33 protein-coding genes and 1 tRNA gene are annotated in these 40,520 nt (G+C 61.1%); 17 read left to right on the top strand and 17 right to left on the bottom strand.

Annotation, left to right across the window (positions count from 1 at the left end; genetic code table 11):
- Positions 1 to 166: 166 nt before the first annotated feature.
- The 4 genes from RX395_RS07535 to RX395_RS07520 all read left to right on the top strand — a co-directional run bounded on the left by RX395_RS07535 (position 167) and on the right by RX395_RS07520 (position 2,575).
- Positions 167 to 631, top strand: coding sequence for a class I SAM-dependent methyltransferase (locus RX395_RS07535; RefSeq protein ID WP_316366630.1), 465 nt, complete (start codon positions 167 to 169; stop codon positions 629 to 631).
- A 149-nt stretch (positions 632 to 780) separates the two neighbouring features.
- On the top strand, positions 781 to 1,146 hold the full coding sequence (locus tag RX395_RS07530) for a class I SAM-dependent methyltransferase (protein ID WP_316366628.1): 366 nt from the start codon (positions 781 to 783) through the stop codon (positions 1,144 to 1,146).
- 67 nt (positions 1,147 to 1,213) lie between these two features.
- Entirely contained in the window at positions 1,214 to 2,044 is an 831-nt protein-coding gene (locus RX395_RS07525) for a class I SAM-dependent methyltransferase (RefSeq protein ID WP_316366626.1), read from the top strand.
- A 252-nt stretch (positions 2,045 to 2,296) separates the two neighbouring features.
- Positions 2,297 to 2,575 (top strand): hypothetical protein, encoded by a 279-nt coding sequence (locus RX395_RS07520; protein WP_316366624.1) that lies wholly within the window; start codon positions 2,297 to 2,299, stop codon positions 2,573 to 2,575.
- Between the two features lie 115 nt (positions 2,576 to 2,690).
- Here RX395_RS07520 and RX395_RS07515 read toward each other — a convergent pair whose 3' ends face one another.
- The 7 genes from RX395_RS07515 to RX395_RS07485 form a co-directional block, all read right to left on the bottom strand.
- Positions 2,691 to 3,575 carry an ROK family protein gene (locus tag RX395_RS07515; protein ID WP_316366623.1) on the bottom strand — a complete coding sequence of 295 codons (885 nt, stop codon included), beginning with the start codon at positions 3,573 to 3,575 and terminating at the stop codon, positions 2,691 to 2,693.
- A 79-nt stretch (positions 3,576 to 3,654) separates the two neighbouring features.
- The gene (locus tag RX395_RS07510; protein WP_172676343.1) at positions 3,655 to 4,779 is read right to left on the bottom strand and encodes a glycoside hydrolase family 172 protein; all 1,125 of its coding nucleotides are present in this window, start codon (positions 4,777 to 4,779) and stop codon (positions 3,655 to 3,657) included.
- 12 nt (positions 4,780 to 4,791) lie between these two features.
- On the bottom strand, positions 4,792 to 5,190 hold the full coding sequence (locus RX395_RS07505) for a PTS sugar transporter subunit IIA (RefSeq protein WP_316366619.1): 399 nt from the start codon (positions 5,188 to 5,190) through the stop codon (positions 4,792 to 4,794).
- 26 nt (positions 5,191 to 5,216) lie between these two features.
- Positions 5,217 to 6,050, bottom strand: coding sequence for a PTS system mannose/fructose/sorbose family transporter subunit IID (locus RX395_RS07500; protein ID WP_316366617.1), 834 nt, complete (start codon positions 6,048 to 6,050; stop codon positions 5,217 to 5,219).
- A 2-nt stretch (positions 6,051 to 6,052) separates the two neighbouring features.
- Positions 6,053 to 6,838, bottom strand: coding sequence for a PTS mannose/fructose/sorbose/N-acetylgalactosamine transporter subunit IIC (locus RX395_RS07495; protein ID WP_138341594.1), 786 nt, complete (start codon positions 6,836 to 6,838; stop codon positions 6,053 to 6,055).
- Between the two features lie 9 nt (positions 6,839 to 6,847).
- Complete coding sequence (locus RX395_RS07490) at positions 6,848 to 7,321, bottom strand: PTS system mannose/fructose/N-acetylgalactosamine-transporter subunit IIB (protein WP_138341592.1); 474 nt, start codon at positions 7,319 to 7,321, stop codon at positions 6,848 to 6,850.
- A 120-nt stretch (positions 7,322 to 7,441) separates the two neighbouring features.
- Complete coding sequence (locus tag RX395_RS07485) at positions 7,442 to 10,183, bottom strand: PRD domain-containing protein (protein ID WP_316366614.1); 2,742 nt, start codon at positions 10,181 to 10,183, stop codon at positions 7,442 to 7,444.
- A gap of 59 nt (positions 10,184 to 10,242) precedes the next feature.
- On the opposite strand from RX395_RS07485, the gene RX395_RS07480 reads away from it, so the two are divergent.
- A complete protein-coding gene (locus tag RX395_RS07480; protein WP_316366612.1) occupies positions 10,243 to 10,668 on the top strand; it encodes a hypothetical protein in 426 nt (141 codons plus the stop codon).
- A gap of 257 nt (positions 10,669 to 10,925) precedes the next feature.
- Here the strand turns inward: RX395_RS07480 and guaA are convergent, their stop codons facing one another.
- Positions 10,926 to 12,524, bottom strand: coding sequence for a glutamine-hydrolyzing GMP synthase (gene guaA, locus RX395_RS07475; RefSeq protein WP_316366610.1), 1,599 nt, complete (start codon positions 12,522 to 12,524; stop codon positions 10,926 to 10,928).
- A 267-nt stretch (positions 12,525 to 12,791) separates the two neighbouring features.
- On the opposite strand from guaA, the gene RX395_RS07470 reads away from it, so the two are divergent.
- Positions 12,792 to 13,805 (top strand): asparaginase, encoded by a 1,014-nt coding sequence (locus RX395_RS07470; RefSeq protein ID WP_316366608.1) that lies wholly within the window; start codon positions 12,792 to 12,794, stop codon positions 13,803 to 13,805.
- Positions 13,806 to 14,126: 321 nt separating this feature from the next.
- Here RX395_RS07470 and RX395_RS10275 read toward each other — a convergent pair whose 3' ends face one another.
- Complete coding sequence (locus RX395_RS10275) at positions 14,127 to 14,345, bottom strand: helix-turn-helix domain-containing protein (RefSeq protein WP_035136926.1); 219 nt, start codon at positions 14,343 to 14,345, stop codon at positions 14,127 to 14,129.
- Positions 14,346 to 14,421: 76 nt separating this feature from the next.
- Here RX395_RS10275 and RX395_RS07465 point away from each other — a divergent pair, with 76 nt between their 5' ends.
- Positions 14,422 to 14,811, top strand: coding sequence for a hypothetical protein (locus tag RX395_RS07465; protein ID WP_316366606.1), 390 nt, complete (start codon positions 14,422 to 14,424; stop codon positions 14,809 to 14,811).
- Between the two features lie 9 nt (positions 14,812 to 14,820).
- Here the strand turns inward: RX395_RS07465 and RX395_RS07460 are convergent, their stop codons facing one another.
- The 6 genes from RX395_RS07460 to RX395_RS07435 all read right to left on the bottom strand — a co-directional run bounded on the left by RX395_RS07460 (position 14,821) and on the right by RX395_RS07435 (position 21,399).
- Complete coding sequence (locus RX395_RS07460; RefSeq protein WP_089572786.1) at positions 14,821 to 15,204, bottom strand: DUF1648 domain-containing protein; 384 nt, start codon at positions 15,202 to 15,204, stop codon at positions 14,821 to 14,823.
- Positions 15,205 to 15,215: 11 nt separating this feature from the next.
- Positions 15,216 to 16,292 carry a redox-regulated ATPase YchF gene (gene ychF, locus RX395_RS07455; RefSeq protein WP_316366602.1) on the bottom strand — a complete coding sequence of 359 codons (1,077 nt, stop codon included), beginning with the start codon at positions 16,290 to 16,292 and terminating at the stop codon, positions 15,216 to 15,218.
- Positions 16,293 to 16,406: 114 nt separating this feature from the next.
- The gene (locus RX395_RS07450) at positions 16,407 to 17,660 is read right to left on the bottom strand and encodes a 4Fe-4S binding protein (protein ID WP_316366601.1); all 1,254 of its coding nucleotides are present in this window, start codon (positions 17,658 to 17,660) and stop codon (positions 16,407 to 16,409) included.
- 150 nt (positions 17,661 to 17,810) lie between these two features.
- Positions 17,811 to 18,878 carry a glycerol dehydrogenase gene (locus RX395_RS07445; protein ID WP_316366599.1) on the bottom strand — a complete coding sequence of 356 codons (1,068 nt, stop codon included), beginning with the start codon at positions 18,876 to 18,878 and terminating at the stop codon, positions 17,811 to 17,813.
- Between the two features lie 113 nt (positions 18,879 to 18,991).
- Positions 18,992 to 20,092 (bottom strand): glycerol dehydrogenase, encoded by a 1,101-nt coding sequence (locus tag RX395_RS07440; RefSeq protein WP_316366597.1) that lies wholly within the window; start codon positions 20,090 to 20,092, stop codon positions 18,992 to 18,994.
- 83 nt (positions 20,093 to 20,175) lie between these two features.
- Complete coding sequence (locus RX395_RS07435) at positions 20,176 to 21,399, bottom strand: iron-containing alcohol dehydrogenase (RefSeq protein ID WP_035136916.1); 1,224 nt, start codon at positions 21,397 to 21,399, stop codon at positions 20,176 to 20,178.
- 500 nt (positions 21,400 to 21,899) lie between these two features.
- Here RX395_RS07435 and RX395_RS07430 point away from each other — a divergent pair, with 500 nt between their 5' ends.
- From RX395_RS07430 to RX395_RS07415, 4 genes are all read left to right on the top strand, one after another.
- Positions 21,900 to 22,973 carry a hypothetical protein gene (locus RX395_RS07430; RefSeq protein WP_316366595.1) on the top strand — a complete coding sequence of 358 codons (1,074 nt, stop codon included), beginning with the start codon at positions 21,900 to 21,902 and terminating at the stop codon, positions 22,971 to 22,973.
- Positions 22,973 to 24,016 (top strand): hypothetical protein, encoded by a 1,044-nt coding sequence (locus RX395_RS07425; RefSeq protein WP_316366593.1) that lies wholly within the window; start codon positions 22,973 to 22,975, stop codon positions 24,014 to 24,016. The genes RX395_RS07430 and RX395_RS07425 overlap by 1 nt, the downstream gene beginning before the upstream one ends.
- Positions 24,017 to 24,061: 45 nt before the next feature.
- Entirely contained in the window at positions 24,062 to 26,239 is a 2,178-nt protein-coding gene (locus RX395_RS07420) for a MurT ligase domain-containing protein (protein WP_316366591.1), read from the top strand.
- A 100-nt stretch (positions 26,240 to 26,339) separates the two neighbouring features.
- A tRNA-Glu gene (locus RX395_RS07415) sits at positions 26,340 to 26,416 on the top strand.
- A gap of 636 nt (positions 26,417 to 27,052) precedes the next feature.
- On the opposite strand, the gene RX395_RS07410 is transcribed toward RX395_RS07415, so the two are convergent.
- The gene (locus RX395_RS07410) at positions 27,053 to 29,140 is read right to left on the bottom strand and encodes a glutamine synthetase III family protein (RefSeq protein WP_316366589.1); all 2,088 of its coding nucleotides are present in this window, start codon (positions 29,138 to 29,140) and stop codon (positions 27,053 to 27,055) included.
- A gap of 426 nt (positions 29,141 to 29,566) precedes the next feature.
- Between RX395_RS07410 and RX395_RS07405 the strand changes: the two genes are divergently transcribed.
- From RX395_RS07405 to RX395_RS07380, 6 genes are all read left to right on the top strand, one after another.
- Positions 29,567 to 30,439: a methylenetetrahydrofolate reductase gene (locus RX395_RS07405; protein WP_006234684.1), complete on the top strand. Its 873-nt coding sequence runs from the start codon at positions 29,567 to 29,569 to the stop codon at positions 30,437 to 30,439.
- A complete protein-coding gene (locus tag RX395_RS07400; RefSeq protein ID WP_316366587.1) occupies positions 30,439 to 31,227 on the top strand; it encodes a hypothetical protein in 789 nt (262 codons plus the stop codon). Before RX395_RS07405 ends, RX395_RS07400 begins: the two co-directional genes overlap by 1 nt.
- 9 nt (positions 31,228 to 31,236) lie before the next feature.
- Entirely contained in the window at positions 31,237 to 33,795 is a 2,559-nt protein-coding gene (locus RX395_RS07395; protein ID WP_316366585.1) for a homocysteine S-methyltransferase family protein, read from the top strand.
- A gap of 108 nt (positions 33,796 to 33,903) precedes the next feature.
- A complete protein-coding gene (locus RX395_RS07390) occupies positions 33,904 to 35,268 on the top strand; it encodes a PFL family protein (RefSeq protein ID WP_316366583.1) in 1,365 nt (454 codons plus the stop codon).
- A gap of 376 nt (positions 35,269 to 35,644) precedes the next feature.
- On the top strand, positions 35,645 to 36,475 hold the full coding sequence (locus RX395_RS07385; RefSeq protein ID WP_316366632.1) for a methyltransferase domain-containing protein: 831 nt from the start codon (positions 35,645 to 35,647) through the stop codon (positions 36,473 to 36,475).
- Between the two features lie 158 nt (positions 36,476 to 36,633).
- Complete coding sequence (locus tag RX395_RS07380) at positions 36,634 to 36,933, top strand: YhbY family RNA-binding protein (protein ID WP_006234690.1); 300 nt, start codon at positions 36,634 to 36,636, stop codon at positions 36,931 to 36,933.
- A 69-nt stretch (positions 36,934 to 37,002) separates the two neighbouring features.
- Here RX395_RS07380 and RX395_RS07375 read toward each other — a convergent pair whose 3' ends face one another.
- On the bottom strand, positions 37,003 to 40,002 hold the full coding sequence (locus RX395_RS07375) for an AfsR/SARP family transcriptional regulator (protein WP_316366582.1): 3,000 nt from the start codon (positions 40,000 to 40,002) through the stop codon (positions 37,003 to 37,005).
- Positions 40,003 to 40,520 lie beyond the last annotated feature (518 nt).

Genomic DNA, 40,520 nt, shown 5'->3' with positions numbered 1-40,520 from the left:
CAGGGTCAACCAGGCGCGCGACAGGTGGGACCCGACTGCAAGGGTGGTGCGCCATATCCTGATGGCCGACGCGACTTACCGCAGCTTGGGATAGGTGCGGCATCACCCGTTATCTAAACTGTTAGAATTATAGTTAGATGACTCTAACTGTTTGGGGGCGACAGCCATGCACGAACGCGAGGGTTTCTGGGACAAGAACGCCGGTCGGTATGACCGTTTCATGCGAAACGACCGGGCGGCGTATGAGAAGATGTATGGGCTGATCCGGCCGGTAGTGAAAGCAAAAACCGTACTGGAGGTTGCCACCGGCACGGGGCTTATCGCAAAGAGCATCGTGAATGCGGCGGCGCACATCGAGGCTACGGACGCCTCTGCAAAGATGATCCTTGAAGCAAAGCGGGACAATCAATCCGCAAAGCTGCACTTTTCCGTACAAGATATGTTCCGCCTGCCCTATGCACAGAAGTCCTTCGAAGTGGTGATCGCGTCCAACGCGCTTCACATAGTGCCGCATCCGGAAAAGGCCCTGCAAGAAATCAGGCGGGTGCTGAAGGACGACGGCGTGCTCATCGCGCCAACCTTCACCCACGCGGGAAACTCGGTTTCCGGCAAGGCAAAAGCTTTTTCATGAGTATGGCGGGGTTCCCCTCCACAGCAGGTGGACAAGCGAGGAATACCTGCGTTCCCTGCGTCAAAACGGCTGGGCGGTGCAGAAAAGCGCGGTGCTGAAGGCCTCGTTCCCGCTGACCTATGCGGAATGCACGAAATCGGAGGGGCCAGATGTCGTTCTTTGAAAACACCCGCAAGCCCGTGGGCCTCGGCGGGAAACTTATGGTTGCCATGATGAATCTGGGCCACAGCCCTGTGGCGCGGTGGGGACTTCGATTTCTACGACTTGCGCCAAATGCCAAGGTGCTGGATTGCGGCTGTGGCGGCGGGGCGAACATAAAACGGCTGCTGGAAAAATGCCCGCATGGCGTCGTCAAAGGCATCGACTATTCGCCCGTCAGCGTGGAGAAGGCTAGAAAGCTCAACCGAACTGCAATTCAGGAGGGGCATTGCGCCGTTCTGCAAGGCAGTGTGGCGGATATGGTATTTGAGGACGTCATGCGGGCATTTTTGCATCCATCCTGCACATGGCAATAGGCATGACGGTCATAGCGGCTGTGCTGGCGGCGATTGTGACAGTTGTTATTCACTGAGGAAGAAACCTATGAAATGTAAAATTGAGAAAAACACCGTTCAGGAGACGCTGACCCTCCCGCTGTATTCCCGGAAGCTGTGTACGGAGCTGTACCCGAACCTTTATAGGGATGAAACAGCGGTTCGTCTGCTCGACCAAATCGACTACGACTTTTCAGAGGCAGAGAAAAACTCCCGTAGCCTGATGCAGCGCTTTGGTGCGCTGGAGGTGGCCACACGGCAGAGTGATCTTGCTTTCGAGGTGCGGGATTACCTGAAAGGCCACCCCAATGCGGCGGTGGTCAATCTGGGCTGCGGGCTGGACAACACCGGCAGAACCTGCGACAACGGTAGATGCAAGATCTACAATCTGGACTTCCCGGATGTGATCGCCTTGCGGCAGCAGCTACTGCCCGCCGGGGATCGGGAACAAAATATCCCCTGCGACCTGAAAGACACCGCATGGTTTGGCAAAATCGATGCCTCCGGCGGGGCGGTGCTCTTTGCCTCCGGGGTGTTCTATTACTTTCTAACCCAGCAGGTCCGGGAACTGGTGCGGGAGATGGCGGACGCTTTCCCCGGCGGTGTGCTGGTCTTTGATGCTGCCAATCGAACGGCAGTAAAGATGATCGCAAAAACATGGCTTAAGACTGCAAAAATCAAGGATGTGGGGGCATATTTTGCGGTTTCGGATGCCGCCAAGGAAATCGGCACGTGGAACAGCCGCCTGCAGGTCACAAGTCGCGGCTATATGCTGGGTTACAACGATTTGAGGGACCCTTCTGTCAGCGGCTTTTTCCGGTTTCTCGCAAGGGTCGGTGACAACGGGATGAAAATGCAAATCGTGAAAATAAGATTTTGAGTGGCAAAAATGAAGCGCGCTCACTTTGACGTTGAAGAAGACGGCTTTTACGGCACATATTGGGCGTGCAAGGACACGCGAGGGAGGCCGGACGTGGCCTTCCTCGTTTTTATTCATGGACTTTAGTCCGTGCCGCGCGGCATAGAAAGCCACCCGATCAGCGGGTGGAGGCCAATTTCCGCTACGCGACAAAAACCTTCCCCCTAGCATGAGGATTGTTCAGGTCATCATGCTAGGGGGAAGGTGATTGCTGTGGCCCAGAAAGCCAACAGCCTCGCGCACACGAAATGGCTGTGCAAGTACCGCCATCGCACCGAGGTCAAGCTCGTCGCCGCCATCGCCGAGAAGCACCCCAAGGTGCGCTTTGCCGTGAGCTGCACCTCGGCCTACGCCGACCTCTACGACCACATGGAGCAGGCCCTGCGCAAGCGCGTGGCCAACGCGGTGGAGGTCGTCCGCTCCGACATCAGCCCCGCGCTTCTTGTCCACACCGGTCCAAACCTCGTTGGTGTGGCGATCCAGGGACTCTAGCGGAGGCGGGGCGTCCTGCCCAAAAACAAATGCAAAAGACGAGCGCTTCTTGCCGCCCAATTGGCAAGAAGCGCTCGTCTTTTCTTAACGCGTTGTATGGCGGAGAGAGCGCAAGCTACGCGAGCGCCCTTCTTGCCAGCTCGGCCGCGCCGAGGATTCCTTGGTCGCCGCCGCAGCCCGGGGCGCAGATGTAGTTCTCTATGTCCTTAAGCTCGGCGGTCTGGATGTAGCCACCCAGATATTCAAGGGTCTTCTTGCGGACGATGCCGTAGAGCTGCTCCTGGTGCATCACGCCGCCGCCGAGGACGATGCGGCGAGGCGAGTACATGAGCACGAGGTTCGCGCACATCTGCCCCAGATAATCCCCCTCGAGCGCCCACACCTCAGCGTTGTCCGCGAGCTCGGCCGCGGGCTTTCCCCAGCGCGCGGCGATGGCGGGGCCGGAGGCGAGGCCCTCGAGACAGCTCGCGTGGCTCGGGCAGACGCAGCGTCCCTCCTCGGTGGGACGGGTCTTTACCAGCATGTGGCCGGCCTCGGGGTGCAGCATGCCGTGAAGGAGCCTGCCCGCGCACATGACGCCCGCGCCCACGCCGGCGCCGATGGTCACGTAGACGGCGTCCTCGAGCCCCTTGCAGCAGCCGAAGACCACTTCGCCGAGGCAGGCAACGTTCACGTCCGTGTCGTAGGTCACCGGAATCCCGAGGGCGTCGGCGAACGCGGCGCGAAGACCATAGCCTCGCCACGCGAGCTTGGGCGTCTGGAGGATGGAACCGTAGCGCTCATCGTTGGGGTCGACGCAGGTCGGGCCGAAGGCACCGATGCCCAACGCGTCCACATCGCGGGCGGTGAACCACTCGACCATTTGCGGGACGGTCTCGGCGGGCGTAAGCGTCGGGGTCTCCATACGGTCGAGGACCTCGCCGTCGCCGGACACCACGGCACAGACCATCTTGGTCCCGCCGGCCTCGAGGGCGCCGAGCCTCATTTGCTTTTCGCTCATGCGATCCTCCTTACAAAGGGGCGCCCGCAGTCATGGTCAACCGCGGGCGCCCATAACGTTGGCTTGTTTCGAGGCGACCCTACCTGGGCACGCGGTCCTGCCTTGCGGCAAACGGGGCGAGCACGGCGTGCGGCTCGCTTTGGTACCAGTAGGCGACGGTGGAGATGTCGTCCTCGCGCTCGTAGAGCTTGATGTCGTCGTTGCCGAGGTCCTGGAACGTCACGCGCAGGTCCTCCTTGAACGAGATCGGGTCGGGAAGGTGCCACCTGTAGAGGCCGTGCCTGGGCAGCGCGTCGTCGTTGGTCGCGAGCATCGGGTTCGGGTTCGGCTTGCCCGCGCTGAAGCGGTCGCGCGTGGCGTCGCGCGTCGAGCGGTACGGGTAGCCGGCGAACAGCGTGTTGAAGCACTGCGCCTCGGGCAGCGCGTGGGGTGGCCTGTCGAGGAAGGCCCAGGCACCGCCGAAGTAGTCCTCGGCTCCCGTCGAGGTGACCGTAGGGAACTCCTCGTCACCGTCGAGGAAGAACTTCATCTCGCCCTCGCCCCACCAATAGCGCTCCAGGGCGCACAGGGCCATGTAGGTGCCGACGTAGTAGCCCTTACCGCGCACGCCGTCGAGCACGGTGTAGTCGACGCCCCTGCGGGTGCTGCGCTCGCGGTTAAAACGGGCGTGGAAGTACATGGCGTCGTCCGGCACGTCGGTGAGCGCGTAGTTGAACGTGTAGAAGATGTACTTAATGAACCCGGGGTGCTCGCTCGTAAGCGTGACCTTGGCGTGCTTCCTGAAAGGCATCTCGAAGTAGCAGTTCATGCCGCCCGTCGGGTTCACGCAGATGGGCATCGAGTTGACGATGGCGCGCTCACCGAAGCCGTTGCAGAAGAAGTCGCCGACAGGGCACTCGACCGAGGGGGTCTCCTCGTCGTCCCAGTAGAAGCGCAGTACGAGGTCGCGCATGACGAAGCTGCCTGCGGCGGTCTTGTCGGGGACGGTCATCCAGATGTGGCGGATGATGCCGGGGCCCTCGATGTCCGCGAGCGTGATGGTCTCGCCGGACTCAAGGGGCACGCAGCACGAGCCCTTGCGGCCGACGCCGAGGTGGCTGGCCGACATGGCGGCGCGGCCCTTCTCGCCCGTGATGTTCTCGGGGGTGATGGCGCGGCTTTCCTCACCGCCGTGCATCCACACGTCCTTAAGGAACTCTCTCATCGTCGACCTCCTCTATTCGTCGTCTTCGCACTCGGCGGAACTGGCACCGTTCACGTAGACGATCTGCTGGCGCGCCTCGTCGACGAGGGCGTCGAAGTCGAGTTTCTCGTCGGGGCGCGCGAGCGCGACCGTCATGGCGAGCGGGAGGTTGACACCCGCGATCACGTGGATCCGGTCGGAGGCGAAGCGGGAGAAGCGCTGGTTCACGCTGCCGCCGAGCGCGTCGGTGAGGACGACGACCTCGTCAGTGCCCGAAAGCGCCGCCTCGACCGCCGCGTCGAGCCCCTCGCCGTTGTCGTTCACGTAGGCGCACACGGCGTTGATGGCGTCGCTCTTACCCGTAAGGAACTCGAGGGTGTCCTTGAAGCCCTGGGCGAGAAGGGAATGGCTCGCCACAACTATCTTTCTCATTGATTCACCAATCTCTTGGGTCGAAGCTAGGCGAGGATGCCGGCGGCGGAGGCGACCATCGCGAGGACGATCACCACGAGGATGAGGGCCGTCATGCTCGCGTTCTTCTTGGTAAGAAGGTAATACGCGCTTCCCGTGATGGCGGCGGGGATCATGGCAGGCAGGATCTTGTCGAGCAGCGGCTGAATCTCCATCGAGACGTCGCCGAAGCTGAAGCTAATCGGGCAGGTGACGCCGATGACCGAGGCGATGAGGCAGCCGACCACGGTGAGGCCGAGCACGGAGGCGGCGGCAGTGAGGTTGGGAAGCTTCTCGCTGAAGTCGGTGACGAGCTTCACACCCTGCTTGTAGCCGAACTCGAGGGCGTGCATGCGGACCCAGAAGATGGCCAGGATGAGCGCGAACCAGATGCCGGCTCCCACGGGGTTGCCCTCGATGGCCATGTAGGCGGCGATGGAGCCCATGATGGTCGGGATCATGGTCATGAGCAGGGAGTCGCCGACGCCGGCGAGCGGTCCCATGGTGCCGATCTTCAGGTCTTGGACGGCGTCCGCCGCCGCGAGGCCGTCACGCTCCTCCATGGCCACGCAGGCGCCGAGGATGATGGCGGCGAGCCAAGGCTGGGTGTTGTAGTAGCGGAAGTGGTTGTTGAGCGCTTGCTTATAGTCCTCGTCGTTCGTGTAGATCTTCCTCAGGATCGGCGAGAGGGCGTAGGCGACCGAGGCGCCCTGCTGGGTCTGGTAGTTGAAGGTGCACACGCTCATGAGCCAGCGCCAGTTCGCGTTGCGCAGGTCCTTCTTGGTGACCTTATAGCCGGAGGGCTTGCCCTCGGCGGCGGCGGTGATGTTCTCGTTTTCCATGGTTACTCATCCTCTCCGATGAAGGCGTCTGCGGAAGCGTGGGCGGCGAGCTCGGTGTCCCTCTCGGCGCGCTGGTAGAACGCGATCGCGAGGGCAACGCCGACGATGGCGGCACCGATGATGGGCACGTTCAGGAAGGCCGAGAGGAAGAAGCCGGCGAGCAGGTACTGGAAGTACTTAGCGGTGGGCATGTAGCGAAGCAGCATGGCGATACCGACGGCCGGGAGCATCTTGCCGGCGAGGGTGAGGCCGGAGAGGAACCACTGGGGCATGACCTCGAGGAGCCAGTTGACGGCGGGCTGGCCGAGCGTCACGGAAACAAAGACGGGCAGGGCGGCGCACAGACCGAAGAGCGCGGGGCAGACCCACAGGATGGCGTTCATCTGCTTGAACTTGCCCTCGTTGCAGAGCTTCTGGGACTTCTCGACGACGAAGCCGTTGAGGATCTTGACGATGACGTCGAGCTGGATGCCGAGCATGCCGACCGGCAGGCCAATGGCGAGGCCCGTGTCCGCGCCCAGGGTCACGCCGTAGGCGGTGGCGATGATGGCCATCGTGCCGTAGTCGGGAATCGACGAGCCGCCGAAGCCCGCGACGCCGAGCTGCATGAGCTGGATGGTGCCGCCGATGACGAGGCCGGTCTGCCAGTCGCCCATGACGACGCCGGTGATAAGGCCCCAGAAAACGGCATAGTTGACGAAGATCATCGGGATGCCGTAGTAGTCCACGTGCTTGATGAAGGCCAGCAGGGTCAAAAGGACGACCTGCAGGATAGTGAAGTTGACCATGATCCCTCCTTAGATGAGGTCGGCGACGGAGACGGGCTTGTCGGCGGGCACGAACTGTGCCGTCACCTTGACGCCGCGGGCGATGAGCGCCTTGTAGCTCTGGACGTTCTCGGCGGAGGCATAGGCGCGCTGGGTGAGCTGGACGCCGTCCTCCTTGACAAGAGAGCCGCCGACGATCAGCGACGGGAACTCGACGCCCGACTCGGCCAGGTGAAGGATCGTCTCGGGCTCCTTAGCGATGACAAAGACCTTCTCGCGGTCGTACTTGCCCGCCGCGAAGTTCTTGAGCGCGGTCTCCTCAGAGATGATCGAGACGGCCATGCCCGCGGGGCGCGCCATCCTCATGGTGGACTTCAGGACCTCATCGCCGGCGACCTTGTCATCGACGACCATGACGCGGGTTGCGCCCGACACCGGGGCCCACTGCGTCACGATGATGCCGTGAAGCAGGCGATTGTCGATTCGTGCCATAACAACACTCATGTTTGCTCCTATCAAATCAAGTCTTACGTTCGGTACTGCCTTGGCGCTATCCGGATTCGCGCCGGGCAAGGGGTTATCGGATTATTGAAGACGCGCGGTCAGCTCGTGACGGCGCGGGGGTCACTCGTCGAACAGGAGGCTCGAGGAGCCGAGACGCTCCTCTCGCGCCGGGGCGGCGCTCACGCTGATGTAGTCGAAGACGTAGGCGATCTCGCTTACAGGAACCTCCACGCGATAGCGCGTCGAGATGCTCGAGAAACTCTGCCTGAAGGACTCGATGAAGTCGGTGTGCTCTTCCTCGAAGCGATCCTGGCCGACGTAGGTCTCGATGGGGTTGCGGGTGACGAGGCGCTCAACGAGGCAACAGAGGTGAACGTACAGCCCGATGATGGCGTTGCTGCCGATCTTCTCGCCCGTTCTGCGCTGAAGCTCGTGCACGGCGCTCTCGATCTCGTGGAATAGCCGCTCCGGGTCGAGGATGGTGATGGAGCGGATAACGTTCTGCAGCGTCATGTTCGAAAGCAGCTTCTCGTGGAAAGAAGAGAGCTCGGAAGCGTCAAGCCACCTGCCGAACACGGCATCGACCTTCGAGGCGGACGCCGTCGACATAATGTCTTCGAGGGCGACGAAGGGAACGGAGGCAATCCCGGGGTCTCCCGTGCCGATGACGGCGCAGACGCGGTGCTCGGAGAAAACGGCGTCGTTCGACCCGTTCGTGACGAGCTGCTTGAAGGGCCTCGTGAGCAGGCGTGCGCCTATGGTGCGCGGGAGGCTCTGCGAGACGAGCTGGCGTATCCTCTCCGCGGCGTCGACCCCGGACTCGGAGCAGAAGACGATGGCGTCCTCACGGTTGACGCGCTCGATCACCTTGCAGTGCGTCACGCACACGGCGGTCGCATCGCCAAGAACCTCGGCGATGGACTTGCCGCCGAGCAGCCCGGACCCGATCTCGAGCGCGAGCCCGGTGGAGACGTTGTTCACCACCCCGATGGTGGAGTCGGTAACGTTCTCGAGGGCCTTATAGGCCTCCTCCAAAGAGCCCATGTCAACAAGAAACACGACCCCAGTGCAGTACGAGTGACGGTCGACGAGGCGCTGGAGCGGACCGACAATGTCCTTCAGCTGCTGGTCGTAGGGCATGTCGACCGCCTCGTACACATGCATGCCGAGCATACGGTTCGCCGCGTCGGCGATGCTCGTCGCCGTTGAGTAGCCGTGGGACAAGATGACGCAGAGCGTTCGAAGGGCCTTCGCGTCGCGAGACTCCGATGCGACGCACAGCGTCAGAAGCGTCTTCGTGAAGTGATCGAGCGAGATTCCCAGCGCCCCTTCCACGTCTGCGGCGACCTGATCGGAGACGCTCGAGGCAAACGGTAATTCGGAGGTCACGGCACCGAGGAGATGGGAGATTTGCTCCGCACAGGCAGACTTTCGCTTAGCCAGGCCGATGCCCGGCCACAACTGCAGGCAAATCTCCTGGGCCAGTAGAAAAGCGACCTTCCTCGAAAGCTCGATGCCATAAGAAGAGCCTGCGTCGGCAAGGACCACGCCCACGATGCGCTCGAAGGCGCGCGACCTCGAGGAGGTAACGCCGCGGCCGAAGATCAAGTGATCCTCAACGCCGCGCACAGCGGAGACAGCTTGCGAGACGAGCTCGGAGACAGAGAGCTCCCCGGCGCAGAATCGCTCATCGAGAGAGCACAGGGCATCGAGCGCCTGCTCGACCGGCCCTGTGCTCTCGGCGGCATCCAGGGACGCGTCGATCAGAACGCCATCGTCGGGCTGTTGATCGATCTGCGCGGAGGAGAGGAGCCCGCTGGGAAGAAGATACGGGCGAACGACGACGTAGTCGCCCTCGCGATTGAGGAACGCTTTGGCGCAGCAGTTCGTCACGCAGGCGCGCAAGCCGGCGATGTTATCGGAAAAGTCCGCGTTCACGAGGCAACGGTATGCGCCGCGGCTAATCTTCACATCAGAACCGATTCGGCACCCCTCGCTGCGCAGGAAGCTCAAGATGAGATCCTCGCGCTCCTCGGGGGTCCGCTCCTTGAGTGAGGGGACGCGGGCACAGATGGGCATTTTGCTGTAGGCCGAGGAAACCTTCAGGTCATCGGCAGAAAGCGTCGTCGAAAGAACGAGGCGAGCGCGCGGCGCATCCTGGGAGGCATCGAGCCCGAGGGCCGTCGCAAGGCAGTGCTCCATCGCAGAGGGAGAGAGTGCCTCGATGCCGTTGACAAAAACCACACCCCCGCGCGATTTCGCGATCGACTCGTCAAGAAGCCCGTTGAACGAGGCGGCGTCCGGGACCCCGGCGCAGTCGATGCGCACATAGGAGGAGTCGCGGGACAGCAAGCCCTGGTTCTTGCCGTACTCGTACACAAGGCGAGAAAGGAAAGACTTACCGACACCCACGCCGCCGCTCAAGAGGATGGGTAGGCCAAACGGAGGGTACTGAACCGCAGCCTTGCACTGCTCGACAACGGAGCTGAGGCTCAGGTCGAAGCCCACGGCACGCGCGAAGTCGCGGTGATCGGCGATTCCCGTCGCCTGGATGAGGTCGGCGAGCGAGGCGTACTCGCTTGCAGAGAGCTTTACCTGAAAACGCTTCTGGAACGCGCGGCGATGAAAATAACGGACAGGCCTGCCCGCCACCTTAACCACAAGGCCGGCGCGAACAAGGTCGTTGAGGTACTGGCTCGCCAGGCTCCTGGAGATGATGAGCGTCTCGGCGATGTCGGAGGTGGACAGACGGACAAGGTCATCGAGCGAGACGGCAGAGGTGAGGGCCTCGAGATGCTCGAGAATCCTGTCCCTCATGTCGACGGGTTTCTTTGCCAAGCTGTCCTGTGTGGTCTTGTCCATGACTTCTTACCTCCTCGTACAAGGAGTATAAGGGGAGAACAGAGAACGGAAGGGGGCGCGTGGGGGAATCAACAGCTCCGAGGAAAAGTCCACCACTTGAGGGACAGAAAACAACGGTCATTGAACATTCAGGGCCGACGCTCAACACTTCGGCTCGACACTTCGCTTTGGAAAGGGCCCTGCGCGATGGTGCAGCCCTCCATCTCGCAGCACAGGTCGCCGAAGGTCGCGAGGATGCGTTCCTTCTGTTCCGTGGGCGAGACGGCTCGGTGGGCAAGGTCCTCTCAAAAGGGGTCGTCCGACGCCGCAAGACCTCGATGACCGACTACCGCCTCGAGCAAGTGGCGGATTACCTCTGCACCATCGAACTTGCCTTGGTCAAGTGCGAGGCCAAGGAGAACGGTGAGACGTACAACAAGTTCTTCGGAGGTATAGGCTCTTTCAAGAGGAACTGGCTCAAGCAAGCCCGCAGCAAACGGATATAGCTGGTCTCGCGGTTTCGCAAGGAACGGTCAGTTCTCCTCTGGCGAGGAACCCCGGGCGACGTGCTTCGAGCAGCGGAAGCTGAAGCGCAAGCAGAAGCAGCGCGGGCATTGATCGGTGCCGACATGGGTCCAGACGTGAACAGTGCTACATCCCCTGTTCACGGGGCGCGAAACCGCAAAGGTTGCACAGAGGTTGCAAAATAAGAAGCCCCCGACCTGTTTTCGCAGGTCAGAGGCTTGAAATCAACGAATATCGTTTATTCCCACTCGATGGTCGCGGGCGGCTTGGACGTGATGTCGTAGCACACGCGGTTGGCGCCAGGGACCTCGGCGACGATGCGGCCGGAGATGCGGGCCAGCACGTCGTAGGGCAGCTTGGCCCAGTCGGCGGTCATGGCATCGCTGGACTCGACGGCGCGCAGGATGATCGGGCGCTGGTAGGTACGCTCGTCGCCCATAACGCCGACGGACTTAATGTCGGGCAGGACCGCAAAGTACTGCCAGCAGCTGTGCTCGGAGTTGCGCTCGCCGGTCTGCTCAAACAGACGCTGGTTGTAGGCGTCGAGCTCCTCGCGCACGATAGCGTCGGCGTTCTTGAGAATCTCGAGCTTCTCCTTGTCGACCGCGCCGATGATGCGGATGGCCAGACCCGGGCCCGGGAAGGGCTGACGGAACACGATATGACCCGGCAGGCCGAGCGCCAGACCAAGTGCGCGGACCTCGTCCTTAAAGAAGTGATCGAGCGGCTCGATGAGGTCGAAGTGCACGCCCTCGGGGAACGGGATTAGGTTGTGATGGCTCTTGATGGTGGCCGTCTTGCCGCCCGTCTTGCGAGCGCCGGACTCGATGATGTCGGGGTAGATGGTGCCCTGAGCCAGATACTTGACCGGCTTGCCATCGGTCTCGAGCTGCTGCGCCACGGCGAAGAACTCTTTCCAGAACTGCGTACCGATGATGCGGCGCTTCTCCTCGGGCTCGGTCACGCCGGCCAGAAGCTCGGCATAACGGTCCTCGGCGTGAACGTGGATAAAGTCGACGTCAAACTGCTTGGTGAAGACCTCCTCCACCTGCTCGGACTCGCCCTTGCGCAGCAGACCGTGGTTGATGAACACGCAGGTCATCTGCTTGCCCACGGCACGAGCACCCAGCGCAGCCACGACGGAGGAGTCGACGCCACCGGACAGGGCCAGAATCACGCGGTCGTCGCCGACCTTCTCGCGGAACTCGGTCGTCATGGTCTCGACCAGGTTGTCCATGCTCCAGTTGGGCTCCAGGCCGCAAATCTCAAACAGGAAATTGCTCAGCAGCTGCTGACCGTACTCGGAGTGCTTGACCTCAGGGTGGAACTGCGTGGTGAAAATCTTGCGCTCGACGCACTCCATGGCGGCAACCGGGCACACGTCGGTGCTGGCGGTAACGGTAAAGCCCTCGGGCACCTCGGAAACGGCGTCGCGGTGGCTCATCCACACGGTCTGCTCCATAGGCGTGGAGTTAAAGAGCTTGGCGCCGGCCGTGCGCGTGATGATGGCGCGGCCGTACTCGCCCACCTCGGAGTGGCCGACCTTGCCGCCGAGCGTCACGGCCGTGATCTGATGGCCGTAGCAAAAGCCCAGGACGGGAAGGCCCAGGTCAAAGATGGCGGGATCGATGGACGGAGCGTCCTCGGCGTACACGGAGGCCGGACCGCCGGAAAGGATGAGCGCAGAGGCGTTCATCTCGCGAATCTCGTCGGCCGAGATGTCGCAGGGGACGATCTCGGAATACACGTTGAGGTCGCGGACGCGACGGGCAATGAGCTGACCGTACTGCGCACCAAAGTCGAGTACGAGGACCTTTGCGGAAGCCTTTTGATCCATGGTTCCCCCTCTTGTTGGCGGGGAGCCGGTGCCCACCCGCGTGAATGAACGAAAATAACCTCCATAGTGTACACGTTATATGGGGTTTCTCGCCCCTCGCAGCCATCAGCGCACGGCAAACGCACGACCTGGGCCCCTATTTGACGACAATTGAAGTGTTTTCAAACGTTACAGATGATGTAATACGTTTGAACATTGGACGCCCTGTGCCACAATACTGCCGAACGACTCCGCCTCTGCGGCGGCAAATACGATAGGAATATCAGCATGAAGCGCATCCTTCTCATCGCCACGGGCGGCACCATCGCATCGACCGAGGACGGCAACGGCCTCTCCCCCGCCCTGACCGGTGAGGAGCTCGCCCAGAGCGTCCCCGAGATCTCGGGGCTCTGCGAGCTCGACGTCGTGCAGCCCATGAACATCGACAGCACCAATATGCGCCCGAGCGACTGGATGCGTATCCGCGACGTCATCGTCGAGGGTTATGCCGACCACGACGGCTTCGTGATTCTGCACGGCACCGACACCATGAGCTACACCGCAGCAGCGCTTTCCTACCTGATTCAGGACAGCCCCAAGCCCATCGTGCTCACCGGCTCGCAAAAGCCCATGGGCAATCCCTTTACCGACGCCAAGCTCAACCTGTACCAGAGCCTGCTCTATGCGCTCGACGAGCACTCGCACGACGTCTCGATCGTGTTTGGCGGCGTCGCCATTGCCGGCACGCGCGCCCGCAAGCAGCGCACCATGAGCTTTAACGCGTTCATTAGCGTAAACTATCCGCCCATTGCCTATATCCGCAACGACCGCATCGTGCGCAATGGGCTTCACGGCACGCATCAGGGCGAAAACCCGGTGCGTTTCTACGACAGCATCGATCCGCGCGTATTTGTACTCAAGCTTACGCCCGGCGTAAACCCGGGCATCCTCGACGCCCTTGCCGATAGCTACGATGCTGTAATCCTTGAGACCTTTGGCATTGGCGGTATCCCCGAGTTTGGTGAGTCGGGCGAGTCGTTCCAAGAGGCTATTTTCCGCTGGGTCGATTCGGGCCGCACTGTCGTTATGACCACGCAGGTCCCCGAAGAGGGCCTCGATCTGGGCGTTTACGAGGTCGGCCGTGCTTACGCCGATTATCCGGGCATTCTGCGCGGCGACGACATGACCACCGAGACGCTCGTGGCCAAAACCATGTGGGCACTCGGCCAGTCACGCGATGCCGCCGAAATCCAGCGCCTGTTCTACAGCCAAGTCAACCACGACCGCATCCCGATGGCGTAATCCCTAAGGCAGTTCCACTTATCGCAGCCTCAAACGACAGGTGGTCCCCTTCGGGCCGTGCAAAAATCGGAGTATTCTGCAATTTCTCCGCCGGAGGCATAGAATCGGCCGATTGTTAGACGAACTTTTAGGGCGAAGAAGCCGTCTGGTAAATATTTATTCCACATTTTTATTTATCGTATGGATTAACTACTGTCAAAAAGGCAAAGCCAGCCGCTCGAGCTACCATCTACGGCTGAACAGGTGCTGAATACTCGCGATTTTGCACATCGCAACCAGGGGGACCCGCCCAAAGAGCGTCAATTAGCAGCGGGGAACGCCCTATTCGATACCCTCGAGAAGCTCTGACACCGTCATGCCGAGTGCGGGCGCGATCTTAAATAGAACCTTGAGCGTGAAATTTGCCGTCCCATCTTCGATTCGGTCGAGGTAGGGTCGGCTGATTCCTGTCGCCACACAAAAATCAACCTTGGAGATACCAAGGTCCCTGCGTGTCTCTTCGACCCGCCTGCCAAGAATCTGTTTCGCACGTTCGTCCATGCAGCCGAGTTTGAAATGGAGCCGAACATAAACGTAAACTATAGTTTACGTTTTGCCGAATACACAGGAGTTTTCTATGTCGGGTTCTTCGGTCCGCATGTACCAAGCCACGCTTCGCACAAACAGCGCGCCGCCCAAGCTCGTCGTCGTTGAAGCAGAATGCCTTTCGCCCGATGAGCGCACAGCATTTGCATTGCTATCAAGTCGCGTCGCCGCCGTTCTGGTCCCTTGCCCGGCGCAAGGTGAACTTGCCATCCAATGCCAAGCGCACAGCTGCTCGCTCAATCAGGCTGCCGTAATCGCAACCAGCCAACACGGTCTGCCCCTTCTCCTGGAAGCCGGTATCGCACTTGCCCTTCGCGGCGCCGGATACGAAAACGAGGCCGCCGCCGACATGGTCTTTAAACCACGATCGAGCGGCGGCCTCGCAGCAGCCATTGAATATGCTTGCAAGCTCGTTGCCTAAAAGGACAAGCTAGAAACCAAAGCCAAAGCCCGTTCCGGTAATCGCCGAGTACATAAAGTAAACGTTGATTACGTTGAGGAACACGCCCGTGATGCAGCCGTTGCGCAGGTAGCGCTCGCACACGATGCGCGCCATGGCGGCGGAGTCATCATTGTTCTTTGCCTGGCGTCCCGCCGTAAAGTACGTCGCCACGCTCAGCAGCAGGTTGAGCACCGGCAGTGCCAGCAACTCGTAGCTCTTGCCCCAGCGCGTCACCTCGCCGGCGGCGTTAAACTTCGTTGCCACCTCGGGGCCAATGTTGGGGATAACACACGCTGCGACCACCAGCGGAATCACCGCAAGTACGAGCAGCGCAATACCCATGTAGCCAGCTTTTTTGCCATATTTAAACATATGCGTCGTCCTTACACGTTAAAGCGGAAGTGCACGACGTCGCCATCGGCCATAACATAGTCCTTGCCCTCAATACGCAGCTTGCCGGCGGCCTTGGCGCCCTGCTCGCCGCCGAGCTCGATGTAGTCGTCGTAGCCAATAACCTCGGCCTTAATAAAGCCGCGTTCAAAATCGGTGTGGATGACGCCGGCGGCCTGCGGGGCGGTCGCGCCCTGACGAACCGTCCAGGCCTTGACCTCCATCTCGCCGGCCGTAAAGAACGACTGCAGGCCGAGCAGCTTGTAGGCAGCCTGAGCGAGCACGTCCAGACCGGGCTGCTCCAGGCCCAGGCTCTCCAGGTAGTCGGCGGCGTCCTCGGGATCGAGCTCGGAAAGCTCGGCCTCGATCTTGGCGCAGATGGGCAGCGGCTTGACGCCATCGATAGGCGCCAGGTCGTCGTTGAGCATATCCTCGTCCACGTTGGCCACGTACAGAATGGGCTTCATAGTGAGCAGGAACAGGCCCTTGGCGGCGGCACGCTCCTCGTCGGTCATCTCCATGGATGCGGCTCGCTTGCCCTCGTTGAGCCAAGCGAGCAGGCGCTTGGCCACCTCGAACTTGGGCATGAGCTCCTTGTCGCGCTTGGCCTCCTTCTCGAGCTTGGGCAGTTGCTTCTCGAGCGTGCCCATGTCGGCCAGGATGAGCTCGGTCATGATGGTGTCGGCATCGCCGGCGGGATCGACGAACTCGCCCGTGCGGCCCACCTCACGCATGACGTTGGGGTCCTTAAAGTAGCGCACGACCTCGCAGATGGCGTCGGTCTCGCGAATGTTGGCCAGGAACTGGTTGCCCAGGCCCTCGCCCTCGTTAGCACCCTTCACCAGACCTGCGATGTCGACGAACTCGACCGTCGCCGGCACAATGCGACCCGGGTTAACGATGTCGGCGAGCTTTTGCAGGCGGCCATCGGGCACATCGACGATACCCACGTTGGGGTCGATCGTGGCAAACGGGTAGTTGGCGGCAAGGCCGGTCTTTTTGGTAAGCGCGGTGAACAGCGTCGACTTGCCCACGTTGGGCAGGCCCACGATACCGATGGAAAGGGACACGACAGCTCCTTTTGGTACAGGTACTTCAAACCGTATAAGTATAGCGCCGCCGCAGCATCCGGGCGAATCCGGACACCGCGGCGGCGCAAATGAAGCAGAGATAGAGCTCGCTGACTAGTCCGCGAGCTTCTCCACCTGATCGAGCATCTTGTCAAGCTTGGCCTTTGCCTCGGCCTTGGCCTTCTGGGCCTCTTCGTGGGCCTTGGCCTTCTGAGCGGCCTTTTCCTCGGCCTCGGGGTCGACAACGACCAGATTGGACGCATCGTGCTCGACCAGCTTGAGCGCATGCTCGGGGCACACCTTGACGCAGGCTCCGCAACCTAGGCAATACGTGGACTCCAGTGCAAAGCGACCGCTTCCCACCAAATCGCAGGCAAACGTGGGGCACACGTTGACGCACTCGCCGCACGACGTGCACTTGTCAAAATCGCATTCCGGTGTGCTCACCTGCATATTCTGGGCAAGCTCGGGGTGGTTCTGCAGCGTCGAGAGCACCAGCTGCCGCCCGTGCGTGAGCGAACGGCGACGCTTGGTCGTCGTGGTGCCGCACATGGTGTTGAGTGTGCGCTCGAGCTGCGTGATCTGGTGACGGTGGGCCTTCAACTTCTGCGTCACCGAGGCCAGCGCCGCCGTTGCCGGGTTGAGCTTGGTCACGGTAAGGCCCGTGGTGCGGGCGATCTTTTCCATGTACTCCTTGCGCTCGTACTCACGGCGCTTATGGCATTTGAGGCTCTTGGGGTCGACCTCCAGGCCCATGCCCGTACCCGCCCACTCCTCGGCGGTAGCAATGGCCTCGCCCAGAATGTCCTCGCCACCGGTGTTGCGGCATTTATCGCACACGCCCAGTGGCAGGTAGACGCTCACGTTGGGATAGTCCGCCAGTACCGAGAACCAGGTCTCGGCCGTAATATCGCCCACGCAGGCAACGACGACCTCGTTTTCGCGCGGCATGCGCTTGAGGGCGCGTGTGCAGGTGACGTAGGCGGTCTCGTGGCTCGTAGCAGCGGAGACGATATCGTCATACAGGTTTTTAGGCGCCAGGCGCGGCGAGATGATCGCCTCGGTCGGACAGGCAGCGGCGCACAGGCCGCACTTGCGACAGGAGTCGAGGATCTCGATGGCGTCTTCCTCGACCTCGATAGCGTTGACCGGGCACACGTCCATGCACGCGGTGCAACCGCTCTTTTCGTTTTTGCAGGTCAAGCACGGAATGGTGTTGCCGCGCGGGCGCTCCTTGTAGTCGGCAGGATTCCACTGCGGCGCCGACGGATCGAGTGCATCGGTCACGCCGCCAAGCGGGTTTTTAAGAAAGTCGAAACCCTTGCTGATCTCGATAATGTCATCAAACAGATCGTGTTCCTGCGCCATGCGCGGCCCCTCCCTGAGCAGTGCAAACAAGCAAGAGATAATGATACGCTATCGGCCCACGCCTCGGGCAAATTACACGCGGCGCACCTTTGAGGCAAATAGCCTATGCCTATCGCCGCCTCGATTGCACAAGGTCGATCAAGCGCCTAGCTATGCCTCGCGCATGAGCTGCACGAGCTTTTGTCTGGTCACCTTGGCCTGTTCGTTAGCCATATTGCGTTCGTTTCTAAAGGCCGCATCTGCAACGCTCATCAGGTCGGCATCGGAAATCTCGTCAAGGCCCAGCTCCTCGAGCGTCGTCGGCAGACCGACGCGCTGACAAAACTCGAGCACCTGATTAAGCTCGGGCGCACGCTCCAGGCGCAGCTGCACCGCCAGGCCAAATGCCACGGCCTCACCATGCATGGCCTTGCACTCGGGCAGAATCGTCAGGCCGTTGGCTATGGCATGGGCAAGCGCTAGGCCACCACTCTCAAAGCCAACACCCGAGAGCAGAATATTGCACTCGATCAGGCGCTCAACCGCTGGCGATGTACGGCCCTTTTTGAGATCGCGCTTGGCAGCGACGCCGCACTCCATGAGTGTGTCATAGCAGGCACGAGCCGCAACCAAGGCCAAGTGTCCCGGCGCGCCACCGTGCTCGTTGGCGCCGTGCGCCGCGGCGCACGAACGCGCCTCGAAATACGTTGCCAGCGCATCGCCCATGCCAGCGACCGTCATACGCAGCGGGGCCGCCGCGACCACGTTGGTATCGACCACGACCAGGTCTGGATTCTTCTCGAGCATCAGGTAGCGGTCGAACGACCCATCCTCGTGATACAGCACCGAAATCGCGCTGCACGGACCATCCATCGATGCCGCCGTGGGGCATACACACAACGGCAGCTCAGCATAAAACGCAACGGCCTTGGCGATATCGAGCATCTTGCCGCCGCCAATACCCACCACCATGTCGCAATACTCAGCCCGGGCTTCCTTAGCCATTTTTACAACGGCCTCTTCCGTACACGGACCGTTATAGATCTTAAAGAACGGCTCGCTTAGATCTTCATCCAGAAATCCATCGACGATCTGCCTACACAGCCGATCCTCGGTGCCCTGGTCAAACAAGACATAGGCAGCGCAGCCCAACCATGACAAATACCTGCCCTGACGCGAGAGCTCACCCGGCCCCTGAACATACCGACCGGGACCGCCATAAACCATGGGAAGCGCCATACGAGAATCCGCCCTTTCATCAACAACAATTGGTGCAAAGTAACCTGACCCCTTTGCACCATAGCAAAAAGGGGCAAAGCCATCTGCTGGCTTTGCCCCTTCCTTAGCTTGATTTACTCATCCATGAGATAGTAGTGGCCCAGCGCGTCGGCACCCAGGATGGCGTTTGCGACCATCTCGGGCGTCACCTCAAACGGCATGTTGCACATGGTGTCATCGGGCGCGCAGGCGGCCTCGGCAACAATCATGGCCTGCTCGCGCGTAAGCTCGGCAACGCCAAGTTCCTTCATCGTGACCGGCAGGCCCAGCTCACTGCAGAAGCCCAAGACTTCCTCGAGCTTCTCGGTCGGAGCATCCTCGAGTACCAGCTGGACGATGGTGCCAAAGGCGACCTTCTCGCCGTGATACATGCCGTGGCACTCGGGCAGCATCGTCAGGCCATTGTGGATGGCATGAGCAGCAGCAAGGCCCGAGCTCTCAAAGCCAATGCCGGAGAGCAGCGTGTTTGCCTCGATGATGTGCTCCACGGCAGGCGTCAGCGCACCTTTCTCCAACGCGACCTTGGCCTTCACGCCATCGGCCATAAGCGTCTCGTAGCAGAGCTTGGCAAGTGCCAGACCAGCCATACCGCCCTTGCCGCCGGCGCAAGTGCCACCGTCGGCATCGTGCGTCGCCTGGGCCTCAAAGTAGGTTGCGAGCGCATCGCCCATACCGGAAACCGTCAGGCGCACCGGGCTCGCCGCGATAACCGTCGTATCCATCAGGACAATGTTGGGGTTTGCCTTAAGGAAGAGGTACTTGTCGAACTGGCCGTCATCGGTATAGAGCACCGAAAGCGCCGAACACGGGGCGTCGGTCGAAGCAATGGTGGGACAAATGATAACCGGGGACTCCAGGTAATAGGCGACGGCCTTCGCGGTGTCGAGGATCTTGCCGCCACCGACGCCGACGATGATGTCGCAACCGTTGTCGCGAGCGAATGCAACCAGGCGATCGACCTCGCCCTTGGAGCACTCGCCGTTAAAGTCCTCAAACAGCAGCTCGGCCTTAGCCTCGGCAAAGCCGCCCTCGATCTTGGCACCGACGCGCTTCTTGCCCGAAGGCGTCACGATGACGAGGGCCTTAGCGCCAAGCGGCTCGACATAGGAGCCGAGCTTGGCGAGCTCGTCCGGACCCTGGATGTACTTGCTGGGGCTATTGAAAATTGCAGCCATAACTATCCCATTCTCTAAAAGAAAAAAGAAAGGGGCTCCGTACAGATACGTGCGGAGCCCCTCGTTACGATAACAAGAGTCGATTAGAAATCGATGTCGGTGTCGTAGTAGCAGGCCTTGAGGATCTTCTCGAAGTCGGCAGCCTTGGTCTCACGAGGGTTCTCGGGCGTGCAAGCGTCCTGCTCGGCGTTCGCGGCGATCTCGGGCAGCTTGGCGAGGAACTCCTCCTCGGAAACCATCTGCGGGTTCTCGGCGTCGACCTTCACGCCACCATTCGCGTAATCCTTGATGGACTGCGGAATGTTGAGCTGGTCGTTGAGGTCGCGAATCTTCTGGACGAGCGCAGCGATGAGCTCCTCGTTGGTCTCGCCGGGAAGGTGCAGGATCTCCTTGGCCACGTATGCATAACGCTCGGCAGCACGCGGGTCCTTGGAGTTCCACTGGATGACCTTGCCCAGGTACATGGCGTTAGCAGCACCGTGGATGATGTGACCGTTCTCAAAGGCTGCACCGGTCTTGTGAGCCATGGAGTGAACGATGCCGAGCAGGCCCGAGGAGAAGGCGATACCGGCGATGCACTGAGCCTCGTGCATGTGCTGACGGGCCTCATGGTCGCCAGCATAGGACTTGGGCAGCCACTCGACGATCTCGCGGATGCCGTGCAGAGCGTTGGCGTCGGTGAACATAGAGGCGCAGGTGGAAACGTAGGCCTCCATGCAGTGGGTCAGAGCGTCCATGCCGGTATGAGCGCACAGCTTGGCGGGCATGGTGTAGGTGAGCTCGGGGTCGACGATGGCGACATCAGGAGTGATGTTGAAGTCGGCCAGCGGGTACTTGATGCCCTTGGCGTAGTCGGTGATGACGGAGAAGGCAGTGACCTCGGTAGCGGTGCCGGAGGTAGAGGAGATGGCGCAGAAGTGAGCCTTCTGACGCAGCTCGGGGAAGCTGAACGGCTGGATGATGTTATCGAAGGACTCCTCGGGATACTCGTAGAAGACCCACATGGCCTTAGCGGCATCGATGGGCGAACCGCCGCCGATGGCGATAATCCAGTCGGGCTCGAACTCGCGCATGGCCTCGGCGCCCTTCATGACCGTCTCGATGGACGGGTCGGACTCGACGCCCTCGAACAGCTTGACCTCGAAACCGCCTTCCTTAAGGTCGGCCTCAACGTCCTGCAGGAACCCGCCGCGGCGCATAGAGCTGCCGCCAGAAACGATGATGGCCTTCTTGCCCTTGAGGTTCTTCACCTCGTGGCGAGCGCCCTCACCAAAGTACAGATCGCGAGGATTGGTAAAACGTCCCATACTGTGCCTCCTAAACAAGCCCCTCTTAGACTTGCGTATATAACGGAGCACCCAATTGGCTCCGTTAGGACCGGTTTGCGCGTTGCCGGCGATGACAATACGCGATGTCTAAACGTCTCAACGCTCAGACAAACACTATTTTACCGTTCTGGTTGGTCAGTTATTCACCTAAAGCCAACAATGATGAAACGTTTTTTCTATCCCTGAAGACCCTTGTGCGGCATCCATACTCCCAAGCTGGGCAAACGTTTTATCAAGGTTGACCACATATCCCGGGCAGGACTGTGCCGCTCCAAAATGCGCTCCGTTCGCCGCCAAAAATCGACCGTTTGCGGCACCGTGATACCACTCAGTCGTCCAAGGTGCCGACATTTGTGCGACATCCGTCTTCGTGGTGCAAAGGTGCATGTCCAAGTGCGGCACCCCCGGTGTGCCACATGCGGGTAAACTAGAACCTTATGTAGAGATATTTGAACCCTAACCGCAGCAAAGGAGGCCCCATGGCATTCGATCCCATTCAAGAGGATTGCCATCGCCTCGTTCTTGAGGCCTTGCGCCGCGACAATATCCCGCTCACCGACGCTGCCGCCGTAGAGCGTCTGATGGAACAATTCACCCGCAACCCCGCACCGCTCATCGTGCACGACCGCGACCGCGCCGGGCACCTCATTGCCAAGGTGGTCGAGGCTGTCGACTACCGCATTCCCTTTATCCCTGACGATACCCAGGCAGAGCAGGAAGAGGCAGCTGCCGAGAACATGCTCCTCGAGGCTGCCGCACTCGATCCGGCCAACTGGGATGCCCAGCGCATGCTGACGGCGCTCACCGCCGAATCCAACGAGGAATACGTGCAGTATCTGGTGTCCAAGTGCGACGAGGTGGAGCACGATCTGGCGCTCAAGATCGCCTCGGCGCAGGACCCCTACGAGCGTGAGGCCGCAGGCGACCTTATGCGCCGTCCCTACCTGCGCTGGCTTGCCGCCTTGGCATCGCGCGCGCTCATTAGCGGACGCTACCGCATGTCGCTCGAAGCCGCAAATCGCAGCTTGGACTTTGCGCCCAACGACCCCGCTGGTGTCCGCCACACCGCGATGCTCGCCATGGCAAAGCTCGAATACCCCGCCGAGGAGCTCAAGCGCTTTCGCTCCGCTCACTCCGTGCCGTACCTCGCGAATACCCCGCTGCGCCGCCCCAAAGATGCGGAGCGCGACTTGGACCCGTGGACGCTCATCGCACTGATGAGCGCAGCCTGGCGCGAACTGGACTACGAGGGCGCCGAGCACTATTTGCGCATCCTCGCACGCTCGTGCCCGCACGCGGCCGAGGCGCTCTACTTCCAAACCGAGTTTCCCGATGGCGTCTATGCCCGCGTCAACGTGGGTGTGGGCTCCACCGACGAGCTCGTCCTTGCGCTGTCCGAGGCGACGCCGGTACTGCAGGAGGGCCTGGGCGCCCCCGACAACGCCAGCTTTGCCGCCTGGGTCGCCACCAACGACATCGTGCGCTCCCAAATCGACGAGCGCATCCTGCGCGCAGCCGAGCAGGGTTTGCCGTTTAAGGGAGGAGACCTCTAATGGATCCGAGCGTCTACATCCCCGCCTACCTGGAGCGCACCTATCTGGCGTCGCACCCCGAGCTCACCGATGCAGCACGCGAGCTTGTCCATAACGACATTAGCGCGAATCCCCAAAAGTATGCGCAGTCCGAGCATGCCCAGGCGCTGCTGTCCTACGCCGGTGTTCATCGCCACCTGCTCGACGAGCTCCATCGCATCGAGGACATGGGCAGTGACGAGGAGTTTGAGCAGACGCGCAATCGCCTGTTCGACGACATGCGCGATGAGCTGCTCAAGATCGTCCGCGTCGATGCGTATGTCCTCGACGCGCAGCTGCTCGCCATCATCCTGGCCGACACACCCGTCGACGCCTGCCTGGGCGACCTGATGAAGCTCGAGGCGACCACGGCCGATTACCTGCAGCAAAGCGTGCCCGGGTTCGACATGGAAGCCCCGCACTACTGGGCCAATAATGTTTTGGCCGACGGTGTCACCGCAACAGACCTTACCGTGAGCGAGCCGACTCTTATCGGGTGGCTTCACACACTCGAGGCCATCTCGCAGCTGTGCATGGCGAGCGCTCGTTACCGTGCTGCCGCCAACTACGCCCGCCGCGTCCTTAAGGCGGAAGGCTACCCCACCCGAGCCGCAGGCACCGTGTTGCTCGCCCTCGCTCGTCTGGAAGACCAGAACGGCTTTTTTGCCCTGGCCCACCAGCTCGAGGAAGAGATCGGGACTGACGCGCTCGAGAACTCTCCTTGGTATCTGCTCGCCCGCACGATTCTGCTATTCAAAACAAACAAGATGCGCCCGGCGACACGCGCGCTGCGTGAGTTTGCCAACCGCTGCGAGGGCGGCGCGTTCTTCTTGCTGAACCCCATGTACCAGACGCCGTACCTTCCCTGCCGACCCGAGCCGCGCGACCCCTGGGATCTCTCGCACCAGGCGGTTTGGGAAGCCGACGGCATCATCTCGGATACCCCCGACTTTGCCCCCTGGGCCAATGCCTGCGAAGACGTTTCGCAGCTTGCCCAGGAGTTTGCGCGCCGCTACGGCTTTTAACGGCGCAAACGCCACGACCATGTCATTCACGTTAGGAACGGCTTCATGAACTTCCGCTCATCTCTCGCCTGCACCTCGAGCGATATCGCCCGCTGGGGGCTGCGCTCCATCCTTAAGCGCCAGGGCGGCGTACTCCCCGGCCGTATCGCCATGAAGATCGACCCCGAGCTGCTGAGCGACCTCGCCGGCCTTGTCGACCGCAGCGTGGTGATCACGGGTACTAATGGCAAGACCACCACCTCCAACCTCATCGCCGACGCCGTTGCCGCCAGCGGCGCCACCGTGGTATGCAACCGCGCCGGCAACAACATGGAGCCGGGCGTGGTGGGCGCACTGCTCGAAGCGCGCAGCGGCCTCAAGCGAGCCGGCGGCGGCAAGCGCGTGGGCGTTTTTGAATGCGATGAGCTCTACACCGTGCGCGTCCTGCCCAAGCTCAAGCCGACGTACTTCGTGCTGCTCAACCTGTTCCGTGACCAGCTAGATCGCTATGGCGAGATTGACCACACCCAGGACGTCATCGCCCACGCGCTGGAGCTTTCGCCGGCAACGACGCTCATCTACAACGCCGACGATCCGCTATGTGCCTCGATTGCCGCACGCGTCCCCAACACAAGCATCGCCTTTGGCATCGACGGCGCCACCGACACCGAGTCCGACCGTATTAGCGACTCGCGCTTTTGCTCGCAGTGCAACGCCCCGTTGGAGTACGACTATGTGCAGTATGGTCAACTCGGCGCCTACCATTGCCCCTCGTGCGGTTGGGCACGCCCCGCACTGGTCCGCCGTGTGACGGGCGTGGAGCTCGGCTGCGACGGCTACGGCTTTGACCTGGTCTTTGGATCTGCGCCCGACGCGGCTGCCGCACACATCGCCACACGCTACAACGGTCTGTACATGGTCTATAACGTTGCCGCTGCATTCTTTGCCGCACATGAGTTGGGCGTGGACCCGGCGCATCTGCAGCCCACGCTCGATGCCTACGTCCCCGCCGGCGGACGCATGGGCCGCTGGGATATCGCCGGCCGCACCGTCGAGGCCAACCTGGCCAAGAATCCCGTAGGCTTCGATCGCCAGATTCAGTCCATCAAGACGGCAGGCGGCAGACTCTGCGCTTTCTTCCTTAACGACAACGACGCCGACGGACACGATGTATCGTGGATCTACGACGTCGACTTCGAGCGCATCGCCGATACCCCAGGGCTTGTCGCCTTTGCCGGAGGCACGCGTGCGCACGACATGCAGGTGCGCCTCAAGTACGCCGGCATCGATGCCGCGATTATCTCGGACGTCGCGCAGGCAATTGGCGCCGTGGCAGACGAGGCCGCCGATGACACCTTCTACGCCGTCGCCAACTACACGGCCTTCCCGCCGCTGGTCAAGGAGCTCGACGGGCTGAAAGGCGCCACCGCCGACGCTGTTGCCGGGCGCGCCGTAGCCCGTGCCGACGGCAGCGCTCTTCCTGTCGGCATCGCGCCAGTCGAGCTTTCGCGCCCGCTGCGCATCGTCTACCTGTATCCCGATGCCCTTAACCTCTACGGCGACGGCGGCAACGTTATCGCCCTCGAGCGTCGCTGCGCCTGGCGCGGCATCCCCGTTCGCGTGGACGAGGTCCGCATGGGCGAGTCGCTCGATCTCACCGACGCCGACATCGTCATGATGGGTGGTGGCTCCGACCGCGACCAGCTAGCCGTGGCACACGAGCTGCTCGCCCAAAAAGACAAGGTCGCGGCCTATGTTGAGGATGGCGGCTCGCTGCTTGCCATCTGTGGCAGCTATCAGCTGCTCGGCCGTTCGTACTACATGGGCGACGATCGCATTGAGGGCCTGGGCGTCATTGCCGCCGAGACCGTGCGCGGCTCCGACCGCCTGATCGGCAACGTAGCCGTCAAGACCGACCTGGCACCCGAGCCCTTTGTGGGATTCGAGAACCACGGCGGCCGCACGCTTTTGGACGCTGAGGCCACGCCGCTCGGAACGTCCGTCGTCACGGGCACCGGCAACAACGGCGACGATGGCTTTGAGGGCCTGATCTACAAGGGCGTCATCGGCACGTACCTGCATGGCCCGGCGCTGCCCAAGAACCCCGAGCTCGCCGACTGGCTGATCGCCCATGCCCTCGAGCGCCGCGGCGATGCGCAGGCCACAGCCCTGCTGCCGCTCACGCCCCTCGACGACATCTACGAGCACGCCGCCCACGACGCCGCCATGAAGCTCCTCCCCTAGCACCTCACAACCACAAAGGGGACAGGTACCTTTGTGGTGGTTTTTCAGTTTGCCAACGATATGTGAACGGCTAAAAAAGTCTGCTATACTCTTTCCCGCTGTCCCCATCGTCTAGCGGCCAAGGACGCCACCCTTTCAAGGTGGATATCGCGGGTTCGAATCCCGCTGGGGGCACCATTTGAGATGTGAAGCCCGTTACCAATTCGGTAGCGGGCTTTTTGCTACCGATATGTCGGGATTCGAACCCGACAGGGTGCGGAGCTGAGGAAACGCGCGAGCGTTTTCCAGCGCAGCACGCAAGGAGCGGAGCGACGCAGCGAAAGCGGGCGGCGCCAGCCGCACGCGGACATCCCGCTGGGGGCACCATTTGAATTGAAGAGCCCGTTACCCTCGCGGTAGCGGGCTCTTTGCTACCGATATGCCGGGATTCGAACCCGACAGGGTGCGGATCCCGGCATCATCGCAAGGCCTGTGGTCAAAAAATGGCAAATATGAGTACTGTTACCATTTTAGTTACAGCGATTTCATGCCTTCAGAAGGCGATTTAGCCGTCAGGCGTCCTACGGCGGAAAAATTGCAGACGTTTATCGGCTAAGTACTTGGACATATGTTGCGTAACGCTACATATTTTGCAAATAAATAATGTTACAGGACTTGTGACAGTACTCATATTTGACGTTTTTTGCCCACGGCCCCTTATTACGTGGGCGAATCAGTTGCAAAACGGACTCCTAAACGTCCTTCGCAAACAAAAACCGGGGCCCGCACGATGCGGACCCCGGCTCAATACCGTGACGATATGTCAGTTACGCTCTACACGTAGAACAGGATGTCGTCGTAGGTCGGGACCGGCCAGTAGTCGGCGGCCACGATCTCCTCCATCGCATCCACGGCGGCACGCAGCGCATCCATAGCGGGAACGACCTCGTGCGCGTACACGTTGGCCTGCTCCTGACCATCGAGGGCTTCGGCCTTCTGATGCACGGCGTCGAGCGCCTTGATGGAGTCGTTGATGGCGGTGATACCGTTGCAGAGCTTGTTGAGCGTGTTCTGCTCGCACTGCATGGCGGCCTCGGCACCGGCGGCACGAATAGTCTCAAGGCCCTTAGCGACCTTGGTGGCATAGGCGGTAATGACCGGGCGATAGGTACGACGCGCCTCGCGAACCATCGTGGTAGCCTCGATGTTCATGAGCTTGTTGTACTTCTCGAGCTTGCAGTCGTAGCGGCACTGGGCCTCGGCCTTGGTCAGGACACCCGTCTCCTCAAAGAGCGCAATGGCCTTATCGGAAACAAAGGCGGGCAGGGCGTCGGCCGTGGTCTTGTTGTTGGCAAGGCCGCGCTTCTCGGCCTCGACGGGCCACTCGTCGGAGTAGCCATCGCCGGAGAAGAGGATGCGCTGGTGGTCGGTCAGGACCTTCTTGCAGTACTCGAGCGCAGCGTCCTGGAACTCATCCTCGGGCGTACCCTCGAGCGCGTCGGCGAAGGACTTGAGCGACTTGGCCACGGCGGCATCGAGCACCAGGTTGGAGTCGGAGACGTTCTGCTCGGAGCCGCAGGCACGGAACTCGAACTTGTTGCCGGTGAAGGCGAACGGGGAGGTGCGGTTGCGGTCGGTGTTGTCCTGCATCAGCTTGGGCAGGGTATCGGCGCCCAGGTCGAGCACGCCGCGCGTGGCATGGACGGAAGCCTTGCCATCGATGATCTTCTCGACGACCTCGGTAAGCTGGTCGCCCAGGAAGATGGACATAATCGCCGGAGGGGCCTCATTGGCGCCCAGACGATGATCGTTGCCGGCCGAGGCAACGGAGGCACGCAGGAGCTCCTGATAGTTATCGACGGCCTCGATCACCGCGGTGAGGAAGACGATGAACTGCAGGTTGTCGAGCGGAGTGTCGCCCGGATCGAGCAGATTCTCGGACTCGGTGCCAAGCGACCAGTTGTTGTGCTTGCCCGAACCGTTGATGCCCTCAAAGGGCTTCTCGTGCAGCAGACAGACCAAGTCGTGGCGGGAGGCGATGAGCTTCATCTTCTCCATCATGACCAGATTCTGGTCGATGGCCTCGTTGACCTCGCCATAGACCGGTGCGAGCTCATGCTGGCAGGGAGCGACCTCGTTGTGCTTGGTCTTGGCGGGAATGCCGAGCGCCCACAGCTCATCGTCCAAGTCCTTCATGTAGGCCGAGACGGTGGGGCGGATAGCGCCAAAGTAGTGCTCCTCGAGCTCCTGGCCCTTGCATGGAGCAGCACCAAAGAGAGTGCGGCCGGTGATGACCAGGTCCTTGCGCTTGCGGTAAGCGTCCTTCTTGATCAGGAAGTACTCCTGCTCGTCGCCCACGGAAGGAACGACCTTCTTGGGGGTTTTACCGAACAGCGCCAAAACGCGCTTAGACTCACGCGAGAGCGCGGTCATGGAACGCAGCAGCGGGGTCTTCTTGTCCAGGGCCTCGCCCGTGTAGGAGCAGAAAGCCGTGGGGATGCACAGGACATCGTCCTTGATAAAGGCGGGGCTGGTGGGATCCCAAGCGGTGTAGCCACGGGCCTCGAAGGTGGCGCGCAGGCCGCCGTTGGGGAAGCTCGAGGCATCGGGCTCGCCCTGGATGAGGTTCTTGCCCGTAAACTTGGTAATGGCGGTGCCGTCGTGGTTGGGCTCCAGGAAGCTGTCGTGCTTCTCGGAAGTAATGCCCGAAAGCGGCTGGAACCAGTGCGCGTAGTGCGTCGCACCCTTGGAGATGGCCCAGACCTTCATAGCATGGGCAACGGCGTTGGCCACATCCAGGTCGAGCGGCTCACCGCCCTCGAGGGTTGCAGCAAGGCGCTTCCAAATGTCCTTGGGGAGGTAGTCCTTCATGACTTCCTCAGAGAACACCATGGTCCCGAAGCGGTCAGTAAGTTCGGCCATACGGAACTCCCTTCGTATCGGCACCGCGTGAGAAGCGGTGTTGATTACTAACGAACGAGTCATAGCTTAGACTCGCCGTGTTTCCGCGACATTACCGTTATGTTGCTGTCGCGAAACCAATCAATGAGGTTACCCTATCGAGGCGGCGTTGCCACCCTCAACAGCCAATCAACTGCATAAATTGCAGACCTCTCTCCATGGTTTAAGGGTAGTCAATTTGGGATGGAGCTCTATTAACTGGTATTTTGCATCAGATACCAGTCTTTATAGTCCGTGCCTAGATTAGCCGCTCTGTTATAGATAAAGCCGATAGCAAGGCATCTTTGATTGGTATCCTCAAATAGCGAGTGAAACTCCACCGTGGCACAGTGGTGCTGTAGAATCCTTACAACACATCACACTATTACGTATCTAGAGGAGCACGATATGCGCGTCGACGAGGTTTTTAAGCAGGCAGCATCCCAGGGCACCGCGCCCATTTCGTTTGAGATGTTCCCGCCCAAGGGCGAGCTGACCCTCGACACGGCTCGCGAAGTGGCAGGCAATCTGTGCAAGCTTTCGCCGAGCTTTGTCTCGGTCACCTGCTCGGCCGGCGGCTCGGGCAACGGTGCCGCCACCGCCCCCATCGCGCATATGATTACGAGCGAATTCGACACGCCCTCGGTGGCACACCTTACCTGCGTGGGCCGGTCGCACGCCGATATCGCCGCCAAGATCGACGAGTATCGCACCGCCGGCGTGGAAAACATCCTGGCCCTGCGTGGCGATCTCCCTGCCGGCGCGACCGAGGACGACAAGCCCGCCTCGGACTACGCCTACGCCCGCGACCTCATCCCCGAGCTCGTCGACGCCGGCTTTTGCGTGGGCGCCGCAGCCTACCCCGAGGGCCACATTGCCTGTGAGGATCTCAACCTCTCGGTCGAACACCTCAAGCAAAAACAGGACGCTGGCGCGAGCTTCTTTGTGACGCAGCTCTTCTTTGATAACGAGTGCTTCTACCGTTTTCGCGAGCTTGCCGACAAGGCCGGCATCACCGTGCCCATTACCGCGGGCATCATGCCGTTTATGGGCAAGTCGCAGATCAGCCGCATGGTCTTTATGTGCGGCGCGTCGCTGCCCTCCCCCGTCATCAAGATTCTCGCCAAGTACGAGAATGACCCCGAGAGCCTGCAGGCAGCCGGTGTAGATTATGCAGCCCGCCAGCTTTGCGACCTCAAGGAGCACGGCGCCGACGGCCTGCACCTGTACACTATGAACCGTCCTGCGATCGCCGCGACCATTATGGAGCGCCTGGGGTAATGGAAAAACCGCACATCGATACAACCGCTATCGAAGTGCCGGCCGACCTTGCGTCGCCGGCGCTTTACCGTGTCGATGCTGCGCACCATCCCCGTGTCGACCGTGCCGAGATGCTGCGGTATCTGGGTTACGGCGGCCAGCAGATTGAGCCCGAACTGTCACGACGTATTGAGCTTGTCGTTGAACGTCTGGAACTGGACATTGAGCCCCGTGGCGTGCGCCGCGTATTTGCCATCGATGCCACGGGCGTCGACGAACAGGGAGAACCTTGCATTCGCCTGGTCGGCACCAACGTTGAGCTGCGAGGTCGCGATATCTATCGACATCTCAAAGATGCCCGCTTTGCCGCGCTCATGGCATGCACCCTCGGCATGGACGCCGAGCGTCGCCTGCGCACCACGGGAGCCCAACATCCCCTGGAGGGCGCCGTGCTCGACGCCGCGTGCTCCGCTTACGTGGAAGCCGCCGTTGAGCAAATGGACCAGCAGGTCAAGACGGACGCCGCCGTTCATGGGCTCGCCGGCAACTGGCGCTTTAGTCCCGGCTATGGCGACTGCCCGCTCTCGGCCCAGCGCTCGATCGTCAATGCGCTCAACGCCACGCGGCTCATCGGCCTGACCGTCACCCCCACCAGCCTACTCATGCCCACCAAAAGCGTGACCGCGGTGATCGGTCTGTTTGACGGCGAGGTCCACGACGCCCAGAGCCGCCCCACCTGCAATATCTGCCGCATGCGCGAACACTGCCGCTTCCGCGCCGCCCACACCACCTGCTATTCCAGCCATTAGGAGCCCCCGATGTTTACTCCGCTTATCACTCATGATTCTGACGGCACTGCATTGGCGGCACCCGTTGATGCCGCACGTCGCAACGGTGCCACGTACAAGACGCGCACGATCGACGATCTGCGCATTAAGGACGATCGCCTGGGCGCCGCCATCGAGGGCACGGGGCACCTGCTGTTCGACGGCGGCATGGGCACCATGTTGCAGGCCGCCGGCATGAAGGCGGGCGCCCTGCCCGAGCTGCTCAACTTTGAGGAGCCCCAGGTTATCACCGATATCCAACGTCAATATGTCGAGGCCGGCTGCGACGTGATCACCGCCAACACCTTTGGCGCCAACGCCCACAAGCTCGACGGTGCCGCCACCGTGGCAGATGTCTTTGCCGCGGCCGTCGCCTGTGCCCGCGAGGCCGGTGCCCGCTACGTCGCCGGTGACATCGGCCCCATCGGTGCGCTGCTTCGCCCCTTGGGTACCCTCAGCTTCGACGAGGCCTACGACCTCTTTGCCGAGGAAGTGCGCGCCGGCGTCGCCGCGGGTGTGGACCTCTTTATTATCGAGACCATGACCGACCTGGCCGAGATCAAGGCGGCGGTCCTCGCCTGCCGCGAGAACTCCGACCTGCCCGTCTTTGCCACCATGACCTTTGAGGAAGACGGCCGTACCTTCTTGGGAACAAGCCCCGAGGTCGCCGCCATCACGCTCGATGCCATCGGCGCCGACGTTTTGGGCATCAACTGCAGCCAGGGACCGGCCGAGCTCCGAGGACTCGCAGCACGTATGCTCACCGTTACCGACAAGCCCGTTATGGTGCAGGCCAATGCGGGACTGCCCCACGTGGACGACGACGGCAACACCGTCTTTGATATCCAGGCCCCCGAATACGCCGAGGCCGTCGCCGGCATGATCGCCGACGGCGTGAGCGTCGTGGGCGGTTGCTGCGGCACCACGCCGGCGCACATGGCGGTCTTGCGCACGCTTATCGACAACCACACGCCCAGCCCGCGCCACCGCAAGCCTAGTATGTCGGTCACGAGCGCCCAAACGGTCGTGGACCTTCCCTGCGACGGCCACAAGATCGCCGTCATCGGCGAGCGCATCAACCCCACCGGCAAAAAGCGCCTGCAGCAGGCCCTGCGCGACGGCGACCTGGACTACGTTGTGAGCCAGGGCATCAGCCAGCAGGAACAGGGCGCCGACATTCTGGACGTCAACGTGGGCCTGCCCGAGATCGACGAGGTCAAGATCATCCAACAGGCGACCGAACAGCTCCAGGGCTCCACGCTGCTGCCGCTGCAGATCGACTCCACCGACCCCGCAGCCGTCGAGGCCGCCGTGCGCCGCTACGCCGGCAAGCCCATCATCAACTCGGTCAATGGCAAGCAGCAGATCATGGATGAGATCTTTCCGCTGGTCGCCCACTACGGCACCAACGTTGTCGGCCTTACGCTCGACGAAGGCGGCATCCCCGATACCGCCGAGGCTCGCTTCGCTATCGCCGAGCGCATCGTGGCCGAGGCTGCCCGCTACGGCATCGGACCGGACCGCATCCTCATCGACTGCCTGGTCATGACCGCCTCGACCAACCAACGCCAGGCCGAGCAGATCCTACGCGCCATGTCCCTGTGCAAGGAACGCCTGGGCGTTAAATGCGCACTCGGCGTGTCGAACATCAGCTTTGGCCTGCCTGCCCGCCCGCTGCTGGGCTCGGTCTTTTTGGCCGCCGCTTTTGGCGCGGGCCTGGACGCCCCCATCATGAACCCGGGTTCCAAGCGCTTTATGGATACCGTCTACAGTTATCGTGTGTTGAGCGTTGAGGACGAGGGCTCGACCGGATACATCGAGCGCTACGCCGGCTGGACCGATCCGTATAAGATCGCCGCAAACCCGGCAGCAGCTCAGGCCGCATCGACCGACGCCGCGCCCGCTGCTGGCACCGCCGGCGCCGACGGCAACGACGACCCCATCCGCCACATGGTCGTCTCGGGCCGCAAAGGCGAGATCGCTGCCGAAACCGAGCGTCTGCTGGCAGACCACGACGCCATGGACCTCATCAACAATCACTTTATCCCCGCCCTCGACGAGGTTGGCGTCCTCTTTGACCAGGGCAAGTTCTTCTTGCCGCAGCTTATGGCCTCGGCCGAGGCCGCACGCGTGGGCTTCGACACCATCAAGCGCCTGATGCCCGCCGGCGAGATTGCCGACAAGGGCAAGATCTGCGTGGCCACCGTCAAGGGCGACATCCACGATATTGGCAAGAACATCGTCAAAATGCTGCTCGACAACTACGGCTACACCGTCTTTGACCTGGGCCGCGACGTCGATCCGCAAGAGGTGCTCAAGACCGTCAAGGAGCGTGACATTAAGCTCGTCGGCCTCTCGGCGCTTATGACTACCACCGTCGTGGCCATGGAGGAGACCATCAAGCTGCTTCATACTGAGGTGCCGGGCGTCAAGATCATCGTAGGCGGCGCCGTACTCACCCCCGAATACGCCAAGCAGATCGGCGCGGACTACTACGCCAAGGACGCCGCCGAAAGCGCTCGTATCGCCGAAGAGGTCTTTGGGCAGTAACACAACGGAAACAACCGAGCACCAAAACGTGCCGCATGCGCCACTTGGCACGTGCGGCACGTTAGAATAGATAAGACTATGCTCGTTTTGGCAGATAGGAGCGCAAGGATGGCGATCACGCCCGCAGAAATCGCGGAAACCCGCGGCATGGTTGAGGAGCAGAACCTCGACATCAGGACCATCACCATGGGTGTTTCGCTCATGGGTTGCGGTGACGAGAACCTCGACCGCATGTGCACGAAGATCTACGACCACGTGACGCACACGGCTGAGCATCTGGTCGAGACCGCCGAGAACCTCGAGCGCGAGTACGGTATCCCCATCGTCAACAAGCGTGTTTCCGTCACCCCGGTGGCGCAGATCGCCGCGTGCTGCAAGGATGAGGACCTCGCCCCCATCGCGCATGCCCTCGACCGCGCGGCCGAGACGCTCGGCATCGATTACCTGGGCGGCTTCTCCGCGCTCGTCCAGAAGGGCATCGGCGACGCCGACCGCCGCGTCATCCAGTCCATCCCCCAGGCGCTCGCCACCACGAGCCGCGTCTGCTCCAGCGTCAACGTCGCCAGCCTGCGCGCCGGTATCAACATGGATGCCGTGCTCATGGCCGCCCAGACCATCATCGATGCCGCCAAGCTCACGGCCGACCAGGACTCCGTCGGCGCTTCCAAGTTTGTCTGCTTTGCCAACATGGTCGAGGACTCCCCGTTTATGGCGGGCGCCGTTCACGGCGGTGGCGAGGCCGACGCCGTCATCAACGTAGGCGTCTCGGGCCCCGGCGTTATGGCCGCAGCCCTGGAGACGCTGCCCGACTCCGCATCGATGATGGAAGTCGCCGAGAAGATTAAGCAGACCGCCTTTAAGATCACCCGCGCCGGCGAGCTCATGAGCCGCGAGGCCGCCCATCGTCTGGGTGTCGAGAAGGGCATTGTCGACCTGTCGCTGGCTCCCACGCCTGCCATCGGCGACTCCGTCGCGCGCATCCTCGAGATCATCGGCGTGGGCACCTGCGGTGGCCCGGGCACGACCTGCGCGCTCGCCATGCTCAACGATGCCGTCAAGAAGGGCGGCGTCATGGCCAGCTCCAGCGTGGGCGGTCTCTCTGGCGCCTTTATCCCCGTGTCCGAGGACGCCGGCATGATCGCCGCCGTCGAGGCCGGCGCGCTTTCGCTCGAGAAGCTCGAGGCCATGACCTGTGTGTGCTCCGTCGGCCTGGACATGATCGCCATCCCCGGCGACACCCCGGTCGAGACCATCGCCGGCATCATCGCCGACGAGATGGCCATCGGCGTCATCAACAACAAGACCACGGCCGTCCGCGTGATTCCCGCCATCGGCAAGGGCGTGGGCGACTGCGTCGAGTACGGCGGCCTGTTTGGCCGTGCGCCCATCATGCCGGTGAACCCCAACGCCGGCACCGTGCTTGCCCACCGCGGTGGACGCTTCCCGGCGCCGCTGAACTCGCTCAAGAACTAGCTGAGAGGGACTGGCGAGGAGCCCCGGGGAGGGCAAATATATAAGGTCGCCTGCTCGGACAGTCCTGACTCGCACGGAGAGCACATTAAGTGCTCTCCGGCTCGTGCGGAACTCGCGATCGACCTTATATATTTGCCCTCCCCGGGGCTCCCGCACAACGGGACCTCAGTTGGGTTCTATCCCGTATGGCAGTCGCTTCGCTCCTGCCCGCCTTGGTTGTGAGGGCGGTTTGGCGTTGGAACGGTTCTTTTTCTGATATATGCTGGTTGCGGCTCTTCTTTTGGGAGGAGTCGCTTTTTTGTTGCTAGGAGGTTAGCCCGTGGTTGATGGGGATGCTCGCTCTGAGCTTCTTTCTGCGGATTGGAATGGCGAATGGATGCGCCTGCAAGCTGGTCGGCATCGGGCTGATGATTCTTTTGAGTGGGATAAGCGGGCTCGGCATTTTCGGCCGCTTGAGACTGCTCCTTATGCCCGGGATTTTATAAAGTTGTTGGCGCTTGAGCCCGGCGAGTCCGTGCTGGATATGGGGTGTGGGGCTGGGTCGATTGCTATTCCGCTTGCTCAGGCTGGGCATCCTGTGATTGCTGCCGACTTCTCCCCCGCTATGCTGGGCACGCTTGATGCCGGCATTGAGTACTACGGACTCGAAAGGCGCATAACGCCGCTTGAGCTTGCTTGGGATGATGATTGGGATTTGGTTGGACCGGTCGCGAAAGCGGTGGATGTTGCCTTTGCCAGTCGGTCAGTTACGACGACCAATCTAAAAGGCGCGCTTGCCAAGCTTGATCGTACGGCTCGTCGGCGTTGTGCTGTCACGATGGTCGCCAACTCCAGTCCGCGCTATGACCTGCACCTGATGAACGCCATCGGTGCCTCGGTTACCTGCAGTAATGGCTTTGTGTATGCTTTTAATATCCTCATTCAGATGGGTGCCCTGCCGCAGGTTACGTACTTTGAATCGCCTCGTCGCGATACCTTCGATAACCTTGAAGCGGGCGTAGCAGATTTTTCCCGTATGCTCGAGCATGGCAACGAGGATAAGGTCGACCGTCTGCGCGACTACATCGCCCAGCACATGATTGAGAACCCCCATGCCGGTGAGCCGGGCTCCAAGGGTGTGCCGCAGGGACGCTATATGCTCGACCACGTCCGCAAGGTCCGTTGGGCGTTTATTGCATGGGAGCCGGTCTCTGCTCCCAGCTCATAGCCTGTTCGCAGCCCACGCCGCCCACTCACTCGGCATCCGCATTCTTTTTGAACTGGGCAAACGCGCTCCACACCGCGCCGTTCCTGCGCTATCGTGGGACAGCTCACGTAGATTAAGGCCCCATTGCGGGGCGCCCCATACATAGAAAGCGAGAACCCATGGCACTGACAGGAGCACAGGTCAAGCAGCTTCGCAGCATGGCCCATCACCTCAACCCCGCTATCATCATCGGCAAGTCCGATGTCAACGAGGGCACCGTCGAGCAGACGGTCGCCTACCTGGAGAAGCACGAGCTTGTTAAGTGCTCCGTGCTCGATGGCTCCAGTCTTTCCGCCCGCGAGGCCGCCGAGGAGCTCGCCGAGCGTTGCCACGCCGAGGTCGTCCAGGTTATCGGCCGCAAGTTCTCGCTGTATCGCGAGTCCTCGCGCAAGGACATCGAGAAGATCAAGCTCGTCTAAGAGCCAATGATCCGGCGAGCCAACACATAGCAAGCTTACGGGTGCCCAAGTACTTCGGGCGCCCGTTTTTTATCGCTCGACCAGCACGCGATTGAGCCGCCCCTCCACCAAGCGCTCGTACAGACGCCGCGTCTCGGGCTCGGGCACGCCATTGACCTGCTCCCTCAGATGGTGCATATGCCCGCTGTACAGCTCGACGATATCGCGTCTCCGCCCCGCCGCACTGTAGACACGCATGGCGCAGCGCACCATATCCTCACGCGCCGTTTCCTGTCGAAGCCCCGACTCCGCCAGCCAAATCGCCGACTGCAGATCGTTTTCTTCTAGAGCGGCATTTGCTCCCTTAATCATGCAATCGATGTACTTTGACTGCATAATGCGTCGCATGCGCAAAAAGTAGGTGGGATTACAGCCATTGGGAACATACAGCGGTCCGGCATAAAGCTGCTCAGTCTTAAGGCACAGCTCAACTAAATGGGGCCCGCGCGCACCCGTGCGATTTCCCAAAACCTCGCGGCTTATCTGGTCAAACAGCCGTACATCGGTCTTGACGTAGTCGCCGTTGAGCCCAATGCATTCATTTTGGATGAGCACACATGACTTGCCATCCGGCGTCGGCCCCAAAGCCGACCGCAAGCGCGATATCGTCGAGTACAGGTTGTTGCGGGCGCTATTGAATTCGGCATGGGGCCACAGCTCCATGGCCAGCGTCTCACGATCGACGAGCGCATCCATGCCCAGCGCAAGCCGCTCGGCAAGTGTCGCCGCCTTCTTGCGGCGCCACATTTTGTCCGTGATGGGAAACCCGTCGCGCTCGGCGCGAAACGCACCAAACATGCGAATCTCGATATGGTCGATGGTATCAACGGCTTCAACTTCGCCGGCCTGGAACAGGCGCTCGCCCTCCCCTTCCAAATCGTCGCGCAGCGAGTACCGCGACAGTTCGCGCACGGGAAGCTTCTTGCGTATCCTGCCCGCCGGCTCGCCCAGACAATGCATGGCAAGGCGCGCAAAGAGCCGATACGATGGCTCTAGAATCCCCGCACGATTCATGGACATCCAGGCCGCAAGGTCGCTGTCTCGGCCCGCACAGGCCAAATGCAGCGCCACCATCCAGGCCTCCGCTCCACCAACCTGCGTCTGGCTTATATCGAGCAACTCCGCTTCCTCGCGTACCGAAACCATCGACGTGTTACGCAGATACGCTGCGCGCTCCAGCAGCAATGCGTTATCGCGCATGTACGCAATCGACTCCTCGGCAAGTTTAAGCACTTGGACCGCACGGAACTTTGCATTAACCGGCCGTCCCTCTGCCAGCGACTGCCAACCTTCTAGCAACAGGCCAAACAGCTGAATCTGGTTGTCGCGCATGCGCACGGCAAAACGATCGAGCTCGTTGAACGCCGCATCGTCGGTTACCGGCAAGCCGGAAAGGAGCCGCCGTGCCGCCAACACCATGCGCACCCAGATAGCCATCGCCTTAAGCCCACGTACGTCGAGCGCCTCCCGCACCACCGTCATCTCGTCGTCGCGCTCGTCGGTTCCCGCAAACGATCCATCAAAGAGCTCCACCAGCATGCTATCGGCCCGTATAACAATCCCCGCGATGTCGAGCTCGCAATCGTAGGCCTTGCTCGTTTTGAGCTGCTGTAGAACGCCGCCGTCATCTCCCCGCTCGGTCAGGCAGCGCTTGACCTCGATATGCGCAGACAACATATCGAGTGCGGTGTGGGACGTCTCTATTTCTGGCACGGCCAGGTTCGTAGGAAGCCCAAGCCCGTTGTCCCCATAGCAAACAGCCGTCAGTGTCTGGGCCACCCTCCATGAAACAGGGTCTATTTCGCAGGCCGCCCGTTCGCCCCCGCGTTCGATGACCGATGCCATATAGCGAGCGAGCTTTGTATTGGACACGCTGACCGCTGCCAGATATACGCCAAGCGCTTCGGCAGGCGTTGGCTCTGGAGCCGGATCGTCGGCATCGATCGTGCCCAGCGCCGCTCGGCAGATATCGGCCCCGTGCCCCGTCAGAGCCAGATCGACCCCATACTGCCCAGCAAGTTCAAGGACCGCTTCACGGTCCAAAAAGGCGTCCGCCAGGCCCATCGCCGCATCGCATCGGCCCGCCTTAAGCAAAATCCGGGCCGCCCTCGGAACAAGTTCGGGGCGAACCTCGGCCACCAACTTACGCAAGCGCAAGCGTCCGTTATCCTCCGTGCCTAGACACGTAAAACTCCGCTCGGCGGGATCCAAGCCAAAGATCGGGTAGTCGCGTACAAAATAGGACTGGTCGACCATCGACAGCCTCACCCCACAGGCCTCGAGTTCTGCGATATTGCCCTCGCCCATCAAAACCATGAGACATGCCACGCAAAACAGCGCATTATTGTCGAGTGAAGCCAGATCGGCAAGTGCCGCGCCATACACGTTGACAATCTCGTTTTCGAGCAGGCCGGCTACGTCGCCTTGGCCATACAGACCTGTCTGCAATGCCGAAACGAGCTCGGGCACGCCCTGCGTGAGCTGATAAAAGTCGAGCGATGTGCTGATCGAAAACGCCGATGCCCACGCCGAATACTCATAGGCATGCACCTTGAGCATCTGCGCATTGATCTTAACCGAATCGCCCAGCCCATGAATCAGCTGACGATTTGAAGGACGGCAGGAGATAAAGACCCCTACCCCCATAGCGCGCAGGCCGCGAATCCTGTCGATGAGGTCTTCGGTATCGTGCTGATCGAGGTTTGGCACATTATCAATCGCGATAAGGGAGTGCGGTTTGTCTTTGAGTTCTTCGGTAACCACCTCGAGCTGCATAAACACCTCGCGCCCAATGGCACGATCGGCCTCGATAATCCGCACGGGGCCTCGCGTCGGGTCGCATTTAACCTCATGGGTGTACTGCAGCAGCACCGAGGTCTTCCCAAACCCGTCGGGCGCATAAAGAACCACGATGCCGGCCTTTCGGCCCTTGGCGATAAGCTCATTCATCAAGCGTTCGCGTCGCACCATATAGCCTCCGCCCAGCGGCATCAGCTCGAGGTCGTCTATACCGCTCAAATCATTTACCATGCCCGCTCCTCAACTCGACCGTATGGACACTGTAGCCGCAAGACCATACAAGCCGCGCTATGAATAGAGCGACCTTATGTTTTAGGTTGTCTTTTGGTACGCAAGCGGCAAGTTTTTGTACAGCGAGGGCCGATTGTTATTAATCCCCCGACTAATCGGTCTTTAAGCAGGTAAATGAGCTTGTCAGCTTGTCCCATCTAAGCGGCAGTGTAACGCAGATGAACAAGGTTCAGCCATGTCATTCAACTCGCCTAGCACCCGCTACCGTCTACGACCTTCTAGTGGCATTTTTGCATAGAATCTGGTATGGAATGAATCAAGCTGTTGGACATCTGGCGTTCGTCAAGCTTGCGGCAAGATTTTGGTCAAGTGGGCGGAAAGGGATAACAAATGTTAGCGCTAATCTAAAAATGACCACTTTCGCAAACGTATCTCGCCGAATGCGCTAATGCGCTTTCGCCGACCCCGCTAACGTACTTTCACCAACTGCGCTAACGGAACTATGCTCCGATCGGGTA

Origin of the sequence: Collinsella aerofaciens (assembly GCF_032584215.1) — a bacterium.
Classification (GTDB): domain Bacteria; phylum Actinomycetota; class Coriobacteriia; order Coriobacteriales; family Coriobacteriaceae; genus Collinsella.
Note: the sequence above shows the minus strand (reverse complement) of the source record. Positions and strands in the feature narration are given on the sequence as shown.

Coding starts and splice junctions, on each gene's coding strand:
- RX395_RS07535 (WP_316366630.1), top strand. CDS start 167: ATGCACGAACGCGAGGGTTTCTGGGACAAGAACGCCGGTCGGTATGAC.
- RX395_RS07530 (WP_316366628.1), top strand. CDS start 781: ATGTCGTTCTTTGAAAACACCCGCAAGCCCGTGGGCCTCGGCGGGAAA.
- RX395_RS07525 (WP_316366626.1), top strand. CDS start 1,214: ATGAAATGTAAAATTGAGAAAAACACCGTTCAGGAGACGCTGACCCTC.
- RX395_RS07515 (WP_316366623.1), bottom strand. CDS start 3,575: ATGAGCGAAAAGCAAATGAGGCTCGGCGCCCTCGAGGCCGGCGGGACC.
- RX395_RS07510 (WP_172676343.1), bottom strand. CDS start 4,779: ATGAGAGAGTTCCTTAAGGACGTGTGGATGCACGGCGGTGAGGAAAGC.
- RX395_RS07505 (WP_316366619.1), bottom strand. CDS start 5,190: ATGAGAAAGATAGTTGTGGCGAGCCATTCCCTTCTCGCCCAGGGCTTC.
- RX395_RS07500 (WP_316366617.1), bottom strand. CDS start 6,050: ATGGAAAACGAGAACATCACCGCCGCCGCCGAGGGCAAGCCCTCCGGC.
- RX395_RS07495 (WP_138341594.1), bottom strand. CDS start 6,838: ATGGTCAACTTCACTATCCTGCAGGTCGTCCTTTTGACCCTGCTGGCC.
- RX395_RS07490 (WP_138341592.1), bottom strand. CDS start 7,321: ATGAGTGTTGTTATGGCACGAATCGACAATCGCCTGCTTCACGGCATC.
- RX395_RS07485 (WP_316366614.1), bottom strand. CDS start 10,183: ATGGACAAGACCACACAGGACAGCTTGGCAAAGAAACCCGTCGACATG.
- guaA (WP_316366610.1), bottom strand. CDS start 12,524: ATGGATCAAAAGGCTTCCGCAAAGGTCCTCGTACTCGACTTTGGTGCG.
- RX395_RS07470 (WP_316366608.1), top strand. CDS start 12,792: ATGAAGCGCATCCTTCTCATCGCCACGGGCGGCACCATCGCATCGACC.
- RX395_RS10275 (WP_035136926.1), bottom strand. CDS start 14,345: ATGGACGAACGTGCGAAACAGATTCTTGGCAGGCGGGTCGAAGAGACA.
- RX395_RS07465 (WP_316366606.1), top strand. CDS start 14,422: ATGTCGGGTTCTTCGGTCCGCATGTACCAAGCCACGCTTCGCACAAAC.
- RX395_RS07460 (WP_089572786.1), bottom strand. CDS start 15,204: ATGTTTAAATATGGCAAAAAAGCTGGCTACATGGGTATTGCGCTGCTC.
- RX395_RS07450 (WP_316366601.1), bottom strand. CDS start 17,660: ATGGCGCAGGAACACGATCTGTTTGATGACATTATCGAGATCAGCAAG.
- RX395_RS07445 (WP_316366599.1), bottom strand. CDS start 18,878: ATGGCGCTTCCCATGGTTTATGGCGGTCCCGGTCGGTATGTTCAGGGG.
- RX395_RS07440 (WP_316366597.1), bottom strand. CDS start 20,092: ATGGCTGCAATTTTCAATAGCCCCAGCAAGTACATCCAGGGTCCGGAC.
- RX395_RS07435 (WP_035136916.1), bottom strand. CDS start 21,399: ATGGGACGTTTTACCAATCCTCGCGATCTGTACTTTGGTGAGGGCGCT.
- RX395_RS07430 (WP_316366595.1), top strand. CDS start 21,900: ATGGCATTCGATCCCATTCAAGAGGATTGCCATCGCCTCGTTCTTGAG.
- RX395_RS07425 (WP_316366593.1), top strand. CDS start 22,973: ATGGATCCGAGCGTCTACATCCCCGCCTACCTGGAGCGCACCTATCTG.
- RX395_RS07420 (WP_316366591.1), top strand. CDS start 24,062: ATGAACTTCCGCTCATCTCTCGCCTGCACCTCGAGCGATATCGCCCGC.
- RX395_RS07410 (WP_316366589.1), bottom strand. CDS start 29,140: ATGGCCGAACTTACTGACCGCTTCGGGACCATGGTGTTCTCTGAGGAA.
- RX395_RS07405 (WP_006234684.1), top strand. CDS start 29,567: ATGCGCGTCGACGAGGTTTTTAAGCAGGCAGCATCCCAGGGCACCGCG.
- RX395_RS07400 (WP_316366587.1), top strand. CDS start 30,439: ATGGAAAAACCGCACATCGATACAACCGCTATCGAAGTGCCGGCCGAC.
- RX395_RS07395 (WP_316366585.1), top strand. CDS start 31,237: ATGTTTACTCCGCTTATCACTCATGATTCTGACGGCACTGCATTGGCG.
- RX395_RS07390 (WP_316366583.1), top strand. CDS start 33,904: ATGGCGATCACGCCCGCAGAAATCGCGGAAACCCGCGGCATGGTTGAG.
- RX395_RS07385 (WP_316366632.1), top strand. CDS start 35,645: ATGCGCCTGCAAGCTGGTCGGCATCGGGCTGATGATTCTTTTGAGTGG.
- RX395_RS07380 (WP_006234690.1), top strand. CDS start 36,634: ATGGCACTGACAGGAGCACAGGTCAAGCAGCTTCGCAGCATGGCCCAT.
- RX395_RS07375 (WP_316366582.1), bottom strand. CDS start 40,002: ATGGTAAATGATTTGAGCGGTATAGACGACCTCGAGCTGATGCCGCTG.